Genomic DNA, 57671 nt, shown 5'->3' on the forward strand with positions numbered 1-57671 from the left:
ATCAATCGCGTTACCGGCCGAACCCCGAAGATTACAAACAAGGAAACCACGCTCGGTAAAAACACCGTAATTATAGGCACACTTGGAAAAAGCAAACTCATCGACCAATTAGTCAAAGAGGTCAAGATAGATGCGTCGAAAATCGACGGCAAGTGGGAATCATTTATCATCGCGGTCGTGCCAAAACCGCTACCCGGCGTCGAGAACGCTCTTGTTATAGCAGGCAGCGACAAAAGAGGAACTATTTACGGCATATATGACCTGTCTGAAAAAATCGGAGTGTCACCGTGGTATTGGTGGGCGGACGTTCCGGCCGAACATAAAGATGCTCTCTTCATCAAGGCAGGTCAATATATAGAGGGCCCCCCTGCCGTTAAGTATCGCGGAATCTTTATCAATGACGAAGGCTGGGCGCTCGGCCCGTGGGCCAACGAAAAATTCGGCGGCTTCAACAATAAAATGTACGTTCACATGTTTGAGCTTCTGCTCCGATTGAAAGCCAATCATCTCTGGCCGGGGATGTGGGGCAAATACTTCGGCGAGGATCCAATGAGCCCGAAACTGGCAGATGAGTACGGCATCGTAATGGGCTCAGCTCACTGCGAACCTTTGCTTTTCAACAATGACCCCGGAGCCAGGAAGTGGGTTTCAGATACGATGGGCAAATGGAATTACGGCACCAACAAGGCAAATATATGCAAAGTTCTGGATGAAACCGTCGCAGCAAGGGGACAATACGAGAACCTATATACCGTCGGATTGCGAGGAGTCCACGACACGAAGATGGAAGGCAATATAGATATAAAGGCGCAAGTCGCTCTGTTAGAACAGGTATTCGAAGACCAGCGGGCGATTCTTAGCAAATACATAAAGAAAGATATCACGGACATCCCACAGGTTTTTGTCCCTTATAAAGAAGTTCAGGATTATTTAGACAGCGGCCTGAAGGTCCCCGATGATGTAACCATTATGTGGAGCGATGACAACTGGGGCAATATCCGCAGGCTGCCCAACCCCAAAGATAAGCCACGAGCCGGCGGCGCCGGTGTTTATTATCATTACGATTTCCACGGCGGCCCCCGCTCATACGAATGGCTCAACACCAGTCCTATACCAAGAGTCTGGGAGCAGATGCACCTGGCTTATCAACACGGTGCTGACAGAATCTGGATTGTGAACGTCGGCGACCTAAAGCCGATGGAATTTCCAATTTCGTTCTTCCTTGATTACGCATGGAATCCTGATAAATGGCCTGCAGAGAGATTACCTGAATATACCAAACTCTGGGCAGAGCAGCAATTCGGCCCCGAGTATGCGGTGGACATTGCCGATATCCTCGACAAATACACAAAATACAACGGCCGACGCAAACCAGAGAGTTTGGCTCCAGACACCTATAGTCTGGTGAACTACCGCGAGGCGGAAACGGTTGTCGCCGAGTACAACGAAATAGCCGATAAGGCCGAGAAGATTTACAAAAGTATTCCAGCTAAATACAAAGATGCCTATTATCAACTCGTGCAGTACCCGGTGGCAGCTTGTGCTAATTTAAACGAGTTATATTTGGCCCTCGGCAAAAATCGCCTCTATGAGAAACAAGGACGCGCCGCCACCAACGATATGACTGATAAAGTTAAAGAGTTGTTTAAGAAAGATGCCGATCTTTCCAATTATTATCATAAGGAAATGGCAAATGGAAAATGGAACCATATAATGGCCACTACGCACATCGGCTACACATCATGGAATCCGCCGCCGAAAAATATTATGCCCGAAGTCAATAATATTACGCTTCCTAAGGCCGCGGATATGGGCGTTGCTATTGAAGGCTCAGACAGCTGGTGGCCGATGGACAACAGCAAAGCTATCCTGCCCGAGTTCGATCTGTTTAATCAGCAGAAATACTACGTAGAGGTATTCAATCGGGGACAAACGCCTTTCGACTATAAAATCGAATCAGCAGAACCGTGGCTGATTGTTACGCCTAATCAGGGAAAGGTTGATAAAGAGCAGCGAGTTTGTGTAAGCGTGGACTGGCAAAAGGCGCCAGCCGGGAAGAATAGTGCCGCGATTACCATAACGGGGCCTGACAATAAACAGGTCGTTGTCAATGCTCCTATCAACAATCCTGCTTCTCCGAAGCCGGAAGAGGTCAAGGGTTTTGTCGAGAGCAACGGTTATGTCTCCATCGAAGCTGAGCATTATGCCCGCGCGGTGGAAGCACCGCCCGTTAAGTGGCTGCGTATTCCCGATTTGAGCCGGACACTTTCCGGAATAACTCCTGTGCCGGTAACATCTGAAAGTCAGAAACCCGAAGGAGACAGCCCCCGCCTTGAGTATCCTATGTATCTCTTTAACAGCGGCAAGGTGGAAGTGAAGGTGTACGTATGTCCTACCCAAAACTTCCTTAATACTGGCGGACTGCGGTATGCTGTTTCGTTCGATGATGAGACGCCTCAAATTGTCAATATCCACGTGAATGATCTTGCAGTTCCTGACTGGAAGTATCCTCCAGGCTGGAACCAGGCGGTAATGGAGAATATTAAAATAACAACCTCCGAACATAATATCGGAAAGCCCGGCGAGCATGTTCTGAAATTCTGGATGGTTGACCCCGGCATCGTGCTACAGAAAATTGTTGTCGATACCGGCGGCGTCAAACCAAGTTATCTCGGCCCGCCCGAAAGCTATCGCAAAGGCTGTCCGGTTGTCTCGCCTGAAGGCTGTTCCCAGGGAAAGAAACCGTGATTAAAAAATTATCAGAGCCGCTATAGGCGACTCTGACTAAAATCCGGAATATCCTGCAAAAGGCCGCGGAAACAAATTAACGCGGCCTTTTGCTTTTTCCCTTTGCCTTGCCAGCCGCTTCGGGTAGAATTCAAGGTCAGCACAAGAAAGCGAAATTTTTTAAGGCAAATAAACCATAAAAGCCACGGGAGAAAAAAAATGAAAACAAAAAAAACAGTTTTAAAATCTATTGTGCTGCCTCTGGTGATTTTGCTGGTTATTCTCACAGCCGCATTCTTTCTTGTCGGCACCAGCCTGATAAAAAGCGGCATTGAAAAGGCGGCCAGCTCCGCCCTCGGCGTGCCTGTCACAATAAAGGACATAGACCTGTCGATTTTACGGGGCCGTGTCATCGTACAGGGGCTGGTTGTGAAAAACCCGCCGGGTTATGCCAACGAAACCCTGCTGGAACTCGGCGAGGCAACGGTCAATCTTAATATCGGCTCGCTAATGAGTGACACCGTCAAGATACAGCTTGTAAAACTCGACGACACGAAGCTGACAATGGAGCAAAAAGGGCTGTCGAACAATCTCAAAGAAGTTTTGGACAATCTGCCCAAAGAGGAGAAGAAAGCAGAGCCGAAGGAAGAAGGCAAGAACCTGCTTATCAATCATCTAGAGATAACCAACACAGACGTCAGAGTCAAGGTGCTGCCTGTTCCCGGGAAAAGCGACACTATAAGCTTGAAACTCGACCCGATAATTATGGATAATCTCGGGACTGATAAAAAGCTCAGCATAGGCATACTGGCAGCGAAGGTCCTCAAAGCAATAGCGACAGGTGTTGCCAAACAAGGCGCCGGCGTACTGCCTGACGAAATGGTGAAAGGCATCGGGTCTTCGGCTGACAAGGCAACCGAGATGGGCAAAGCCGCAACCGAAGAAGGTAAGAAAGCACTCGACTCCGGAAAAGAAGCCCTTGAAGGCATCAAGGGACTCTTCAAGAAATAAATATACCGACTATAGATCTTTCAGAAGAACATTCGCCGGTGATTTTTCAATAGTTTCACCGAATTGCCGCAGGCAATTGGAGAGCTTATCCAGCTCGCTTACTTTGGCCACTGGTATATCGGTAGTGCCATACTGCTCAAGCCGGTCAATGACGAACTTTATCGTGATTTTTTCAACGTCAACGGCGGGCTGATAGGCAAACTCGTTGTACTTGCCATTCCCGACCTCCGACAATACTCCAGCCTCTGACAGTTCGTATAAAATCTGCCTGACCAATCGAATCGGAATTTCCAGTTCGTGCGAAAACCAACGGGCATCGACCGGCTTTTCAGCGTTGCAAAACTTTTTCACCGACCGCTGCACAATAAGCAAGGAAAGCTGCTTTTTGAACAATTTACTGACCGACAAACAATCGGGTTCAAACTCATACGTTTCGACATTTTGATGGGCAAACGACACCTCGGCGCCGAATAAAACAATAAGCCAGCTCATCTGAAGCCACAGTAAAAACAAAGGCAGCGCCGCAAAGCTGCCGTATATAGCGTATCTCGTGGTAATCTGAACCTGGAAATTGACGTATGCCCACTGAACAAACTGAAATAAAGCTCCTGCGACTATGCCGGCTATCAGGCCAGATACAAATCTCACCTTCGTATTCGGCATAAAAATGAAAATAAACGTGAAAGAAACCCAGACTGTAATATAAGGCAGCAACTTCATCACATACCAGAACACCGGCCCAAAGTTTCTCAATACTGGAATTTTTTCGATTATGGTTTGAATCTGGCCGCAGAGAAAAACAGTTACCCCGCCGGCTACTACCAACAAAATCGGGCATACGAGCATCGTTATCAGGTAATCGCTGAATTTCCTACCAAAAGTCCTCGGCTTAACTACGCCCCATATATCGTTAAAGGAACCTTCAACACTGCCAAGTAAACTGATAATAGTCCAAAACAAGAAAACGACACCTATACCAGCTACGACACCGCCACTGGCCCGGTCGAGAAGTGAATTAGCAAAAGCAATAATCCTATTAGCAACTTCCTCATGACCTTTCATCTTTTCGAGAATTTGCGATGCCATGCGTTCCTGCAGCCCAAATCCCTTGGCGATTCCGAACATCAAGGCAATAACCGGCACAATCGAAAGCAATGAGTAGAAAGTCAGAGCAGATGCTCTAAACCTGCACTTGTTCTCGTCAAAGCCGCGAAAGGCAAGAACAATTATGCGGATAAGCCGGATGGCAAATGATTTGCTGCGAGGATGGTCCTTCAGGCGTATCCGCCAAATATCCCTTTTGACAAAATTCATCAATTTTGCGAACATAACAGGCCCTTTCTTGTCTAAATTACACCACCCAATACCGCCGTGGCAGATTATACAGAACATCAGGACAGTTTTCAATAACGCTTGTTTAATATCGCGTGCTGCTCTTTCGTCTCGCTTCATCCGCCTGCGAAACGGAATTAGAGAATTGATTAACGTGGTGAACTTGTGGCATAGGCGCAGTTTTGTTATACTTTTGAAACAATGGATGGAAGACAGTTTGCGAAATTGCTGATACCTGTAAAAAAGGCCCATTTAGGAAAAGGGATTTTTAGATGGCCCGCGAGGCCGATACTTGCCAGCCCACGCAGCGTCGATGTCCTGCCCCTCGAACAACTCAGCAGAGACTTAAAAGAAAAAAATATCAAAGCCAGCGTGGACAGGAATACTCTCGGTCAAGCGGCTGTGAAGGTAAACAGGGACAAGAAAATCGGAAACGACGAGGCATACAGGCTTGCCGTAACACCTGATGGAATAGAAGTTTATGCAAAAGCAGACGCTGGAGCATACTATGCTCTACAAACACTGAGAGACCTCGTTTCAATATACGGCAAGGTGCTGCCAGCGTGCGTTATAGAAGACAAGCCGGATTTTCGCAGGCGAGGCATCTATCACGACTGCTCCCGCGGAAAAGTACCAAAACTGGCTACCCTCAAGGACCTCGTTGAGCGGCTTGCACACTGGAAGATTAATGAATTAGAGCTTTACGTGGAAAACGTTTTCGCCTTTAAACAACATCCAGATATCGGTAAAGGTTACAGCCCATTCACGGCGGAAGAGATTCTGTCTTTGCAGGAATGCTGCCGAGCGCACCATATAAAACTTGTCGGGTCATTAGCGAGTTTCGGACATTTTGAGAAGATTTTGTCGCTGCCAAAGTACAGGGACTTAGGCGAGATGCCGGGATTTCGAGGTTTTCCAGGCGGGACAACGCTTTGTCCGACCGACCCACGGTCGATTAAGCTAATCAGCGAACTTTACAGTGAATTTGTTCCGCTATTCGAGGCGGAGGATTTCAATGTCTGCTGCGATGAGACGTTGGAACTCGGCAAAGGGCGCAGCAAAGAACGTGCAACCCAAATCGGGGCCGGAGAAGTATACCTGGAATTTCTGCTAAAGATACATCGGCTGTGCGAGAAATACGGGAAACGGATGAACGCATGGGCAGACATGGTGCTGAAATATCCAGAGCTATTGAAGAAGCTGCCGCGAGAGATGGTACTTCTCAACTGGGAGTATGAAAGCAACGGGGAAAATATAGGGAAGACCGGCGAAATAGCAAAGTCAGGGATGCGGTTTATGGTTTGTCCGGGGACGAGCGGATGGCTGACGCACGGCTCGCGGATGGCTAATTCGATGGGAAACGTAAGAAATTTTACTGCTGCCGGGCGGAGATATAACGCGGAAGGCCTGCTTAATACGGACTGGGGGGACAGGGGACATCACAACTTTCTCGGAGCAAGTCTTCACAGCTTCGCACACGGCGCGGCACATTCATGGAACAGCAGAGCGGTTGACGAAAAAAGATTTACGGAGAATTTCTGTTATCACGTATTCGGCCAGAAGACAAACAAAATGGCAAAGAAGCTGACGCTGTTAGGCAATACATATAGTATGTGCGGAAAACCGGTGCGTAACAAATCTTTGCTATATGATGCGCTGGTTGAGCCGCTTCTGCACACCGCCCCCCCTGCCCAAAGCTGCATCGATATGACCAAGCCGGCAGGATTGAGGCGGATTCTGGACAAGTTGTCTGACGGCAAGGGCTGGCCTGAAGCTTCAGGAACGACGGAAGTATTTGAGAAAACAGCACTTAGAGAGCTAAAAGCGGCGGAGCGAATGGACTGCCTGGCGTGCAGGCGGGCACTGGCAGCAAAGGCGCTGCGAGCGGGTAAAGATGTTAACAAGTCAGAGTTAATGCAATTAGGCAAGTCAATAAAAGAGATGAGCGAAGAATTCGAGGAACTTTGGCTGCTGCGCAATAAAACTTCGCGATTGAAAGACAACATGAAACTATTTAAACAAGTCGAACGGGAATCGTATCATTTAGCCGATAAGAAGAAGAGATTATGACAGGAAGTGAAATTACAAAGCTGCAAAGAAAAACACGGATGCGCGTGGCGGGATTGATGTCAGGCACATCAGCCGACGGTATTGACGCTGCAATTATTGATATTAACAAGGACAAGATAAATGTCCTGGCGTATGATACGTTTCCGTATCCTGATGCGGTTCGCCGAGGTATCTTCAAACTTGTCGAATCGAAAGAGGCCGGGGCGGCGGATGTGAGTCACCTGAATTTTGTAATCGGCGAGGTATTTGCGGAGGCGGTGCTGAAGCTTTGCAGGAAAAGCAGAATAGATTTAAAGACGATTGACCTGATAGGGTCGCACGGACAAACAATTTATCATAATCCAAAGCGGCACTGCACTTTGCAGATTGGCGAGGCGGCGGTAATTGCCCAGCGGACGGGAATTACGACGGTGTCGGATTTTCGGCCAAGAGATATGGCGGCGGGCGGGCAAGGGGCACCGCTGGTACCTTTCGCAGATTATATCCTGTTTCGAGACAAGAAAAAAAGCCGAGCCATCCAGAATATCGGAGGGATTGCCAATGTGACTTATCTGCCGGCGGACTGTCAAAGGCGTGATATTATCGCCTTCGATACGGGGCCTGGGAATATGATAATCGACGGAATCGTTCGGCTGGTAACGAAGGGCAGAAAGAAATTTGACCAAAACGGCAAAATAGCCGGGCGAGGCACGGTTAATAAAAAATTGCTCAGTGATATGCTGCGGTATCCGTTTTTCAGAAAGCGGCCTCCAAAATCGACCGGACGTGAGATGTTCGGGAAAGAATATTGCGATGCCTTATACAAGCGTACGATGAGAAAAAAACTTTCCGCCGAAGATATTATAGCTACTGCGACGGCTTTTACGGCAGCGAGCATAGGTTTATCCTATAAGCGATTTCTGCCCGCGATGCCGGGTGAACTGATATTGTGCGGCGGCGGGGCCAAAAACGATACGCTGATTAAGATGTTGCGGGAGGAGCTGGGCAGGGTTAAAATCCTCGACAGTTGCGACCTTGGCATTAACTGCGATGCCAAAGAGGCAATTTCGTTTGCCATATTGGCACACGCTACAATTAAAGGGATTGCCAACAATGTCCCCGGCGCTACCGGGGCAAAGGAACCATTAATCTTAGGGAAAATAGTACCCGCATAATGAGAAGACACAAACCGCTTCCAACTACCGAAAAGAGTAACCGCAAAAGTAAAAAGATAGACCGGCTGTCAACGCAGCAGATAATAAAGCTGATTAATTCCGAGGACAAGCTTGTTGCACCCGCGGTCGGCAAAGAGCGCAAAAATATCGCCAAGGCGGTCGATATGATAGTAGAGCGCCTTCGACAAGGAGGACGATTATTCTACGTTGGGGCCGGGACGAGCGGCCGGCTGGGCGTGCTTGATGCATCGGAATGTCCGCCGACTTTCGGCGTTCGACCTTCTTTAGTGCAGGGGATTATAGCCGGCGGCAAACGTGCGCTGGTAAGGGCTGTAGAGGGAGCTGAAGACAGCGAAAATGACGGAGCAAAGGCAATAGTAAAAAAGGGGATTGGGGCAAAGGACGTGGTTATCGGAATTGCCGCCTGCGGTATAACCCCTTTCGTTCGCGGCGCTTTAAGGCAGGCAGCGAAAATAAAAACAGGCACTATCTTTATCACCTGTTCCAAGACAACAGGCAGAGACGTCCCCGCACAAATAGTCATAAACCCGATTGTAGGGCCGGAAGTCATTTGCGGTTCAACACGGATGAAGGCTGGCACGGCAACGAAACTTGTTCTCAATAGTCTAACCACGGCAGCAATGATTAAAATGGGCAAGGTCTACGGGAACCTGATGGTTGACCTCAACGCAACAAACCAAAAGCTGCAAGACAGGTCCGTAAGAATTGTTTCACAATTGACCGGCCTTTCACGAACAAAGGCTCAGAAATTACTCGAGCAGGCAAAAGGGAAAGTCAAGCCTGCGGTCGTAATGCACTTTCGCAATGTGGATTCCCGCCGGGCAGATATTATCCTTCAGGAAAGCAGACAATCATTGAGAAAAGCCATAAGGGAAAATAAATGATTCATTTCAGTTTAGCGCAAAATATCGCGGCAGCTATAGGTCAAACTGATTTAATCATCGTTGGGTCGGCGATTTTACTTCTCTTTGTCATTTCATATATCTTCGGGCGCGAAGAAAAAGATATAAACGACTACTTTCTCGGCAGCAGAAAGATTCCTTCGATTGTCGCGTGCCTGTCTTTCGTAGCAACTGAAGTTAGCGCGCTTACAATCGTCGGCGTGCCGGCAACGGCATTCAGCGAGAACTGGGAGTACCTGCAGTTTTTTATCGGCTCGGCTGCTGCACGCATAGCGGTGGCGTTTCTGTTCATACCGGTATTTTATAAATACAACTGCACGAGCATATATGAATTTTTAAGGCACCGCTTCGGGCCGGAGACACAATATGCGGGTTCGATTTTCTTTTTTATTACGCGGTTAATATCGTCAGGCATCAGGTTGTATGCCGCGTGCATGGGGGTCGGGATTATTATGGGCTGGAGTCTGGCACAAACAATTCTGGTATTTACGGCGGTAAGTATCATATTCATCGCATTCGGGGGCATAAAAGCGGTGGTTTGGGCAGGCGCATATCAGGCGATAGTATTCTTCGCTGCGGGCGCTGCGATACTGACTTATCTTTCGCTGCACATAAATGGCGGATTGTCCGCCGCATGGCAAACCGCAGGCGAAGCGGGACGACTCAGTATTTTTAATTTTAAATTCGACCTTAATAATCCCACGACCTTTTGGGCGGGCAGCATCAACGCTTTTTTCATCGGCTTAGCTGTCTTCGGCACCGACCAAGAATTGATGCAAAGGTTACTTACGGTCAGGACCAGAAAGACAAGCCAGAAGACAATTATTATGACTATATTGGCGGCGCTTCCGATTTTGTGCATATATCTGGGGATCGGCACTTTACTTTACGTATTCTACCAACAGAACCCTGACATCATTCAGCCGGGCAGGACCAAAGAAGTCCTTTCGCACTTTGTGACAAATTCTCTGCCGGCCGGCTTAAAAGGATTGATGCTTTCAGCAATTATATTAGCCAGCATTGACTCTCCGTTAAGTTCGCTTGCCTCGTCTTTTGTGACGGATATTTACCGCCCGCTCATCAAAAAAACCGCGACGGAAAAACACTATTTAATGATTTCGAGGGCGGGAGTGGTTGCTTTCGGCGTCATCCTGGCAACTATTGCCTTTTCGTGCGAATCGGTGGAAAACATATTGTGGTTCGCATTCGAGATATTTTCCCTGACTGGAGGCGCAACTCTCGGCGTTTTCATTCTCGGCGTGCTGACACGACGAAGGGCCAACCTCAGCAACGTAATCGCAATGATTATCAGCACGTTATCTGTGACGGCCCTGCTGCTAATGTCTCATAAAGGATATATTAAACTGGCGTGGAGCTGGCTGATAGTCATCGGCACAATAATAACGCTGATTTTGAACTGCCTGTTTAGCTGTATTAAGACAAAAGAGCGGCCGCAATAAACCAGGGATATTTGTGAGATGCGCAAAAAAAGACCTGCATTTACCTGCAGGTCTTAATAGCGGGGGCAGGATTCGAACCTGCGACCTCCGGGTTATGGGCCCGACGAGCTACCAGACTGCTCTACCCCGCGATCATTTCTAGTATTTCGTATTTTGTCGCTACACTATAAATACCACAAAAAGCATTTTTTATCAAGAGGTAAGGATTAAATTATAAATTTTCACGGATTTTAGCGGCGATTTGCTCGATTTTTCCTTCTTCGTATTCATAGGCCGGCCAGCGGTTAAAAACGCCATCGCCGGAGTTACGAGGAATTATGTGAAAGTGCAAATGGTCAACAAGCTGGCCAGCCGTCCTTCCGTTATTGCACAACACATTATAGCCGTCAGAATTCATCGCACCCGCTACGGCCGCGGCGATTTTGCCAAGCTGTGAAGCAACCCGGCTTAAAATTTCAGGAGGGCACTGATGCAATTTTTCAAAGTGCTGCTTGGGAATCACCAATGCATGACCGTCGCTTATTGGGCCGATATCCAAAAAAGAAAGAACAACGTCGTCTTCGTAAATTTTCGTAACCGGAATCTGTCCAGCCACCATTTTACAAAATACACAACCATTTACGCTCATTCCAGGCCTGTAGTCTAAATAATGAGTTACTGCTGTTTATCAGATTTGTCCGCTTCGTTTTTAACCTCGGCGGTACCTTCGGCCTTCTCTTTTTTAGTCTTTTTTCGAGAAGCTTTTTTGGCAGCAGCTTTGGTTTGTTTTTTTGTGCCCTCGTCAGCACCTACGAACTGCAGCAGGACGAGCCGGCCGTTATCGCCCAATCTTCTCTGAGACAGACGGATAATTCTTGTATAACCGCCCGGCCTGTCAAGATATCTGGGGCCAAGCTCACTGAACAATTTCCCGATTACCGTGCCCTTTTTGACAGCTTCACCATCTTCATCAGCTACAATATCACGATTGCCAAGCAGCATAATAGCTCGACGTCTGGCAGCCAACGTACCTTTTTTGGCCAATGTAATCATCTTTTCGGCAAAGGATTTTACCTCCTTGGCCTTTTCGGGAGTCGTTGAAATCGTTTCGTGCTGGATGAGTGAAGCGACCAGATTCCGGCGCATAGCCAAACGGTGCTCGGCTGTTCGATTTAACTGACGCCCTGCTATTCTATGACGCATACGCTCAAATCCTCTTATCTGTTACTATCATAATTAATCACCAATACCGGTCATTCCCAAAGACAAACCGATATCCGCAAGTTTTCTTTTGACTTCCCGCAGGCTCGTTTTACCGAAGCTGCGAACATTCAGCAAATCGGCTTCCGTCTTTTTCACCAGTTGGCCGACCGTTGTGACCTTTATTGCCTCAAGACAGTTGCTAACCCTCACCGATAATTCCAATTCCTGAATAGGGATACTCAGTTTTTTGGTTAATTCCTCATTCACCGTTTCTGCCGCTGCTTCTTCCAGAACGATTTGCTCGGTAACGGTTTCCTCTCCAAGCCCGAAATATTGCACGAACGGATTGATGTGCTTACGGAATATTTTGGCGGCCTCTACCAGCGCCATCTCCGGAGCAATTGTTCCATTGGTCCAAATTTCCAGAATCAGCCTGTCATAGTTGGTTCGCTGGCCGACGCGTGTGTCTTCAGTTATGTACCGAACTCTTGTAACCGGCGAATATACCGCATCAATCAATATTCTGCCAAGTTCCTGCTCAAATCTGTCCGCGGCGGCGATTCGTTCTGAAGCCGGCAAATAACCACGCCCCTTCTCAACCACCATTTCCATTTCAAAATTCACATCCTCAGTCAAAGTAGCTAACACCGCATCTTTGTTTATCAATTCTATGGCCGGGTCCGCAACTATATCGGCTGCCGTTACAACGCCGGCTTTGTTGGCCGAAACTTTCATTACCTTCGGACCTTCATCATTGAGCCGAACAATAAGATTCTTTACATTCAAAACTATTTCGGTGACATCTTCCATTACGCCCTTCAAGGAGGTAAATTCATGGTCGGCGCCGGTCACTTTAATGGATGTTACGGCGCTGCCTTCAAGGGAAGAAAGTAATACGCGTCTTAAGCTGTTACCGACAGTGGTGCCAAAACCACGTTCGAACGGCTCGATGAAGAATCGGCCATATTTATCACTCGAAACCTCTATATCTCGTTCAACATGAGTCGGCAATTCCAAACCACGCCATGTCACTCGCATATATACCTCCAATAATACCGTTTATTAACAATTCGTTATTGACCAGCAAAATCCAACCAAACGGCTACCTCGAACAGACCTCTACAATCAACTGCTCCTGAACCGGGATTTGAATATCATCCCTGGTGGGCAGTGCAACAACAGTAGCTTCGATATTTTCACTATTCACTTGCAGCCAATTTTGTGTGGTAAAGTTTGGGTTACTTTCCAATTGTCCCTTTACCTTCTTTTTGCTTTTTTCGGAACTCTTAACTGTTATCTTGTCACCGACTTTTACAATATAATCGCTGATATTAACTTTCCGTCCTTTTACACAAATATGGCCGTGGTTAATCAGGAGTCTGGCTGCCTTTCGTGACGGCGCGAAATTCACCTTATAAAGCACATTATCCAAACGCCTTTCCAGCAATTGCAGCAGAATTTCACCGGTATTACCCTTCACCCGCTCAGCTTTGTGGAAATACCTCATAAACTGTCGATCCAGAAGGCCGTAGTACCTTTTGACTTTTTGCTTTTCACGCAATCGAACACCATATTCGCTCGGCCTGCCTCTGCGCCAGCCGTGCATACCGGGACCCAAATTACGCTGTTTCTTTTCGATCGGGCACTTGGCCGTCTCACACCTGACGCCCTTGAGCATCAGCTTCATCGCCTCACGACGACAATGTTTACAAGATGAACCAAGATAACGTCCCATCTTCTTTATCTACCTCCAAAAACCATTTCAAGGCGTCCTATTTTATAACAAGCCATAAAAAACACGTTTTGGCGTCCTTTTACTTTATACCCGTCTTCGCTTCGGCGGCCGACAGCCATTATGCGGAAGCGGAGTAACATCTTCTATCGAGGCGATACGCAATCCAGCCTGTTGGAGGGCTGAGATTGCAGATTCGCGACCAGAACCAGGCCCCTTAACCCTAATCTCAATCTCGCGCACGCCGTTACGCATAGCGATATTGGCACAACGCTGTGCAGCCTGCTGAGCAGCAAAAGGGGTACTTTTGCGCGAACCCTTGAAACCGACACAGCCTGCTGAACCCGAGCAAATTGTGTCACCATCGGGGTCTGTAATTGTAATCAACGTATTGTTGAACGTCGCTTTTATGTACACTATAGCCCTGGCGACATTCTTCTTGACCTTTCGTTTTACAGTCGGTGTCGGCATTAAAAATCCTCAAATAACAAAACTATTACTTCCGAGCAGCAAGACCAAACTATGTACGCTGCTCCTTCACGCCTTTCTTACCTGCAACCGTCTTTCTCGGCCCTTTACGGGTTCGCGCATTACTCTGAGTGTGCTGGCCCCGAACAGGCAAACCTTTTCTGTGTCGTATGCCTCTATAACAGCCTATATCTCGCAAACGAGCGATATTTTGAGAGACCTGCCTGCGAAGCTGGCCTCCCACGGTATAATTATGGTCAATAATCTGAGTTATCCTGCTAAGCTCATCTTCACTGAGTTTGCTGGCCTTGACGTCTTTTTCAATCTTGGCCTCCTTCAAAATCATTTCTGAAGTATGGCGGCCTATACCATGAACATACGTCAACGAAATCAAGATGGATTTGTCACTAGGAATATCAATACCTACTATTCGGGGCATATCAGCTCCTTTTCGTATTCAGCCCGACGATAAAATCAACCCTGGCGCTGTTTATGTCTCGGGTTGGCACAAATCACCCGCACAACGCCCTTACGGCGAATAACCTTACAATTCTCACATATACGTTTTACAGAACTTCTGACTTTCATTTTTACAATCTACTTTCGTGTCCTATCTCATTTAGGACGAATTTCTCAATTTCGCAGAACTATTCGGCCTCTATTCAAATCATACGGCGACATTTCAACTGTAATAGTATCACCCGGCAAAATCCGAATAAAATGCATACGCATCTTGCCCGAAACATGCGCCAAAATCCTGTGGCCATTTTCCAGCTCCACTGTAAACATCGCATTCGGCAGCGCTTCAATCACTGTGGCCTGCAATTTTATTGTGCCCTTTCCTGCCATAGCTTTTCGCTTTCCTGCTTTCGCTACTTTACAGTCAGCACTTCACAACCATTTTTCACTATTGCAATCGTATGCTCAAAGTGAGCCGAACACTTTCCATCCTTTGTTACCACTACCCATCCGTTTTTCAGCGTTCGCACATCACTGGTACCGGCATTAACCATCGGCTCCACTGCCAGGATCATGCCTTCCGTCAGAATAATATCGCATCTGAGCAACTCATCACTGACAAAGTTGGGGACTTTGGGCTCTTCGTGCATCTTTTTACCGATGCCGTGTCCGACAAAATCCTTTACTACCGAAAAGCCGGCCGATTCCGCATAACCCTGCATTTCGGCGGCTATTTGGCTCCATTTTACGCCCGGTTTCGCTCGAGCTATCGCAATATCGAGAAGATGTTTAGTCGCATCTATAAGCCTGCGTTTATCTTCAGTAATCTCGCCGATAGCGACAGTAACAGCAGCATCTCCACAATAACCATCAAGCTTGGCGCCGAAATCAATGCTCAGGATATCGCCGTTCTTAAGTACAGCGGTCTCGGAAGGAATTCCGTGGACGACCTGCTCATTTATCGAGGCGCAAATTGCGCTCGGAAACGGCGCCGGAGCATAAGGACTGCGTACTCCTTTAAACAAAGCCGTTGCCCCGGCTTCGGTTGTAATCTGCGAAGCCATGCTGTCCAGCCAGCCGGTAGTTACTCCCGGTTCTGCAACCTCTTGTAATTTTAAAAGAACATCGGCTACAACAACACCTGCTTTACGAATCAGCTCAATCTCTCTTCGGCTGCGAAGCGTTATAGCCATTTAATTCCGTATCTCGCCTCATACTTTATTTCCGGCGAGAGCATCCAAATTCTCGAACAATAAAGCGGTCACACTGCCGGCTTCTTCATTGGCATCGAAGTCATAAACAGTGTTGTTCTTTCTATAGTAATCCACCACCGGTTCTGTCTGCCGGTGATACGTCTTAAGCCGATTCTTAACCACTTCAAGACCGTCATCCGCCCTTTGAACAAGGGCGGTGCCATCTCTATCACATTTTCCTTCGACCTTAGGCTTCAGGTTTTCAATGTGATAAACCGCACCACACTGAGGACAGCTTCTTCTGCCGGTCAATCGCCCGGCTACTATCCGGTCATCTACCTTTAAGTTCAAAACAGCATCTATTTTTTCGCCGTTACCAGCCAACGATTCATCAAGCTTGTCGGCCTGATTAACGGTCCTGGGAAAACCATCCAGCACAAAACCAGCCTGTGGTGTCTTTTTAATCGCACCAGCCATCATTTCAACTATTACATCATCCGGCACAAGCCCGCCGGAATCCATATACGTTTGGGCTCTTTTGCCCAACTCGCTCCCTGTAGCTCTTTCCTGCCGCAGGATGTCTCCGCTGGATAAATGGAGCAAGCCATATCTTTCAACGATGCGCTTACACTGCGTTCCTTTGCCGGCTCCCGGAGCACCCAATAAGACTATCCTCACGAATAGGCTCCTTTAATTCTGCCGGTTTCACTAAAACCATCGTAGCTGCGCATCAGGAGGTTGGCCTCTATTTTCTGCACCATGTCCAGCGAGACACTGATAACTATCAATAAACCAGTGCCGCCCAGGAAAGACGCAATTCTCCAGTCAACTCCTAATAATATTGTAATCACCGACGGCACAACGGCAATTACGGCTAAGAATGCGGCTCCAAAATAAGTGATTCTAATCATCACCTTTTCCAAATAATCAGCGGTCCTTCGGCCCGGACGAAGCCCCGGGATAAAGCTGCCAGAATCCCGCAAATTTTTGGCCATCTCCTTCGGCTGAAACTGTATTGTTGTCCAAAAGTAAGCAAATAAGAATATCAATAACATATACACAACATTATAAGTATAAGCACCGGGCCCAAAAGCATTCTGCAAATTCATAAGAAATACCGAAGATGGGAACCTGCTTGCCAACTGGCCGACAACTATCGGCGGGAACATCATAAAGCTCGATGCGAAAATTATCGGCATCACTCCGCCGTGATTGACCCTGAGCGGCAGATACTGTCTTTGGCCACCATACATTCTATGACCGCGCATCTGCTTTGCGTACTGAATAGGTATTCTGCGCTGGCCTTGAGTTATCAGTATGGCGCCTGCAACAACAAATACAAACGCCGCTATCAGGAACAATATTTTTGCCGGGCCTACGGTTCCGGGCGGTGCACCAACGCTGAAGTCAACATTCCGCCAAAGCGTCTGGACGGCCCAGGGCATTCTGTCGATAATGCCAGCCATAATTATTAAACTGACACCATTGCCTATGCCGTATTCATCTATCTGCTCGCCGAGCCACATCAGGAAAATGGTACCGGCTGTCATACTTACAATACCCAGTATCATAGCCTGAGTTTGCATGCCGGCATAGATATAGGCCCCCATCCCAAACATCCTCATATACATTATAGCCTGAAAAACACATACCGGCACCGTCAGATAGCGTGTGTACTCCTGTATTTTCTTGTAGCCGGTCTGGCCCTCCTGTCGCAATTTTTTCAAGGCCGGAACAACCTCAGCCAGCAGCATAAGGAAAATCGATGCCATAATATAGGGCATAATTCCCAGGCCAAACAAACTGCTATGGCTCAAGGTTCCGCCTGTGAACATTTGGAGATATTCAGCAGCTCTGCCTATAGGGCTATCTGTGTCTCTTGTGCCGACGGCGGCTTCCATCTTCGCCTGGTCAAAACACGGCGTAGGGATATGGAAGCCAATCCTGTATATCATCAGCAACGCAAAAGTAAAAAGAATCTTGTTGCGCAAGTCTGGGATTCTGAATATGTTAACTACCGCTCCAAGCATTTTTTAATATTCGCCTCTAATTTCTCACTTTTATAATAATCACAGTCGTTTACTCTATTGTTTTCGCGGTGCCTCCGGAAGCTACAATCTTCTGTTCGGCAGATTTACTGAATTTATGAGCTGTTACCAGCAGTTTCTTTGTCAGTTCACCATCGCCAAGAATTTTGACTTTATTCCTGAGGCTGTCAATCAACCCGGCGCTGGATAACTGTTCCACGCCAACGGTAGTGCCCTCGTCAAATATCTCCAATTGTGATACATTTACGGTTTTATAACGGGTTTCGAACTTGAAATTACTGAAGCCGCGTTTGGGCAACCGCCTGAATAGAGGCATCTGCCCGCCCTCAAAAAGCGATACAGAAAAGGACCCGGCCCTGCTGAGGCTGCCTTTGTGGCCTCGGGTACTGGTTTTCCCATGACCTGAACCAACGCCTCTACCAACACGCCTGCGAGCTTTATGTTTACCTACGGCAGAAGTTATTTCGAAATTCAGCATTTAAATCATCACCACCTTTTAACAGCTTCAACTTCTACACCACGAAGAGATTCAATCGTTTCTCTACTGCGCAACTTCAGCAATCCTCTTAACGTAGCTTTGACAACATTTTTAGCGGAGGTGCTTCCGTAAACTTTTGTAAGTACATCCTGCACGCCGGATAATTCGAGCACTGCTCGAGCACTTGAACCGGCGATAACCCCTGTACCGGGGCTGGCCGGAACCAGCGTTACCTTTGTTGCTCCATATTTGCCTTGGACCTGGTACGGAATCGTCCGGCCAAGCAGAACTATTTTGCACAAAGATTTCTTGGCATCTTTTACACCCTTCTCAACGGCTAATGGGACTTCATTGGCCTTACCATAACCGACACCTACTGTGCCTGCATGGTCACCAACTACGACCATCGCCGCAAAGCTAAACCGCCGGCCTCCCTTGACCACCTTGGCACAGCGAAATACTTTTACGACCGTATCTTCCAACGGTTGTTCTTCCTGAGTGGAGGGTTTGACCTCGTTAGAAGGCCGCACCGAAGGTACGACAGTCTTCTCCGAGGTCTCACTTTTAACAGGATTAGCCGATTCTTCTGTCAATTTTCTTCTCCAAACCTAACTCTGATTTTTAAAAAACCAATCCAGCTTTTTTCGCCGCATCGGCAAGAGCTTTGACTCTGCCATGAAATTTATAGCGGTTTCTATCAAAGCAAACACATTTAATCCCAACGCCCATCGCCTGCTTCGCAAGCGTTTCACCTACTATTTGAGCGGCTTTTTTGCCGCTGCCGCGAGGCAATTGGTCCCTCAGGGCTTTTGTCCTTGTGCTCGCAGAAACGAGCGTCGCTCCTGCAACATCATCCATAATCTGGGTGTAAATGTGTCTATTCGAGCGAAATACCGACAAACGCGGCCTGTCCGGCGTTCCAAAAACCTTCTTTCGCACGTGAGACTTACGTCTCAAGGCCGCCTTTTTTTTATTATCAATGCCCATAAGAACCAAATCCTAACTATGCTGTTCCTGTAGCAAATGCTTTGCCGACTTTGCGTTTTACGTATTCTCCGACAAAACGAATACCCTTGCCTTTATAGGGTTCCGGCGGCTTCACTTTTCTTATATCCGCAGCAAACTGTCCCAGCACTTTCTTATCCGAACCTAAAATCGTAAACTTGGCGGGAACTTCATCGCCTTTGGTCGCACCGGCCTCAATGTTCACCTTTATACCCTTCGGTATCGGCTTCTCTACCGGATTGCAGAAGCCAACTTGCAAAATCAGTTTGCCGCCCTGCTCCTTTACATTGTATCCGGTGCCGTATATCATCAGCTTCTTTTCATAACCTTTGCTGACACCGACTACCATATTTGCAATCAAGGCACGTGTTGTGCCGTGCATCTGCCTGTTCTGGCGCACTTCAAGTTTCTCATTTTCAACCAGTACTTGTCCCGCAGCGCTATCAATCTTTATCTTTATCTGCGGGTAGCATTTCAACTGCAAACTGCCAAGCGGCCCTGAAACCTCGATAAACTGGCCTTTTTGCTCGACCTTTACCCCTTTAGGGACAATAACTGGTTTTTTCCCAATACGACTCATTAACTCACCGTACAAAGTATCTCGCCGCCAATGTTGTCCTTGCGGCAGTTTCTATCACTCATCACACCTTTACTTGTCGAAACAATCGCTACACCCATACCACTCAAAACGTGCGGTAACCGGTCAACCGACAGATAGACTCTCCTGCCGGGCTTACTTACTCTTGCTATCTCAGTAATAATAGCCTGGCCGCTCTGGTCATACTTCAGGGTAACCTTCAGCGTCCCCTGTTTGCCATCATCGATGCGGCTGAAATCTGAGATATAACCTTCCTGCTTAAGAACAGCCGCTATGCCTTCACAGATATTTGATGCCTTAATGTCAACCTCGGCCTTACCTATCCGGATCGCATTGCGAATTCTTGTCAGCATATCAGCTATTGGGTCACTGGCGCTCATAATTAGGTTCCAAATCAATCTCCAAATTACGATTTCTCAACGGTAAATCGCTTTACCAACTGGCTTTTTTCACTCCCGGTATTTTCCCTTCGAGAGCTAAGGTTCTGAAACAAATACGGCAAACCTTGAACTTGCGATAAACAGCATGGGACCTTCCACAAAGCTGGCATCGCGTATACTGCCTAACGCGAAACTTTTGTTTCTTTTTTGACTTATTTTCCAAAGCTTTAGTCGACACTTATATACTCCAAACCTATCGTTTACCTTTAAGCAGTTATTAAATACTACGCCTCTGTCGCTGCCGACTCTCTGAAGGGCATTCCAAAAAGCGCCAGCATCTTCTTTGCTTCTTCATCGGTATTGGCCGTAGTTATAAAAGCTATGTTCATACCCTGCTGAAATTCTACTTTCGCGGGGTTAATTTCCGGAAAAACACTCTGTTCAGACAGCCCCATCGAGTAATTACCCCTGCCGTCAAAACTTCTTGGGCTAAGGCCGCGAAAATCTCTTACTCGCGGGATTGCAAGACTAATCAGTCTATCCATAAATTCATACATCCGACCATGACGGACAGTCACCTTCAAACCGATTTCGTTGCCTTCACGAAGTTTGAAATTCGAAACGCTTTTTGTGGCCTTGCATACGAGCGGCAACTGGCCGGTAATCATCATCAGGTCCTTTTTGGCAAGTTCCAGGAATTTCTTGTCCTGCGTCGCCTTGCCCACTCCCATAGAAATAACAATTTTTTTCATCCGCGGCACAGCCATAGGATTTTTGTAGTCAAACTCCTTGATTAATTCCGGAACTACCTTAGTCTTATATAAATCCTTCAAACGTGCCATTCGTATCTCGCTTTAGGCCTTTTTAGCCCTCTTAACAACGCTAATTTCACTGCCGTCGGCTGCAAAACGTTTCTTGCTTCCATCGGCGCTTACCTGATAATGAACCCTACTGCCTTTCGAGCTTTTCGAACTCAGAGGCAAAACATTACTCATATGGATAGGCTGCTCGACATCAATACGACCTCCATGCGGACTTTTGCGTGAAGGCCGAACATGCTTTTTCGCTATATTGTGTCCCTGAACAATTACCTTATTTTCTTCCGGTATGACACGCAGCACCTGACCGGTAGCACCCTTATGGTCACCTGTTATAATCTCGACCATATCACCTTTTTTTATATGTAGGGCCATTTTTAAATTCCGTGTCCGTCTTTAATAACCAATTTCCTCAGACTACCTCGCTTGCAAGCGAAATAATTTTCATGTAGTTTTTGTCACGAAGCTCACGGGCAACCGCACCAAAAATCCTCGTTCCTATGGGATTGCCTTCATTATCAATCATAACAGCAGCATTGTGATCGAATCTCACGTAGCTGCCGTCAGGGCGTCTCAAAGGGCTCGTGGTTCGTATAACAACACATTTATGCACTTTCTTATCATCCAGTTGACAGGTCGGAAGCGACTTTTTGATGGCAACACAGATAATATCACCTACTCTGGCTACAGTGCGCCTGAACTTACCCCTTGACCCTCCTTTGCCAAGGACCCTGATGCACATTGCCAACTTGACACCTGAGTTGTCGGCCACATCCAACATTGTTTCTTGCTGAATCACTTTATTTCCCGTTTCTCGTCGTTTCTCTGACGTTACTGTTACCGAACAGCTTTTTCCAGAACCTTTAAAAGACGCCAATTTTTAGTTTTACTGTAGGGCCTGCACTCAACAACCTCAACGACATCGCCCACGCCGGCCTGATTATGTTCATCATGGACCGCATACTTTGACCTTCGCTTTATGTATTTGCCGTACTGCGGATGCTTGACCTTGAAATCAACGGTGATTTTAATGCTTTTATCACCGCTGTGACTTATCACCACGCCTGTTACAGTTTTTAATTTCTTATCCTGCATCTTCGTTTTCCAATCACCCCCCTGCTTTCCTGCGAAAGCAAGAAGGGGTAAACCATTACTTACCCTGCTGCGGCTTGCTCTGCCGTAACGAGCTTTCACGTATTATCGTTTTAATCCTGGCAATGTCACGTCTGACATTGATTAGAGCCTTGGAATTCTCCAGCTTCTCCGTAACTGCCTGCGAGCGCAAGTCAAAAAAATGCCTCTGCATCTCTTCGAGCTTATCTTTAAGCTCATCCGGACTCATTTCACGATACTGCTGGGCCTTCATCTGGCGCTTTCCTTTTATAAATTACTCATTGCAAACTACAATGAATGTCTTCGCTTAATAAACCTGCACTTAATCGGCAATTTATGGGCAACTCTGCCCAATGCTAATTTCGCTACGTTCTCAGCTATTCCGCCGACTTCAAAGCAAACCTGTCCCGGCCTGACTCTGGCGACCCAAAATGCGGGCTCACCCTTACCTTTACCCATTCGCGTCTCCAGCGGCTTGGCGCTTATAGGCTTGTATGGAAAAATTCTAATATAAACTCTTCCTTCACGATGCAGAAAGTGGGTTGCCGAAACTCGGCCTGCCTCAATCTGCTTGGCGTTTATCCAGGAGGTTTCCATCGCCTGCAAACCGTAGTCGCCAAACGCCACAAAATTGCCTCGAGAGGCGTTGCCCTTCATTTTGCCGCGTTGGCTTTTACGGTATTTAACCCTTTTCGGCATCGTTGCCATTTTTTCAGACCCTTGCTAATTACTAACAATTAGTTATTGATTATTAACTACTGACTTCTCCGGACTTTTCCGTATCCTTTAAGCTCTCCTGGGCAGGCTCTTTTTTAACTTCGGCAGCGCCTTCACCAGCTTGTGTCTTCGCAGATTTAGTACGGCGCCTGACACCTTGGTTTGCGTCACCACGCCTCGGTGAACGACGCCGGCGACCTTGCTTCGGCTCAAGTACCTCTCCAAATTTGCCCTTATAAACCCAAACTTTGATGCCAATTGCTCCGTATGTCGTTCTGGCTGTCGCCGTGGCGTAATCCACATCGGCACTCAAGGTCTGCAACGGGATACTGCCGAGTTTCTGCGTCTCCCTACGCGCTATCTCTGCACCTGCCAACCGTCCCGAGCAGGCAACCTTAACCCCTTTGGCGCCGGCATTCATCGCCGCTTCGCAACACTCTTTCATCGTGCGCCTAAACGAAGCCCGCTTACCTAACTGTTCAGCAATTGCTTCACCTATCAAAGCAGCATCAAGGTCGGGCTCTTTTATCTCGATAACATTGACACCCATCTTCCGGCCCGTTAGTGCCTCAAGCTCTTCCCGCAGCTTATCGACTTCACCGCCTCTGGGACCAATGACTATACCGGGCCGGGCGCTGTGCAGTGTCACTTTCACTTCATTACGTGTTCGGACTATTTCAACCTTTGCCACTGCCCCCTTAGGCATCTGACGGTTGTATTTCTTATCGACATACTGACGTATCTTTTGGTCCTCGACAAGAAAATCACCGTAATCGCTCTTGGAAGCAAACCATGTGCTTTGCCATCCACGCGTTACTCCCGTTCTAAAACCTGTTGGCGATACTTTCTGACCCATAATCTCGTATTTCGTATCTCGCCCGGCGAGATACTTCATACTCCCTTTGCTTCTGTTACTGTTATATGTATATGACAGGCCTTTTTCTTAATCGAATACGCCTTACCTCTGTCTTTTGCTCTAAATCTTTTGGTGCCGATGCGCCACCCTGCATCGTCAACACGGGCTTCACTAACATAAAGATTATCAACGTCTGCTTGCTGCTCGTCGGCATCGGCCACGGCTGTTTTTAGAACCTTGTCAACCATTTCTGCAGCTCGTTTTCTTGTGAACTTCAAAATATCCATCGCATCTTGGACTCTTCGGCCGGCTACCAATTGTGTAACCAGTTTAACCTTACGGGCGGAACTAGGGGCATAGCGATAACACGAACGCCAGTCTGCCAAATCATTCACCTCGACAGATAATGCGGCCGCCAGACGGCGAATATCCTCTTTACGCGGTATAGGCCTAAAAAGACCTTTCTGCCAGTTTTTAACAGCAGCAACCGCTTTTCCCTTGTTCAGCCCGCCTCCGGCAAGCTGACTGGCCAGATGGTCTGTGCTCATCCGTCGCTGTTTGCAAAGCTCTTTTAATTTATTAGCACTTAACATATTCCGTATCCCGAAGTACCCGTCACCTTGCTGCTTCTGTTGTTACTTCCAGTTTTCTGCTCGAATGACCTCTAAATATCCTCGTCGGCGAAAATTCACCCAGTTTATGTCCGACCATATCTTCGGTAATGAAAACCTTATTGAAAATTTTGCCGTTGTGGACCATAAAGGTAAAACCAACAAATTCGGGAATTATGGTGCACCTTCTCGCCCAGGTTTTTATCGGCTCACGAGAGCCGGTTTCAACTCGTTTATTAACCTTGGCAAAAAGCTTCGCGTCAACATAAGGCCCTTTTTTAAGTGATCTTCCCATTCGATTTACTTAACCTTCAATAGTTACACGACCAATTTTTCTTGTCTCTCATACGCTAATTACGCCACGAACTGAAAACGCCCGCTTTTGCGTCTTCGAATAATCCTTTTATTACTTGTCTTTCGCGGATTTCTCGTTTTCCCGCCTTTTGCCAGCACGCCCGTAGGTGAGCAGGGATGCCGTCCGCCATTTGCCCGGCCTTCGCCGCCGCCCATCGGGTGAGCAACTGGATTCTGCGCCTTGCCTCTGACGTGAGGTCTGATACCCATATGCCGCATTCTTCCGGCCTTGCCTATCCTAACATTCTGGTCGTCGGGGTTACTTAGCTGGCCAATTGTAGCCCTGCATTCTTTGCGAACCATACGCATTTCACCGCTTGGCAAAGCGATGGTGACCCAGTCGCCTTCTTTCGCCACAATTTTTGCGGCGCTGCCGGCACTTCGGACCAACTTTCCGCCCTGGCCTGCGGTCATTTCAATATTATGAATTTCATGGCCGGCAGGAATTGCCGCAAGCGGCATCGCATTACCAATCTTGGGCTCACATTCAGAGCCGCTTTCCACCCGGTCTCCAACCTTTATACCCAGAGGCGACAAAATATATCTTTTTTCGCCGTCGGCGTAGTGCAGCAATGATATGAAACAATTCCTGTTAGGGTCATATTCAATCGCCGCCACTTTTGCGGGAACTCCATCTTTATCGCGCTTAAAATCGATGAGACGGTAAATTTTTCTTGCCCCGCCGCCTCTGAATCGAACCATCGTCATACCGCTGTGGTTCCTGCCGCCCGCTTTTTTTATGCGAACACAAAGCGACTTGGTCGGCTTATCGGTAGTCAACTCAGCGTAATCATTTACCGAGCTGTTTCGTCGTCCCGGAGACGTTGGTCTATAAATTCTAATACCCATAACACACACCTCTTACTGGTAATTGGTAATTACCATTCACCAGAATCAGAACAAATCTATATGATAGTCCGGTTTCAGAAATACAACGGCTTTTTTCCAGCTTGCTGTCGTCCCGAAGCTCCTGCCTTTGCGGCGGGATTTACCCTTGTGGTTAGCCGTTCTTACCTTGCTCACCTTAACGTTATATATTTTCTCAACAGCGCTTCTTATCTGCGTCTTATTGGCCTTCTCATTCACCTCAAAGGAGTACGCACCTTTTACATTCGCAAAGTGCATCCCCTGCTCTGTAATCAAAGGCCGAATTATTATATTAAGATTATTAAGCATTTGCCGTCAATTCTCGCTTCTTTGGTCTTTACTCAAAAGGAACAAAAACGCCTCTTTGGTAAACAGCATTTTATGATGGCTGCAAATATCACCGGCGTTTAATTCTGTAACGGGCATAACAGCTACCCTCGGAATGTTCCTGGCTGATTTATAAAGATTACCGTCATAGCCGTTAATCGTCACCAGGCAGCTACGCTCAATTTTCAAATTACCTAAGACACTTACAAAATCGCTGGTGCGAGGCTTCTCAAATTTCAGCTCATCAACCACTACAACATCGTTTTTCAAAAGCTTTGCCAAAACCGCTGAGTCTCTGGCTAATATTCTCTGCTTCTTAGGCATACTTTTGCCGAAATCTCTGGCCACCTTGGCAAAAGTAACACCGCCGCCAACCCGTTTGCCCGTTCGTATTGTTCCCGCGCGGGCGTTGCCGGTGTGCTTTTGAGCGTAAATCTTTCTCGTAGAGCCTTCGACCATTCCTCTGCTTTTTGTCGCAGCTGTCCCCACGCGCTTGTTGGCGTGGTACATAACGATTGCCTGTTTCAGCAGCGCATACCTAATCGAGCCGCCGAGAAGCGCCTCGTCGACCTTTAAGACGTCGACTTCCTTACCTTCCTTGTTGTAAACAGACAAATCAATCATTTCTTTATTACATTCTCCGAATATATCAGGCCTTCTGCGAACTGCGGACTACAACATAACCGCCGCAAGCTCCTGGAACACAGCCTTTAATCATCAATAAATTTCTCTCCTGGTCTATCGCTACTAAGCTGTGATTTTTTTCTGTTGCTCTGTGATCCCCCAAATGCCCCGCCATTCTCTTGCCCTTGTGCAGATTGCCGCCGTGACCCCGGTCTGTGGCATGACTGGCAATCGAACCGGGAGAGCGGTGTTTCCGCTCGGTACCGTGAGAACCCGGCATACCGTGGAAATCGTACCGCTTCATCACTCCGGCAAAGCCTTTGCCCTTGCTTGTGCCTACAATATCAACGAATTTTTCTTTCTCAAAAACCGCAACCGTAAGAGCATCTCCTGCTTTATATTCCGGTGCAGCATCGTTCGGTAGATGCATCTCTCGGATAAATCTCTTTGGCTCTGAATTGGCTTTCTTGGCGTGTCCAATCTGCGAATTTTTTCTGCGCGATTTTTTTACATCATCATATCCCAGTTGAATAGCATTGTAGCCGTCTGTATCTGCTGTTTTGACCTGCATAACAATACAAGGGCCGGCTTGTATGACCGTAACGGGCAGCAGTCTGTCCGCCTCATCATACATCTGAGTCATTCCAATCTTTTTACCCAGCAGCATTGCCATTATCTTTTACCTCGTATCTCAGGCTTTAATCTTCACAAACACGCCGGCCGGCACCACCAAACGGTTCAGCACTTCAACCGTGCGTGCGTTGGCCTCGTGAATATCTATCAAACGTTTGTGAGTCCTCAGTTCAAACTGCTCACGCGACTTTTTATCAACGTGAGGACTTCGCAAAACTGTGTATCTTTCTATCCGCGTAGGCAGAGGCACAGGACCGCTGACTCGGGCATTCGTCCTTCGGGCGTGCTCTACTATTTCCTTAGCAGATGCGTCAAGAGCCCTGGGGTCGTATGACTCCATTTTAATTCTTATCTTTTCAGTTTCAGTGGGCACAGTTTTCCTTCCTGTTCACCTTCGGCGAAATCTCGCCCAAAAGCGGATTTCCAATAAGCCGCCTCTTTACTTCAAATTCCTAACCTGAAAACTCGCGAAAACCTAAAATTATACATACTTACGAACAAATTGCAAAATAATTTTCTTCAGCTATTTTCAGCAAATAGCCTCATTTTTTTACCAAATACATCTTGGTTTGATTTTGGCAGGAAAGGCATTTCTTATCGGACCGTCTTTAACTGTCGATGACCAAAAAAACACGACACACTACCAATAAATTCGCCTTCCTTAAAGAATCCAGGGTCTGACCACTTACGGCCATCCCAAAGCCATTTATCAGCTTTGGCGTACCCCTTAACCTAACAAAGTAACTAACAAACTATCCTTGACTACTACATCACAGATATGTAACAGCCCAACTCGTAAACGCAAAACCAATCCCTGGTTCTGCTCGCTACGGCTGAAAAAACAAGATATTACTACACAAATCTTTTTATATCAAACAAAAATTTGAATAAATTTTGCTAAAAATCGCAAAAATATACACTTTTTTATAAAATAACCTGCTTGGCAATCTGCTCCGGCACTCTTTCATAGCTCAACGGCTCCATAGTAAAGGTCCCGCGGCCGGCTGTGGCACTCCTAATTTCGCTGGAATATCCAAACATTTCAGCCAAAGGCACTTTGGCATCGATTATCCGCATATTTCCATGTAGCCGACAATCCGTAATTACCCCCCTTTTCCCGAGCAAATTGCCCTGTATTGCCCCAAAATTGGCCTCCGGCACTATTATTTGGAGCCGCATTACCGGCTCAAGCAAAACCGGCTCCGCCTCTTTGCACGCCTTTTCCACCGCTATTTTGGCAGCCTGCTCAAAAGCCAAATCCGAAGAATCAACCGAATGAAACGAACCGTCAATAAGAGCAACTTTGATACCCACAACAGGAAAACCTGCCAGCACACCATTGCTCATAGCGTCTCTAACCCCCCTTTCCACTGCGGGAATGAATTCTCTCGGCACCGCATTGGAAACTATCTTGCTCACAAATTCAATATCATTGCTACAATGCCCCTCCTCAGTCAACAGAGGCTCAACCGTCAAAACCACATGTCCATATTGGCCATGACCGCCTGTTTGACGTACAAACTTTCCTTCTGCCTTAGATAACCTGGTAATAGCTTCTTTATATGCGACCTTTGGCTTGCCGACCCTGATATGAACCCCCTTCTCCCTTACCAGTTTATGCTGGAGTATTTCCAAATGCAGCTCGCCCATTCCGCGGATGATTGTCTGGCCTGTTTCGCTGTCTATTTTACACTCGAAAGTCGGGTCTTCACGCCTCAAATCCGCCAGAGCTTTCGACAATTTTGCCGTCTCTGTGCCGCTTTTGGGCTCTATCGACATACTGATAACCGTTTCAGGAAATGTAATACTCGGCAGGCAAACCGGATGTTTAGGGTCGCAAATCGTATCGCCCGTAAGCGTTTCTTTTAACCCAACCACTGCGACAATGTCCCCGGCGACGGTTGAGTCCAGAATTTTTCGCTCGCCGGCGTGCATCTCGAATATCCTGGTAATATTCTCTTTTTTGTCGCGGTTTACATTTAAGACCCTCGTGCCGGACTTTAATGTCCCCTGATAAATCCTTAGAAAGTATAAATCACCGTGCGAATCACTGGTAATCTTAAATGCCAGAGCTACAAGACTGGCCTTTCGGTCGCATTTAATTGATATTTCTTTGTCCTTGTCTTTACCTTTACCATCCCCTTTGTGCACGATTATATCAGGTCTGTCCAGCGGCGAAGGTAAATACGCCACAACGCCATCGAGCAGCTTTTGCACGCCGATATACTTCAGGGCTGAACCGACAAATACCGGATGAAGTTTGTTGGCTATGGTTCCTTTTCTAATCGCTTTATTTATCATCTCAGCATCGACCGGCTTATCGTGAACGTAAGCATCCATCAGAGCCTCATCGTACTCAGCTGCGTGTTCAATCATCTCTTTTCTGTGCTGCTCTGCGGTTTGCCGCAATTCGTCGGGAATTTCAGCTTCTTCAAAGGTCGCCCCCAATTCTTCGGTCTTGTAGAAAATAGCCTGCATCTTTATAAGGTCTATTATTCCTCTAAAAGAATCTTCTGCACCGATAGGCAGCTGCACACAAACAGGATTGGCTAAGAGTTTATCGCGAATGCTTTTGACGGTCATCTCGAAGTCGGCGCCGACTTTGTCCATCTTATTCACAAAGCAAAGACAAGACAGGACGTATTTCTGTCCCTGTCTCCAGACGGTTTCGCTTTGCGCCTGAACGCCTTCACTGCCGTCAAACACTGCTACAGCACCATCGAGAACACGCAGGGACCGCTCAACCTCAGCAGTAAAATCAATGTGCCCCGGCGTATCAATAAGGTTAATCTCAAAATCCTTCCAGGGACACTTTGTCGCGGCGCTGGTTATAGTAATGCCCCTTTTCTGCTCCTCTTCCAGATAATCCATAACTGCGGTGCCGTCGTGGACTTCCCCCATCTTGTAGGTTTTGCCTGTATAATAGAGTATGCGCTCGGTTACCGTCGTTTTGCCGGCATCGATATGAGCCATAATCCCGATATTACGTAATTGTTTCAATCTGTTCATTGTTCATTACTATAAACGAGTAAAAAAATAGCGGACAAGAAAAATCCTATCCTATCCGCTATCTGCTATACCTTATTGAAATTACCAGGCGAAATGAGCAAATGCCTTGTTGGCCTCAGCCATCTTGTGCACATTATCTCGGGTGGTCATTGCACCGCCGCGCCTGTCATAAGCTTCCATCAGTTCAGTGGCCAGCCGCTGACATATAGCGGAGCCTTTTTTGCCCCTGGTCGATTGTATTATCCACCGAAACGCAAGCGACTGCTGGCGGCTGGGTTTTACCTGCATCGGAATTTGATAACTGGCCCCGCCGATACGTTTGCTGCGAACTTCAAGTAACGGCTTCACATTATTAATAGCTGTCTCGAACACCTCCAGCTCGGTTTTCTGACCGGTTGCCCCTTCGCCCGAGCCGCCGGTGACCAGCGGTGAGCGGCGAATTATTTCCATAGCATCATAAAAAGCTCTTTGTGCTACGCTTTTTTTGCCGTCCCACATCAAACTGTTAATAAACTTCGATACTAATTTGCTCTTATACACTGGGTCCGGCTTTAACTGCTGACCCGAAGCTGTAAATTTTCCTGCCATAATCTTTCTCTTTTTGACCTGTTATTAAGGCCGATTATCAATATCTTTCTATTTCGGCGTTTTTGCCCCGTATTTACTTCTGCCCTGTTTGCGGTTCGCCACGCCGGCACAGTCAAGCACGCCGCGAACAATATGATACCGAACACCCGGCAAATCCCTGACTCGGCCTCCGCGAATTACAACTGTGCTGTGCTCCTGCAGGTTGTGGTCGATACCGGGTATATAAGCTGTAACCTCCTTGCCATCGGTCAATCTGACACGGGCGATTTTCCGCAAAGCAGAGTTCGGCTTTTTGGGCGTTTGAGTTCTTACAATCAGGCACACGCCTCTTTTCTGAGGGCTTCCGCTGATTTCAGATACTCTCTTTCGGCCCTTAGATTTCGCTCTCGACCGTTTGACCAACTGGTTTATAGTAGGCATAATTCACTTTCGTTTTAATTTTCGTTCTGAATCACTATCTTCAATTAATTCCCAGAGCTTCCTTAATAGCAGCCTCTGCCTTTGCCTCGGTCTCCTCAACCCCTTTAATCTCTGCAAACTCCTTCGGCAGCGGAGCTTCAGCAAGGTGCTTGACCTTAATGTCAAGATGCGGCTTGAAAGCTGTGCCGGCTGGTATCAAATGACCAAGTATTACGTTTTCCTTTAAGCCGCGAAGCTTATCTACTTTAGCAGACAATGAAGCGGCAGTCAAGACCTTTGTTGTTTCCTGGAAACTGGCCGCTGCAATGAAGCTTTCGGACTGCAGTGAAGCCTTTGTTATTCCCAAAAGCAATGTCTTGGCAGTTGCGGGTCTGGGCTTTTTCCCCTTTGCACTTGTGCCGCCGATTGCCTCAACTCTTTCATTCATCGCAGCCAGTTCGTCGCGGCCGATAACCTGACCTTCCTTCAAATCGGTAACATCTCCGAGGTCGGCTATCTTGATACTATTGGCTAAGCTCTCATTCTCTTTTTTGAACTGGAACTTATCAACAACCTCACCCGGCAGAAATGAACTATCACCAACAGAATCAATCTCAACTTTACGCATCATTTGGGAGCAGATAATCTCAATGTGTTTGTCGTTGATATTCACATTTTGTGAACGATAGACATTTTGAATCTCTGCGATTAAATACCTCTGCAATGCCTCTTCACCTTTAATTCGCAGAATATCGTGCGGAACCAGCGGTCCATCTGTCAATGGGTCGCCGGCCTCTGCCATATCTCCGGCGTGAACATTCAGGTGCCTGTCACGCGGAATGTGGTGTTCCTTCTCCATTCCCGATTCGGCGCCGCGAACTATAACTGTCATTTTGCCTTTGCGTTTATCGCTTCGCAACTCGACCCGGCCCGAGATTTCCGCCATTGCAGCAGGGTCTTTGGGTTTGCGCGCTTCAAATACTTCAGTAACTCTAGGCAGTCCACCTGTGATGTCCTGAGTCCCGGCGGCCGCCCTGGGTTGATGAGCAAGCAACTGGCCTGCCTGGACACGCTGGCCTTCGTCAACCTCAATCCTGGCCCCGGCAGGCAGATAGTGGACATCAAGTATTTTGCCGTCCGCATCTTCTATGATAACTTGCGGATGCGTATCTCCTTTATGCTCGATTACTACGCGTTTACCGCCAAGCTGACCTTTTCGCTCTTCTTCAAGCCGAACTGTCTCGCCTTCTATAATATCTACGAACGCAATTTGCCCCGAAACTTCAGCCAGAATCGGCGTGCGGTGCGGATCCCAGGAGAATAAAAGCTTACCCACAGCACAATCCTGTCCGTCATCTATGTGCATAAGTGCGCCGTAAGGCACCTTATACTTTTCAAGCTCACGGTCCTTTTGGTCTAATATGGCAAGTTCACCGCTGCGCTTTAGTACGACACCTTTAGACCTGACAGGCTTCTTTTCCTTGGAAGATGCTTCATCTTTCGACGAAGTACGGGAAGAATCCAGCGGGTCTTCGACAACGCCCAAATTTCTGAACTCAACCTTTCCTTCAAAGCCCGCTTTCTGGCCGCTTTCAAGTATGGCTCTCGCAGCGATACCGCCGGTATGGAACGTACGCAGTGTCAGCTGCGTGCCGGGTTCGCCGATTGACTGTGCAGCAATAATGCCGACTGCCGAGCCCTCTTCGACAAGATGGCTGGTGCTCATATCCCAGCCGTAACACTTCGCACAAATACCGAACGTGCTGTCACAGGTTAGAGGGCTTCTAACTCTGATGGCATCAAGCCCCAAAGCTTCAATCTTCGCTGCTGCCTTGGGAGTAATAACTTCGTTCTCACGAACAATCATTTCATCTGTAATCGGGTTGCGGATATTATCTCTGGCTGTTCTGCCGACAATAAGTTGAGTAAGCGGTATATCAACCTGCTCACCTCTGCTGATTGCACTTTTGGTAATTCCCTGCAATGTCCCGCAATCGCGCTCGGTGACAATTACATTTTGCGCCACATCGATTAGTTTGCGGGTAAGATAACCGGAATTAGCGGTCTTTAATGCGGTATCAGCCAGTCCTTTACGGGCTCCGTGCGTTGAGCTGAAGTACTCAAGAACAGTCAAGCCCTCCCGGAAGTTTGACTTAATTGGGGTCTCGATAATCTCACCGCTTGGATTGGCCATTAACGCTCGCATTCCTGCCAGCTGCTGAATCTGGTCGACACTGCCTCTCGCACCTGAATCACTCATAAGGTATATCGGGTTCAAATATGGAGAGCCGTCTTCCTTCTTATCTTCTCTAAGGGCACGCATCATCTCGCCGGTAACGGCAACACGGGCATGCGTCCAGGCATCGATGACCTGATTGTATCTTTCCCCCTCGGTCAGAACACCATTATTATAATTGGTCTGGATTTTACTGACCTTTTTCTCTGTCTCGTCGATAATTTCCTGTTTCTTCACCGGTATTTTCAGGTCGGTAAGACCAAAGCTCAAGCCGCCGAGCGTGGCATGTTTGAAACCCACGTCCTTTATTTTATCAAGCAAATTTACAGTTTGAGCGCTGCCGGCAAATTCGAAACAGTCACTAATAACCCTGCTCAAAGTGCCCTGCGACATCGTCGTATTATAAAACGGCATTTCATCTGGCAGTATATCGTTGAAAATACACCTTCCAACCGTTGTCTCTATTATTTGGCCGGAGAGTCCCTCACCTGCTTTAGTTTCCGGAACCGCTTCTTTTTGAGTCTTGGACTGTTTGTGCTTCGAGTCCTTTTTCAAAACCACGCCTTCAGACCCCTTGACCGGTTTATTAACCTTTACGCTAATGATAGAGTGCAAAGCGATTTTCCCCATTTCATAGGCCATCATAGCCTCGAAAGTGTTTCTAAAAGCCATCCCTTGTCCTTTTTGACCAGGGCTGATAGAAGTTAAATAATAGTTGCCCATAACCATATCCTGGGAGGGCCCGAGCATCGGAGAACCATTGGCCGGTGAGAAAATGTTGCTTGTAGGCATCATCAAGGTATGACTTTCGGCTTGTGCCTCGACACTCAGCGGCAAATGGACGGCCATCTGGTCACCGTCGAAGTCGGCATTGAAACCCCTGCAGGCCAGCGGATGAAGCATAATGGCGTTACCTTCCACAAGAATCGGTTCAAAGGCCTGAATACCCATTCGATGAAGAGTAGGCGCTCGGTTCAGTAATACAGGATGCTGATGAATGGCCTCTTCCAAGATGTCCCATACCTGCTCATCCCGCCGTTCGATTATTCTCTTGGCGCTTTTAATCGTATCGGCAAGGCCGTGCTGCTTAAGTTTTCTAATAATGAACGGCTGATACAGCTCCAATGCTATTTTCTTCGGCAAGCCGCACTGATAAAGCTTCAGATTAGGCCCTACTACAATCACAGAACGAGCTGAGTAGTCCACGCGCTTGCCGAGCAGATTTTCGCGGAATCGACCCTGCTTACCCTTAATCATATCGGTCAAGCTCTTCAATGGCCGGCTATTACTGCCGAGGACCGGCCTGCGGCACCGGCTATTGTCCAGCAGCGAATCAACTGCCTGTTGAAGCATTCTTTTTTCGTTGCGGATAATCACTTCGGGGGCATTGAGGTCTATAAGCTTTTTCAATCGGTTGTTACGATTGATAATTCGTCTGTAAAGGTCATTAAGGTCGCTGGTTGCAAAGTTGCCGCTTTCAAGAAGAACCAAAGGACGCAAATCCGGCGGAATAACGGGAACAACTTCGAGCACCATCCACTCCTGCTTGTTACTACTGCTCCTGATCGCATTGACTACCTTAAGACGTTTCGTAAGGTCTTTGATTTTCTGATTGCTGTTGGTCTTGACTACGGCGGCTCTAAGCTCATTGCTCAATGCCTCAAGGTCAAGATTTGTCAGCAGGGCCTTGATGGCTTCGGCGCCCATCAGCGCCTTAAACGCGTTACCGTATTTGTTCAATGCCTCACGGTATTCTTCTTCGCTAAGAAGTTGACCAAGCTTTAAAGGACTTTGGCCAGCGTCGGTAACAACGTAATCCTGGAAGTAAATTATTTTTTCCAGGTCTAACGCTTTCATTGCCAAAAGAGTGCTGAGATGATTCGGTATGGCCTTGAAAAACCATATGTGTACCACCGGCGCAGCAAGATTGATATGTCCCATTCGCTTGCGCCGAACGCGGCTGTGCGTAACTTTGACACCGCAGCGATCGCAAATTATCCCCTTGAATTTGGTGCCTTTATATTTGCCGCAGGCGCACTCCCAATCCCGTTCAGGACCGAAAATGCGTTCGCAGAACAAGCCGTCCTTCTCCGGCCGATACGTACGGTAGTTAATGGTCTCGGGCTTGCGAACCTCACCGAAAGACCAGCTGCGAATATCATTGGGACTGGCCAGCGAAATCTTGACCAAACCATAATCGTTAATGCGATCGTATATATTTCCCAGCATTTAAAGCTAACTCCTATCTTTTGGTGATTGGTATCCGGCGAATGCTAATCATTCACCAGTTGACCAATTACCAGTTATCATTATAAGGCAGAGCTTCCTAACCGTTTCTTCTCAAGCTGAATATTTAATCCCAATCCTCTTATCTCGTTGCACAACACATCAAAGGAAAGCGGCGTGCCAGCTTCGAGCCTGTTTTGTCCTTTGACGGTTGATTCATAGATTTTCGTTCGGCCCTCAACATCATCGCTTTTGACCGTCAGCATTTCCTGAAGGGTATAAGCCGCCCCGTAGCCCTCCAGCGCCCACACTTCCATTTCGCCAAATCGCTGGCCGCCAGTCCTGGCCTTGCCGCCTAACGGCTGCTGTGTAATAAGACTGTATGGGCCGGTTGCCCTGGCGTGGATCTTGTCATCAACAAGGTGATGCAGCTTCATCGTATACATATATCCTATCGTGGCAGTCTGGTCGAACGGCTCACCTGTTCTTCCATCGTACAACTGGGTCTTCAGGGATTTGGGAATGTTTACGAAAAGCTCATCAGCAGGCGGTGCCTGTTTATTTTTTTCCAGCTCGGCCTTGCGCTTTTTCATAAGCTCGTTTGCTTCGGCTGTGAGCTTTTGGATATCCTCCTCAGAAGCGCCGTCGAAAACAGGTGTAATCGCATGAAAGCCCAGTACCTTTGCTACCCAGCCAAGGTGGGTTTCGAGAATTTGGCCGACGTTCATTCGGCTCGGCACACCAAGAGGATTCAGCAGAATATCCAAAGGCGTGCCGTCTTCGAGGAACGGCATATCCTCTTCCGGCATAATCTTGGCAATAACACCCTTGTTACCGTGGCGTCCGGCCATTTTATCACCGATTGACAGTATTCTCTTGGTGGCGATGTAAACCTTTACCATTTCCAGCACGCCGCTGGCCAGCTCATCACCGTGCTTCAAACTATCAATCCTGCGATTTTTTTCTTCTTTAATCTCAGATATTTTACCCCAGAATTTATCCACAACTTTCTGTACATCGTCCCGGACCGAAGCGGGCCTTATCCACTTAACATCAAAGCCCTCTACCTGCTCATAAATAACATCCTCATCAGTGCTGACTCCGACCTTCTGGCGCGTGGATGGGTCGATGATATTGACATCGAACTTCTTGTGAATGGCCTCAATCATTTGCCTGAATATCAAGCATTCTTTGGCACGCATTTCCCCTTCGTATTGTTTTATCTGGGCCTTGAGGGCTTTCTTTTGTTCCTCGCCGCCTGCGCCGCGCCTGGTGAACCGTTCTGTTTTTATCACCACCCCCTCATTTCCGCTGGGTAGTTCCAGCGAGTCATTCTTGACGTCTTCGCCCGCTCTTCCAAATATAGCGTGCAGCAATTTTTCCTCAGGCGTCAACTCGGTCTTGCTCTTGGGTACTACCTTGCCTACCAGAATATCGCCGGGACACACCCTTGTTCCCTCACGAATTACACCGTGTTCATCAAGACTCCGCAGGCCCTTTTCGCTGACATTGGGAATATCACGGGTAAATTCTTCCCTGCCGAGGCGGGTTTCTCGGACCTCCGATGTAAATTCGTCGATATGAATACTTGTGAAACTGTCGTTCTTGACAAGTCTCTCACTTACAATAATTGCATCTTCAAAGTTAAAACCATCGAAAGTAACAAATCCCACAAGCAAATTTTTACCGAGGGCCAATACGCCGTTGGCAGTGCCGCCACCGTCTGCTATGACCTGGCCTTTCTGAACCTTTTCGCCGAGTTTAACTATAGGAGTCTGATTAAGGCAGGTTCTTTCGTTCAAACCAACAAACTTTTCGAGCTTATATTCTTCAGTATGGTTGAGAACTATTTTGGCAGCATCCACCGAGGTAACAACATCGCCGCCATTCGCACGGACGACCATACTCGAGTTTTGCCCGACTACTTTCTCCATACCTGTGCCGACCAAAGGCACCTCTGTTTTCAGCAGCGGAACCGCCTGTCGCTGCATGTTGGAGCCCATCAAAGCACGGTTTGCGTCATCGTGCTCAAGGAACGGAATAAGCGACGCGGAAACACCGACAATTTGTTTGGCTGAAACATCAACGTAATTCACATCCTCGTGCGGAACCTGGGCCAGCTCCCCCCCCTTCATAGCCAGCACCATCCCTTTTTGAATATCATGTGTATCCGGGTCGAATGTGTTGGGCGCGGCAATCACTGCCTTCATATCTTCATCCGCACGCAAGTAGTCGACTTTTTCGGAGGCCTTGCCCTTTTCAACTCGTCGATAAGGCGTCAGCAGAAAGCCATACTCATCAACTGTAGCAAATATCGCCAGCGAGGAAATCAAACCGATGTTCGTTCCTTCCGGCGTTTCAACCGGACAGATTCTGCCGTAATGGCTTATATGAACGTCGCGAACTTCAAAACCCGCCCGCCTTCTGTTTAAACCGCCGGGGCCGAGAGCCGACAAACGCCTTTCATGTGTCAATTGACTTAAAGCGTTGGTCTGGTCGACAATCTGGCTCAGCTCGCCGCGGCCAAAGAAATAGTTTATACTGCTCGATACGCTCTTGGAATTAACAAGGTCCGCTATCCGCAGCGATTCTTCGACTTCCCGTTTCATGCTCATTCGTTCCTGAACGGTTTTGCGTAGCCTCAACAGCCCTTTCCTGATTTCATCGCCGGCAAGCTCATCGATTGTTCGCAGCCGTCTGTTGCCAAGATGGTCGATGTCGTCAATTGTTCCTTCGTTGTTGCGTAAAGCCAGTACGTATTTTACTGTATTGAAGAAATCTTCGGGCCTCAGCGTCATCTCCCCTTCGTCAACCGTCTGCCCGAATTTCCGGTTCAATCTGAACCTGCCGACCTTACCCAGGCGATAGCGGTTAACATCAGAAAATTTCTCATCAAAGAAAGACTGCGCCTTCTTTTCGTTGGCCGGATTGCCGGGCCTTAATCTCATATAAAATTTTAACAGCGCCTGCTCCTGGCTCTGGCAATCATCCTCCGCAAGGGTGTTCAATACGAGTGTATCGTTTGGCTCCTCGATAACTTCGATTTTCTTGGTTCCAGTCCGCTGTACTAAAGAAACCCTGTCGCCGATTTGTGTGCCGGCTTTGACTATAATTTCGCCGGTTTCAGTATCCGCAATCGGTTCCACCGCCCACATAACAGGAGTAAGCTGCGATGCCGAAACAGTTTTTGTCGAATAAAACAACCGCAGGATTTGCGAGGTGGTGCCGTAGTCCGGCCCCATCGCCCGTAAAAAAACCGTCGCCGGTATCTTGCTTGACTGGTCTATCTTGACAACTAAAACGTCTTTGCGGGTTACGCTTATCTCTATCCAGCTGCCGCGCTCCGGTATGATTCTGCCGCCGTGCAGCACCCTGTCGCCTTCCTTGCTCTCGATGAGAAAATCAACTCCGGGACTTCGATGAAGCTGGCTTACTATCGTGCGCTCGGCGCCGCTGAAGATAAACTCTCCGCCGCCTATCATGACCGGCATTTCGCCAAGGTACACCGATTGTTCAGCCAAATCTTCGCCTTCTTTAGTACGCAATCTGCAGCAAATCTTTAATGGGTATCCGTAGGTCAGCCGTAACTGCCGGCATTCGTTGGGAGTATAACGGGGTTTTTCCAGTTCGTAGTAAAGATATTCCAAACGAATCGTCTTGTCGAAGTTCACGATAGGGAATATCTCGCGAAACAAACTTTCAAGACCAATGTTCTTCCTCCTGGTCGGCGCTACATCCGTCTGCAGAAAGCGATCATAACTTTTCTTCTGTATTTCTACCAGGTCCGGAATCTCGACAACATCACGGAATCTGCTAAAATTACGTACGGCCTGTGAAACCATTTAACTACCCCTTTTTAAATTTCGTTTTTCGTCTATTGGTTGCTCGTAACAGTCAATCCTGGCGTTTAACACCTGACGAAACGAGCTTCACAACCGTTCAACGATATTCATTACGCCAATTCGACTACCGCACCAACGGCTTCGAGCTTCGCTTTTGCGGCATCGGCGTCGGCTTTACTCAGCCCTTCTTTGACCGGCTTTGGAGCGCCTTCGACAAGATCTTTAGCTTCTTTCAAGCCTAATCCGGTAATCGCTCTTACTTCTTTGATAACCTGAATCTTCTTATCTCCAGCGGCCTTGAGAACCACAGTAAAACTGGTCTTCTCTTCTTTTTCTTCCGCCTGACCACCCGCCGCAGGCCCTGCCATCATAACAGCGCCGCCGGCTGCCGGCTCGATTCCGTATTCTTCCTTGAGATAATCGCCAAGCTCTTTCGCCTGCATCAGCGTCAGCTTGACTATCTTGTCACCGAGAGTCTTAATCTCGCTGTTCCATTCCTTTGTCTCTTTAACTTCCTTTGCTTTTTTAGGTTCCTTCGCTTCCTGCGACTTTCCCGCTTCCTCGGTCTGTTTCGTTTCTTTTGCTGCTTCTTCTGCCATTTTCGTTAACTCCTATCTGTTAGCACCCGTTGGTAGCCGAAACTACGTCGTTTCGTTTAACCCTCGATGGGGGCAGCCATACAGGTAATCTCAAATTTCTCTTTACGCCGCTTGCGGCTTCGCCTTTTCGGAAATCGTTTTTATACAACCCGCAATGTTTCTTGCAGGGGCCATAACAGCAGCGGCCAATCTTGACGCAGGCGACTGTGCCAGGCTGACAATCCTGCCCAGCAATTCCGCTCGCGTCGGCATCTTTGAAAGACCCTTCGCTCCATTAGCATCCAATACCATGCCGTCCAGAAAGGCACCTTTAACCTCTATCACCGGAATCTTCTTGCCGTATTCCGCTATTTCTTTGGCAACGTCAACTATGCTGTCTCCGCCGTAAGCTATAGTGCAGGTCCCCCTAAATAGTGACGCCGCCGGTTCCATCTGCCGGCTGCTCAACGCCCTTTTAAACAGCGAATTCTTCACCACCGACAACCTGATGCCCTTTTCCTTTAACCCGCCTCGCATCAGGTTTCCATCGACACCGCCGAGACCTTTGGTGCTGATAACAAGAAAATCCTTGATATTTTCACCAACGATTTTCTTTTCCAGTTCCGACTGCTGCAAATTTTTTACGTATTTACTCATCTTTTCACCTTAAATCTTTATGTGCTTACCATAACTGTTTCACGCTCCTGCCCGCTCGCCATAGCCAGGGGACATTAAACGCTGACTATTACGCTCGGGCTCATCGCCGCAGATATGCACACTTTTTTGATATACGTGCCTTTTGTTGATACAGGCTTAATTTTCCTTATATGCGAAATAAATGCCTCGATATTGGCGATTAATTTCTCCGCCTCGAAGCTCTGCTTGCCTACTATTACGTGGACGTTTCCGCCGGCGTCGTTCTTAAATTCGACCTTGCCTGCAGCAAACTCAGCTACTGCTGTCGCAACATCGGCGGTTACCGAGCCGTTTTTCGGCGAAGGCATTTTACCTTGCGGCCCGAGAACTCGGCCCAGTTTGCCAACCTTGCCCATCACCTTCGGTGATGCAATAGCAACATCGAAATCCAGCCAGCCGTCAGAAACCTTCTTTACCAGTTCATCGCAGCCGGCCTCAATAGCACCGGCAGCCTTTGCCGCCTCGATGTCCTTGTCCTCACAGAAAGCGATAACTTTCTTCTGCTTACCTATCCCATGAGGTAAAGATAGCGAGCCGCGAATCAATTGGTCGCTCTGCTTTGGGTCAACACCCAAATGCAGCACGCATTCTATACTCTGGTCAAACTTTACTGAGTTAAACGATTTTATCTTTGCGACCGCCTCAGCCAGGCTTACCGGCTCGTCGCTTCGCTGCTCGAATTCCTTTTTGTATCTCTTGCCTTTATTCATGCTTCGTTTCTGGTACCTCACTTGCTGCTTCTTTAGATACCACCTCGACACCCATGCTTCGGGCGGTACCCTCAATAATTTTTACGGCCTGTTCCAGACTGTACGCGTTCAGGTCCTTCATCTTGGCTTGGGCGATTTTACGCACCTGCTCCGGAGTTACTTTCCCGACCTTTTCTTTATTCGGAACGCCGCTGCCCTTTGCGATTTCCGCCGCCTGTTTCAGCAAAACCGCCGCAGGTGGACTTTTCACCTCGAAGCTGAAACTCTTGTCCTTATAAAGGGTTATCACAACAGGCACAATTGTTCCGTTAAGCTCTTTTGTTCGTTCGTTGAACTGCGAAACGAACTGGCCGATGTTAACGCCGTGCTGTCCCAGTGCAGGACCTATCGGCGGGGCAGGAGTCGCCTGTCCGCCGGGAGCCTGCAACTTAATCTTTACTGCTACTTCTTTGGCCATTACTTGTCCTCTATATCTTCTCTATCTGCCAATACTCTATATCCAGAGGCGTGCTTCGCCCGAATATCGTAACTATCACCTTCACTATCCCCCTGCTCGAATCGATCGAATCGACCGTCCCTTCGAAATTCTCAAAAGCGCCTTCCCGAATTTTAATCATGTCACCCTTCTTGAATTCGACCTTGATGCTCGGTGCTTCCTCCGGCTTTTCCGCCTCTAAAAGCATCTTGGCAACGTCTGTATCGCGCATCGGAGTAGGCATTCCTTCGGTGCCGATAAAATCTCCAACTCCGGAAGTTTCCTTAATTATAAACCAGGCAGACTCCGAAACCCGTCCGTCCACCGTCGGCTCCATCTCCATAAAAACATAACCAGGATAAAGTTTCCGCTTATGGACCGTTTGCTTGCCGCCGCGAATACGCTTAACCTGCTCCACGGGAACCTCTATCCTGCCGACAATACCCTTCAAATCCTCCCTCTGCATCTTCTGGGAAAGAGCCTCTTTCACCTGCATCTCTTTATTCGCCGCAACTCGCAAGACATACCACTGCATACCAATACCTGCCTCTAAAAATCTGACCGGTTTAATACTGACTGGTCCATCCGAGTAATTTACGTTCTAACCTAAAGGCCGAAAACCTCGGTAAAAAAGAGCTTAAATCCTAAATCTGCAGAGCCAAGAAACACCGCCATAATAATCACAAGCACAATAACGATAAACGTCGAAACCGCTATTTCCTTTCTGCTTGACCAGCTGACCTTTTTCATCTCGCCTTCAGCTGCAATCAGAAAATCAGCAATCGAAGACTTGTTCGACAGCCAAAAAATCAAAACTGCAAACCCGGCAGCTATGCCGACCGGAACCATTGTCGACACCCACAAGCCCATATCAGCGCCGTCTAATTTCTGGTAAAGCAGCAAACATCCTACCGCCGCTACTAACCCGAAACCAAAAGCGCTGCCAAGCCTTGTGTATTTAGCCTGACCTCGTTTATAAATACCAAATATCATATCTGACCAATCCCTTTTAACTTCCGAACTTCAACTTATAACCTTCAATCGGTTCCACCAAGCCCCTCCCCCTGAAACGGAACAGGCCAGGGAGGCCTCGAACCCCCAACCTTCGGTTTTGGAGACCGACGCTCTGCCAATTGAGCTACTGGCCTATCTTTTTCTCCTATTGCCAACCACAGGCTGGTTTTTATTACTTACGCCGTATCTTATGAACAGTATGCGCTCGTTCATTGCTGCAAAACTTCTTTAGCTCTATTTTCGGCGCACCCTCTGCTGTACTGACATTCGTGCGGTAGTTTCTATGGCCACACTGTTTGCACTCAAGCCATACATCTTCTCTTTTGCTTTTCTTAGCCATAAAACCTGTCCCCGCTATGCCCCCGCTTTTGCATTAGCAAAAAAGCGGGAGGGCTCTTGATATTTATGGAGCTCAACTACTATTCAGAAATACGTTTATTCAATGATCTTGATCACCACTCCGGCGCCGACCGTTCGGCCTCCTTCTCGGATAGCGAAGCGAAGACCTTCTTCCATAGCGATTGGTGAAATAATCTCCACCTCCATCGCTATGTTATCGCCGGGCATACACATCTCGGCTGGCTTGCCTTCTCGGCTCTTTATCGCCTTGACGGCACCGGTAACGTCGGTCGTTCTGAAATAAAACTGCGGCTTGTAGCCTGCAAAGAACGGCGAATGACGTCCGCCTTCCTCTTTGGTTAATACGTAAACCTCGGCATCAAAATGTGTATGAGGCGTAATCGAGCCTGGTGCCGCAATAACTTGGCCGCGCTGCAAGTCATTCTTTTCTACACCACGCAGGAGCAAGCCGACGTTATCACCGGCCTGACCTTCGTCGAGCGTCTTATTAAACATCTCTACGCCGGTCACAACCGTCTTTCGTATATCTTTGGACAATCCGATGATTGCCACTTCATCGCCGACATGAACTTTGCCGCGGTCAATTCGGCCTGTGCCAACCGTTCCTCGGCCTTTTATACTGAAAACATCCTCTATCGGCATCAAAAACGGTTTATCGACGTCTCGCACCGGCATCGGTATATACTTATCCATTGCATCGAGCAGCTCAACTATCGGTTTGCACTCAGGGTCGTCAATGCTCGCAGCCCTCATCGCCTTAATCGCAGAACCGCGGATTATTGGCGTCTCGTCTCCGGGGAAATCGTATTTGCTAAGTAATTCTCTTGTCTCCAATTCAACCAAATCCAGCAATTCAGGGTCGTCAACAAGGTCCACCTTGTTCAGGAACACCACAATTTTCGGCACATTGACCTGACGGGCAAGCAGAATGTGTTCGCGGGTCTGAGGCATAGGGCCGTCGGCTGCACTGACCACAAGAATAGCTCCATCCATCTGCGCCGCTCCTGTTATCATGTTCTTGACGTAATCGGCGTGGCCGGGGCAGTCGATATGTGCATAATGCCGGTTGTCCGTTACGTATTCAACGTGTGCTGTGGAGATGGTCAGAATCTTTGTGTCGTCACGTCGCCCTTGAGATTCAGACGCCTTGGCGATGTCATCGTATGATTTAAACTTGCATAGCCCCTTAAACTCCATAACCTTCGTCATCGCCGCCGTCAATGTCGTCTTGCCATGGTCAACGTGACCGATTGTTCCAACGTTTACGTGTGGTTTTGTCCGTTCAAATACTGCTTTAGCCATATAAACCTCCAATGTGTAGGGTTACTTTTTATATCCCTATTCTCTTCCTCTAAAACAAATCTCAATCCTTATATAAACGCCAAGTCAAAACAACCATATCTCACGCCATCCGATGACAGCGACGAATAAAGTGTCTCAACTGCAAAATAAGCCTTCTCTACAGGGCTTGCTTTCATTTAGCTGCTGATGGGATTTGGACCCATGACCTCGTCCTTACCAAGGACGCGCTCTACCAGCTGAGCTACAGCAGCAATATCGTTTTTCCCGTTCGGCACTATTCTAACGGCCGGTCAAACAATAAACAAAAGGTGCGCTCCACCCTTCTTTCCTGCCTCGATTAACCTAAACAATCAGCGCAGGAATTTATAGCGTCCACCGATTCTATTTATTGCAAAACGGGTAATCTATGAAAATAACCGTAAAAGTGCAAACATAAAAACCAAAAAAATGCAAAAAAAACAAAAAAATCTGAAAATATTCAAATTTTTCGCTTTTTCGCGGAAAATCATACTGAAAAGGCCTTTATCGCCGCATCGGTACACTGACCCGCACTTAAGGTTATAACATGGATTTTGATAGTATAATTAGGATACAGATGCCTTACAAACCCGATTTTGGCTCATTAACCCCGGAAAGAAGCTTAAATAAGTAGTAATTCGAATAAGGTTTTGATATTATCGCCGAATTGAAAGGTTTATCAGGGACGTAAAATATGCCAGAGCCTCATAAGTACCGCCACGCCCTATGCCTGTATCCTTATTATGCAGGGGAAAGGGGCACAGGTTTAGACTTCTTTCCGCCGACAGGGTTGGAGTACGTGGCTACCGCCCTGAAAGATCACGTAGGACAAATCAGCCTGATTGACCTCCGTTATAAGCGGTCTCTGCTGGCGCCTCGGAATATGTTCGAGTTTATCCAAAAAAACATCGATTTGATTTGCATCAGTATTGGCTGGAGGGCGCAATACAAAAAAGTTTGTGATTATATCAGCCGATTGCCCCATGCCCAAATGACCGTTGTCGGCGGACGCGAGGCAACCGACAAGGTGGAGGATGTTTTTCTGCGATGCCCAAACGTCGATGTTGTTGTTCGCGGGGAAGGCGAGCAGACTATCCAGGAGCTTGCAGATGGACAGCCGTTGGATGGAATTCTTGGCCTGTCTTACAGGCATAATGGTAAAATCATTCACAACCCGAACCGGCCGCTCCAGCCTATCGAAGATATCGCTCCCCCGGACCGCAGCCTGAGGCAAAACCGCTACTTCCCTGTCGCTCATGGAATACGTTTGCTGCCAATTGAGTTTGACACTATCCTCGGTTCACGGGGTTGTCCCTACAAATGTAAGTTTTGTACATTCAGCGTGAATCCTTTGGGACAAAAGCGTGACTACGTCGCTCGGTCGCCGGAATCGGTGGTAGATGAAATCGAAGCCTGTAAGGGAAATAGGATTATTTTTGCTGATGACAATTTCTTCGTTAATCCGGACCGCGTTGAGCGTATATGCGATTTAATCATAGAAAGAGGCATAGATAAAATATACTTCGCTAATGCGAGAATCGAGGCGGCCAGGCACCCACGCATGCTCGAAAAAGCTTACCGCGCGGGATTTCGAATGCTTCTGCTGGGTATTGAGTCCGCAAGCGATAGAATCCTCGAACAGCTAAACAAGGGATTTAACACACAGCAGATTCGGGATGCGTTTACGGTATTCCGGCAGTTCCCCTTCTTTTACCATGCCTACTTCATCTATGGCAATATTGGTGAGACTGAGGAAGAAATGATGGCCATACCTGATTTCGCCAAAGAGCTTGGAGCGCACACTATCAACCTTAGTATGCTTCGCGTCGATAACTTCTCACCGTTGCGGCAGTTGGTGGAAAACACGCCTGGCTGCCGCATCAGCAAAAACGGGAATGTCTATTCACGCGAGTTTGACAGGAAAAGGCTCGGGCGTATTCGCAATCGGATTCGCAATCGTTTTATGCTTCGGTCGGGACAATTGGCCAAGACACTCACCACCATGCACAACTGCAACATTCTAACTTACCGGCAGATGGCCAAACTGGGCTTGATGACGCCTTTGCTTCTGCTGGATTATGTGATTCAAAGAAATGCCAAAACTTTTCGGTACCCAGCTAACATCTCCGAAAGTAAAGTTCAGTAGTGCCTCTGAGCAAAAACATACAAATTGCTTACGAAAAATTCCCCTTAACCGCCTCTAATTTCTCGGCTTATTTACGTCTGCGGTATGACCGGGGCGCTTAGTCCATCGCCGCACCTGCTCCGACCACATCGGCCTGGCCCCCGTATCTTGTGAACTTAATCGCTCTCTGCCAGGCTGGTTCGCTCTCGGACGAGCCAAGCTTTTCCGCCAGACACCTCAAATCATCACCGATGCCGCTATCTCATCGGGATATTTCTGTGCCGTGGGAGGCTATAGGAAACTTTTTCCATAGCAGGACAGGAATACCATAATTGCCATATAAATTTTGGACAAGAAGAAATATCTTGACAAAATGACCTGGCCAATGTAGACTAATTTTATCTGTATGTATTAGGGTGAATTTTTAGTTGCGAGGAGGAAGAATGTGTTACAAATACACAGTGGCTTTGGTTTCAATTATTGTCTTCTCAACTTCCTGTTATGCCGATTCCGTTCTGGAATGGAACAATATTGCCCTTGAAGCAATCAAGCAGGAGAGTCTTTCGCCTCCGGTCGCCACGCGGGCATTGGCGATATTGCATTGCGCTATTTTCGATTCGATGAACGCCATAGAGGGACAATACATATCTTACAATTCCAGTCCCGTGGTCGCGCCAGGCGCCAGTGCTAAAGCCGCTTCCGTATCCGCAGCGTTCAACACCCTTTCTAATTTACTTCCGAATCAAGCATCCACATTCCTGAATAAATATAACAGTGATATAGCCTCACTTGGGCCGGGCCAGTCTGTCAATGATGGAATTGCGACTGGGCTAACGGTTGCCTCTGAAATGTTGGACTTGCGGAGCAACGACGGAAGCAACAATAATTTCATTTATAACGGAGGCACAGACCCGGGCGAATGGCGGCCAACCCCGCCAAACTACGAGCCAAGTCTGCTTCCGCTATGGGGTTCTGTTACACCGTTTGCGATTCAAAGCGGTTCCCAGTTCAGACCTGCAGGCCCGCCCGATCTTTCAAGCCCCGAATATACAGCAGCTTACAATGAAGTAAAAGATTATGGTGCCGTAAACAGCAGTCTCAGAACGCCGGATCAGACCGAAATAGCCTATTTCTGGGCAGATGGCGTAGGCACCTATACACCGCCGGGCCATTGGAACAAAATCGCACAGACAGCAGCCGCACAGTTGAGCTGGTCCGAATACGACAATGCTAGAGCTTTTGCACTGCTGAATATTTCTCTGGCTGACGCGGCAATATCTGCATGGGATGCCAAACATGAATTTTTGTTCTGGCGGCCTATTACCGCTGTCCGCGAAGGCGAAAATGACACAAATCCTCTTACTGTCGGCGACACAGACTGGCTCCCTCTCCTGTCAACACCACCATTCCCTGAATACACAAGCGGACACAGCACCTTCAGCGGAGCCGCCGCTGAAGTTCTGGCAGGCCTTGTTGGCTATGATAATTTCGCTTTTGTTACTGACAGTAATGGACTGCCGGGCGTCTATCGTTCATTTGACAGCTTTTCCGAAGCTGCGATTGAGGCGGGTGAAAGCAGGATTTACGGCGGTATTCATTTCGATTTTTCTGATTACACAGGAAGAGACTTCGGTGCGGCATTAAGCGATTACGTATTAGCTAATTATCTGTTACCTGTCCCCGAACCCGCAACGCTTTTGCTGGTTGGATTGGGTATGGTGATGTTACGGAGGTTCATTTAAGTCCCCAGCCTGACCAGGATGTTTAGTCCACTGCCGCACCTGCTCCGCCCACATCGGCCTGTCCTCCGCGGTCTTTATTTTAACAAGTGCCCCTAACACAACGTTAGGGTCAGAGGTAGCTGACGGTTCAGCAAAATATTTCTCTATCGACAGCACTATAACATTGTCAGGGCCCAGATCCTTTTCCAACAAACAATTATTCACCAATTGGATTGCGGCATCTATCTTCGGCCACCTCAGATACACATCTAACATCTGGGCCAAAATTGCTTCTTTCTCCTCCGGACTTCCGCCAGATTCCCGCAGCAGCCCTAAACTTTTCGCCGCCTGTTCATATCTGCCGGTCTTGCTGTAAAGCTGTGCCAGCTTCCCCCTCACATTCTTAAGCATTTCTCCGTTTTGTTCGCCGCCTGCCTTGCGCTCCGCTATCTCAAGAAAAGAAATCATCTGCTCATCAGAGAGCAGGGACTCCATATCTGGCGAACTTAACCGCCCTACCCATTTATCCAATACGTCGGCTTCGACTGCCTTGAATATCGTCAGCATCGCCTTCCAGGCAGGTTCGCTCTCGGCTGAGCCCAGCTTTTCCGCAAGCCACGTCAAATCATCGCTGTTGCCGACTTCGCCGGCAAGTTCTATCACTCTCTGCCTTATCTTCGCACTGCTGTCATTCGCAAAACCCTCTTTCAGTTTGCCAAGCGCAGTAGTCTTGTCTATATTTATCAGCCCCTCCACTGAGGCCTCACGCGCCAAATCTGCTTTATCGCTTAGGCCTTCTTCAAAAAAGGGCCCGAATGCCTTTGCAGCTTCCGCTTTGTGGATACTGCGAGGACCGCACAGGTCTGCCATTACGCCAAGCAGTTCTCCTCGCAGGGCGCCGTCTGCTTTATCTTTTTGCAGATTATATCTTTCCGCAAGCAATCCAAGATACCTGTCAACCTCACCAGTAGTTAACCCGTTCTGCTCAATAAGCTTCTTTATAACTTCCGCACCTTTTTGCGCCTTTTTGGGATTCTCTTCGATAAGGAACTTTGTCGCCCATTCCAGAGTCTTTTTCCTTACTTCCTCCGGTACTTTGACCTCTGAACCGGGTAAAAAGGCATAGTAGCACGCCCCGCCGAGCGCAGCAAACAACTCAGTCTTAACCCCGTCGTCCTGTTCAACTTCGAGTTGTTGCAGCAAACGTTGGGATGAATCCAACTGCCCCATCAAAGACAATAGCCCCGCCGTTTTCAGCCGAACGTCCCTGTTCTGGTCCGAAACCAGATTGACTAAAACAGGCCCGAGCTCGACTGGTAATTCCGATTTTGTCCCCACACGCCACTGTGAAACCTTCTCCAATGCCCACAATCTAACTACATCTTTGGAATCACCCAGACACTCAGCTAAAAACCGGCCCTTACCCGCATCATCACTTATCCCGTCATATATTTTATCTAACGATAACAAATACATCCCCTGCCACATGTCCAATTCAGTTTCCATCTTGCGCATCTGCGATTCCTGCCGAACCAGCCAATCACGCAGGAAGTCGTTTATGCCTTTGCGCTTGAGTTCATCTATAATCTGTTCGCGAGTTTTTGCGTCCTCGCCGACTGGTATGCCTAACGAATGCAGCGTATCCTCCGCCTCGGCCGCCACCTGCTTTTCGGGATCATCGAGCAGCCTGATAATCTTAAATATCGCCCTCATATCCGGCTGAAGTTTCAGCGCGTATATCGCATTCAATCTCGCCTTGACCGGCAGCGTTCCGTCCGATACCATCTTTTCAAGCGGCCCGGATATCTGCTCATACTTGAAAAGCAACGTCGCCTCAGCAGCCAATTTGGCCTCGCCAAAATCCTTCGTGGCTAAAATGTTAATCAGAGGCTCGACGAAGTCCTCCTCTGACTTTATGGATTCGGACATCCCGCGGGCTTGACCCAATGCCTTGCAGACAGCTATCCGTGCAGCGCTATTTTCCTCCCGCCCCAACACCAATAGCAGAATTTCTCGCCCCTGGGGGTCTTCACTAAACAGCATTACCGTCGCCGCATCGATGCGTATCTGTTCGTTTGCGCCCCGCAGCAAGGCGTCTTTGTTGATTTTCAGTTGTCTGCCGAGGCTAAGCTCGGCTTTGGCATTCATTTTAACTTTATCAGAAGCTCGCCCTGCCTTCGCACGTTCAACGCCCGCCTGCTCGCCTCGGGGCGAAGCCGCAGGCTGGCAGCCTATCGCCAATACTAATAGCAATATCACCGGATACAATCTCTTTGCAGTCATCGTGATAACCAAGGGCAAATTCCTGCTCTTTAACCTGTCCATCCTAAATAATCCCCGCCTTCTGCTCGCATAAATTACCTATCGACTATTTTCTCCATTGGGACATAAATTTTGCACAAAATTTTCCTGCATTTTCAAAAATTCAAAACTGTTTCAAACAGCAGCCGCCTTAAGGCCTCGGATGGAACTTTTTGTGCATCTCTCGCAGCCTTTCCTGGTCAACATGAGTATAAATCTGGGTAGTGGCTATGTCAACATGTCCGAGCATCTCCTGCACGCTTCGCAAATCCGCCCCGCCGGCCAGCAGGTGCGTCGCGAAGCAATGCCTCAATGTATGAACGGTTAATTTTCTTGGCATACCTGCACGGATTGCATATTTCTTTATCAATCTCCAGATTTCAATACGCCCCATAGGCCGCCCTGTTCGGGAAAGCAGCAAAAAATCACCGCTGAATGGCTTGACCAGCTTCGGACGAAGCTCCCGCAGGTACTCAGCTGTCGCCCCAATCGCAGCCTTGCCGACCGGGATTACACGTTCCCTGTTGCCCTTGCCTATGCAGCGAAGGTATCCGACGTCAAGGTTCAAATCACCCGTTTTCAGGCCCGCCAATTCGCTGGCTCGCACTCCGGTGGCATAAAGCAATTCGACTATCGCCCGGTCACGAAGATAAAAAGGTTCCTCTGGACTAACCGCACTAATGATGTCGATAACCTGTTTCTTGCTGCAAATAACCGGAAGCCTCTGCCACAGCTTCGGCCCCTCGAGGATTGCGCCAAAATCATCTTCGACAAGACCCGTCAGTCTGCCGTACCGGAGAAACATCCTCACGGCAACAAGACTGCGCTTAATCGAGCTTTCACTTTTCCGCTCGTCTTTTGTAAGGATTTGCAGATACTTTTGGATAAGGGCAGGCTTTATCTGGTCCAGTCGGCTGATTTTACTCCCCTTGCAGTATTCCAGAAAATCCGCAAGGTCGCGCCCGTATGCCAGAATGCTGTTGTTCGCCAGCCCTGCCTCAACCGTCAGGTAATCCAGAAAACCCTTGGCCTCCTTGCCTAAAGGTAAAGACAGTAACTTCTCACCAACAGATTGTAACTGCACTGACGCCATCGCTCCCTGCTTTCAAACGCTGACTACTAACATAAATATCGGCCTTAAAACAAGTTAATCTTTAGTTGTAAAGCCCGGCCGGATAATATGGCAACTGTTTTGAAAAAAAATGGTTCTTGAGCTAAATGCTCGACGCATATATAATCTGTCAAAATTCGGGAAAATCTGAAATGAATAGAAAACTCAAAATCAACTTACGTTCCTATGCCCTTATCGCCTGTGCACTTTTCGCAGCCGGCTGCGCAAAACCATACAAAGGTGTTACTGTCGAAAAAATCTGCCCCGCTGGTATCGACAAACAGCAGGCAATGCAAATCGCCGAAGATGTTCTGGCTAAAATGTATTTTACTGTCGCAAAATCTGATGCCAACCTCGGCGTTATAAAAACAAGGCCCCTCGCTGGAGCCCAATTCTTCGAATTCTGGCGCAAAGATAATGTCGGGTCTTTCGACTCCGCAGAAGCAAACCTCCACACCATTCGAAGAATCGCGGAAATAAATGTAAAACACCAGGATACGCTTCTGTGCCTCAGCTGCAATGTAAATGTTCAAAGACTTAACATGCCCGAACAAGAGTTCCGCAGCAGCTCGCGGGTTTATGAAATGTTTTCGCAGAGCAGTTCCACACAACAAACGTTCGTAATGAACCCCAGGCAGAAAGAAAGTATGGCCTGGGTCAATTTGGGCAACGACGCCAATCTGGCTACAGTGATTTTGAAGCGAATCGAAAACAAAATCGCCAAAATGCAAAAGGGAAAATCGCTGTGAGAATACTCGTCTGCGGCGGAGCTGGTTACATCGGTAGTAATATGGTGCCGTCCCTCGCCGCCGAAAAACACGACCCCGTCGTTTACGACAACCTCAGCAAAGGCCACAAGGCAGCCGTCGCAGATTGCGAGTTCGTCAAAGGTGATTTGGGCGATTACGACCTCCTCGTCAAAACACTCAAAAAATACAAAATCGATGCCGTCTTCCACTTCGCCGGATTGATTGAAGTCGGAGAATCCGTGCAGGCCCCGCTTAAATACTATCACAACAATGTCTCCTGTACCCAGGTCTTATTGAGCGCGATGGAGGCCGCGGGCGTGGAAAAATTTATCTTCAGCAGTAGCGCTGCCGTTTATGGCCTGCCCAAACAGGCCCGTATCTCGGAAAACGCGCCGACAGCGCCCATCAATCCTTACGGAGAATCAAAACTGGCGGTCGAAAAAATATGTCACTACCAAAACGCCACCGGCAAACTCCGCTACGCCTCGCTTAGATATTTCAATGCCGCAGGAGCCGGAAACAACTGCACGCTCGGCGAAGACCACCGCCCCGAATCACACCTCATCCCCCTGACAATCGCCGCCGCTATGGGAAAAACAGATTCAATCAAAATCTACGGCACTGATTACCCGACGCCCGATGGCTCCTGCATCCGCGATTACATCCATATTGAAGACCTCTGCAGGGCACACCTGCTGGCGATGAACAAACTCGATAATCAATCGGAGCTTATTTACAACCTCGGTAACGGAAATGGCTGCTCAGTCAAAGAAGTAATCGAAACAGTTAAAAAAGTCAGCGGCAAAAATTTCAAAGTCGTCGAATCGCAGCGCCGTCCGGGCGACGCCCCGATATTGACCGCCAACGCCGCCAAGGCAATTAACGAGCTCCTCTGGAAACCAAAATTCACAGACCTCGAAAAAATAATCGAAACCGCCTGGCTCTGGCACAACAAATTCCCCAATGGCTATCCGGAATAATATGGCAAACTTATTGATTGGTATTGACGTTGGCGGCACGAATATCAAAATCGGCTGCTTCGATACACGCCTGAATTTACTGAAAAAAATTTCAATCACTACAGATGCCGACTCTGGCCCCCAGGCGGTCGTCGAAAAAATGCTCGCCGCCGTCGATAAGCTCGTCAAAGAATGCGGCTTCACTTCCTCTGATATATCTGCCGCCGGCATCGGCACACCGGGACCTGCTGATTACACAGCGGGTATCTTAACTAACCCCACAAATATGCCTGCCTTCAAAAATGTCCCCATCAGGCAGATGCTCTCGGACGCATTGCATTGTCCCGTCGTCTTCGACAACGATGCCAACGTCGCCTGCTTCGGCGAATTCGCCGCAGGTGCCGGCAAAGGCGTCACCGATATGGTCTTCTTCACCCTTGGCACAGGCATCGGCGCCGGCATTGTCTCCGAAGGCAAACTCCTTCGCGGCTTCGATGGCAACGCCGCCGAGCTTGGCCATACCATAATCTACCCCGATGGCCGCCTATGCAACTGCGGCCAAAAAGGCTGCGCAGAAGCCTATGCCTCCGCCTCGAATACCGCCAAAAGAGCTACAGAAGCCCTAAATGCCGGAGAAAATTCAAGTTTGAAAAAAGTCCTCGACAAATCCGGCCAAATCACCTGCGAAGATGTTTACGACCACCTCAAGACCGGCGACAAACTCGCAAAAAAAATAACCGACGAAACAGCAAAAGCCCTTGCCATCCTCTGCATCAATGCCCTGCACACCGCAGACCCGCAGCGCATCGTCTTCGCAGGCGGAATGATTGCCGCTGGTGACATCTTGTTGAACAGAATCAAAGATTATTTCAACGAGCAGGTTTGGAAATTGAAAAAAGAAACCGTCGAGATTTGTTTCGCAACCCTCGGTGAAGACGCAGGCATCATCGGCGCAGCAGCCCTCGCAAAGAATAATTAGCCCCGCAATTTATTGCGAGGGTCACAAAGTAAGTAAGCGGTATTAAAATCTCGGTTAGCCCCCAAGTTTATCTTGGGGGTTACTTAATAGATTCGCTTGTGATTACTTTTTCTCCCCCTTCGCAAATTTCCCCGCTGGCCCGCCCGCCGTAAATAATACTGCGAAACGTGTTATCAGCGTACCCAGCAGAACATATCCCAAAATCACCTGCGCCATTAATAAAGTCTGGCCCCACCAGCTATCTGGATTAGCGGCTATATCGCCAAATCCCAGCGTTGTCATCGTAACTACCGAAAAATATAAAACATGCCAGAACCCCCGAATATCACCAACAACTCCATTAACCATAACAAAGTTTGGCCACAAACGGTATACCGCCGCGAATAACAGCGCCAATATAAGGAACACCCCCATAACCCGCAGCGTGCTCATCCCGTAATCGCTCATCGCCCAAAATGCCTGCACCGGCCATCTCAATAACCAATGTTCCCCATACCACTCCTCCCAATTCATCCGCCGTATATTATACTCCAACAATTGCTTCGTCGCAGCATCTATACGCACACTATCCAAACCCACTCCACGGAAATCTGTTAAGCGGTCAACCTTGCATTCCCAAATCAACGTTTCACCATCTACAATCGCATGTGAAAAATCCGCGCCCTGGAGTTCAGCTCCACCAAACACAGCACCTTGCAGACTTGCCCCCCTAAGACTAGCATCTTGCAGTTTTGTATCCCAAAGTCGGGCACCTTGAAGGTCAACTCTCCAAAGGTCGGCATCTTGCAGATTGACTCCCCGAAGTTTGGTATTTTCCAGATAGGCTCTCGTAAAGTCGGCATTTTGCAGCCAAATTTCCTCTTTCGGATGCTCTTTGCGCCACTCATTCCACTTTTTTATACCCTCCGCACCTTCTTCTGAACATTTCTTTAGAAAATCATACTGCTCCTTACTAAACCGAAGCTCTTCTTCAATCCACTTTTTTTCTTCTCCCTTTTTTCCTTCCTCACTCATCTTTTCCCCTAAAAAAATATGTTAAATCACACTACCCAAAACTGCGAGTCCGCTTGCGAGCATCCTGAGCATCGTCGAAGGATCAATATCCTCCGCTGCACGCTGTCCCCCATTTTACCCTCAAATTCAAAAAGCCCCAAACTAATACAGGGAGCAATTCTTTTTATTTCTGCTTTTTAAAAAGATTCTCGTCCAGCCAACATTTTAGGCTTGGAAATTTAATATAATACTTTTCATATTTGTCCAAAAGCTTTACAAACACATCTTCTTGGTGGTTCGGGGAAAAATATGATACAAAGATGTGTTTGTTACCGGAAACATGTATCTCAAATATGGGGCCGTCATATCTTTCCTTTTTGTGGAGTTTGCATACCTCATTTTTCCCGAGAGAACTCTTGAATTTATCAATAGCTTGGACGTTGGTGACGTGGATATTCGGCTTTTGACCCTGATTGACATCAATAGCCGAGATATTGCTGTTAATTAGATAGTTTACCAAGTCTTTCTTCTTTTTCTTTTCCTCCAGTATTTCTCCCATACCTTTAAAAACCATTTGTAGCGTTTTCCCTTTTAGGTAAACCAATACAAATATTCCTATTAGCATCAGAGTGGACAATAAAATGTATAGCAGTTCTGTCATATTTATATCAACCTACACAACCTGCTAATGTCCCTCATTGTGGCCTCAGCACCACCGCGCAATAAAGTTTCACCGCCCTATTTTACCCCCAAACTCAAAACCCGCAAACACCTTTTAAAAAGCCCCCGCGGCACCTGAGCGGAATTCAATCAAATGCGCAGGGGGGTAAAAAATTCCCTGCAATTTTCAATCATTTCTGTGCATTTTGTCTCACTTTTGCGCGCATTTTTAGCAATTTTCTACAACTTTTTACCATTTTCTACCATTTAAAAACACAAACTTGCGCGTTTGGTGCTACCCCATTCCCCCTATCTTATCTATTTTCCGCCTTCTCCTCTTCCGTCAATATCTCGTTCATCGACCCCGACCGGAACCCCTGCAAATCAATCGTAACATACTTAAAGCCAAGCCCTTGCAGCTTTTCTACAATCCGCGCTCGGTTCACCAAAACCTTCTCGAAATCCCCCTGTTTGACCTCTATTCTCGCGAGTCTATCGTGGTGCCGCACCCTAAATTCCACCAGCCCAAGCCCTCTCATAACTTCCTCTGCCTTCTCGACTTGCATCAATCTCTCTTCCGTAATTTCCAGCCCATACGCAATCCTTGAAGCCAGGCAAGGCGACGCCGGAATGTCCGCCGTCGCTAACCCCATTTCTCTACTCAACTTACGAATGTCCTCCTTAGTCAGCTCTGCCTCCATCAGCGGGCTGCGCACCCCAAAAACCTCCGCCGCCCTGTTCCCAGGCCGAAAATCGTTCTTGTCATCGAAATTGCATCCGCAAATTACTTTGCCGAATTTTTGTTCCTTCGCAATATCCTCTAACAGCTTATAAAGATGTGACTTACAAATAAAACATCTGTCCGCCTTATTGGCTGCGTATGCCGCATCCGCCATCTCATTTGGCCTGATAGTCTCAACCTCAACACCTATATTCTTCGCCGTCTCAACCGCCTGCAAATATTGTCTCCTCGGCAGCGATGGCCCTTCAGCAATACAAGCCTGCACCCTCTCGGCACCGACCGTCTCAACCGCCGCTTTCAAAAGAAACGTGCTGTCCACTCCGCCGGAGTATGCGACAATCACTTTATCCAGCTTCTTAAGGATTCTTTGAAGCGAATTGTACTTCTCTTTCAGATTCATAATAATCTTAACATCTGTTTTGACACCGCCTTAAATCCGGCTCTGTCTCAATATACAACCTTTCTTCCCGCCTCTACAAGCAAAAACGCCTATGCTATCCAACATTTTCTGCAGTCCCAATAACCAATTGTCCTATTTATAATTTCCTTGCCAAAAAGCCTTAATGTTGTATAATATAAGAGAACTTGAAAGCCGATATACCCCCTTTACGGGCATTGCGGTTTATTGCCGTTTAGGATAAGGAGAATAAAATGAAATCAAAAAGCCAAATCTATGCCAAAACAGGTTTCACTATCATAGAGCTACTGACCATTATGAGCATTATTGTAATTCTTGTC

General features: G+C 47.9%; 63 protein-coding genes and 3 tRNA genes (2 of these 66 cut by a window edge). 12 read left to right on the forward strand and 54 right to left on the reverse strand.

Going from position 1 to position 57671, the window contains the following annotated elements:
* Positions 1 to 2748: the 3' portion of a glycosyl hydrolase 115 family protein gene (locus tag PHG53_05290; GenBank protein ID MDD5381037.1), read on the forward strand. Its footprint begins 261 nt before the window's first position; the window shows 2748 of its 3009 coding nt (coding positions 262–3009); its start codon lies beyond the left edge, outside the window; its stop codon occupies positions 2746 to 2748.
* Positions 2749 to 2946: 198 nt separating this feature from the next.
* The gene (locus PHG53_05295; protein ID MDD5381038.1) at positions 2947 to 3738 is read left to right on the forward strand and encodes an AsmA family protein; all 792 of its coding nucleotides are present in this window, start codon (positions 2947 to 2949) and stop codon (positions 3736 to 3738) included.
* A 9-nt stretch (positions 3739 to 3747) separates the two neighbouring features.
* On the opposite strand, the gene PHG53_05300 is transcribed toward PHG53_05295, so the two are convergent.
* Positions 3748 to 5190, reverse strand: coding sequence for a YihY/virulence factor BrkB family protein (locus PHG53_05300; GenBank protein MDD5381039.1), 1443 nt, complete (start codon positions 5188 to 5190; stop codon positions 3748 to 3750).
* An 81-nt stretch (positions 5191 to 5271) separates the two neighbouring features.
* Between PHG53_05300 and PHG53_05305 the strand changes: the two genes are divergently transcribed.
* From PHG53_05305 to PHG53_05320, 4 genes are read left to right on the forward strand one after another with little or no spacing between them, the layout of a single operon-like run.
* Complete coding sequence (locus PHG53_05305) at positions 5272 to 7140, forward strand: glycoside hydrolase family 20 zincin-like fold domain-containing protein (protein MDD5381040.1); 1869 nt, start codon at positions 5272 to 5274, stop codon at positions 7138 to 7140.
* On the forward strand, positions 7137 to 8294 hold the full coding sequence (locus PHG53_05310; GenBank protein ID MDD5381041.1) for an anhydro-N-acetylmuramic acid kinase: 1158 nt from the start codon (positions 7137 to 7139) through the stop codon (positions 8292 to 8294). The genes PHG53_05305 and PHG53_05310 overlap by 4 nt, the downstream gene beginning before the upstream one ends.
* Entirely contained in the window at positions 8294 to 9199 is a 906-nt protein-coding gene (gene murQ, locus PHG53_05315; GenBank protein ID MDD5381042.1) for an N-acetylmuramic acid 6-phosphate etherase, read from the forward strand. The genes PHG53_05310 and murQ overlap by 1 nt, the downstream gene beginning before the upstream one ends.
* Entirely contained in the window at positions 9196 to 10677 is a 1482-nt protein-coding gene (locus PHG53_05320; protein ID MDD5381043.1) for a sodium/solute symporter, read from the forward strand. Before murQ ends, PHG53_05320 begins: the two co-directional genes overlap by 4 nt.
* A 57-nt stretch (positions 10678 to 10734) precedes the next feature.
* On the opposite strand, the gene PHG53_05325 is transcribed toward PHG53_05320, so the two are convergent.
* The 47 genes from PHG53_05325 to PHG53_05555 all read right to left on the reverse strand — a co-directional run bounded on the left by PHG53_05325 (position 10735) and on the right by PHG53_05555 (position 44826).
* Positions 10735 to 10808, reverse strand: a tRNA-Met gene (locus PHG53_05325).
* Positions 10809 to 10888: 80 nt separating this feature from the next.
* Positions 10889 to 11305, reverse strand: coding sequence for an HIT family protein (locus PHG53_05330; GenBank protein MDD5381044.1), 417 nt, complete (start codon positions 11303 to 11305; stop codon positions 10889 to 10891).
* A gap of 26 nt (positions 11306 to 11331) precedes the next feature.
* Positions 11332 to 11859, reverse strand: coding sequence for a 50S ribosomal protein L17 (gene rplQ / locus PHG53_05335; GenBank protein MDD5381045.1), 528 nt, complete (start codon positions 11857 to 11859; stop codon positions 11332 to 11334).
* A gap of 33 nt (positions 11860 to 11892) precedes the next feature.
* On the reverse strand, positions 11893 to 12897 hold the full coding sequence (locus tag PHG53_05340; protein MDD5381046.1) for a DNA-directed RNA polymerase subunit alpha: 1005 nt from the start codon (positions 12895 to 12897) through the stop codon (positions 11893 to 11895).
* A gap of 64 nt (positions 12898 to 12961) precedes the next feature.
* Positions 12962 to 13594, reverse strand: a complete 633-nt coding sequence (gene rpsD / locus PHG53_05345) for a 30S ribosomal protein S4 (GenBank protein ID MDD5381047.1) — start codon at positions 13592 to 13594, stop codon at positions 12962 to 12964.
* 84 nt (positions 13595 to 13678) lie between these two features.
* A complete protein-coding gene (gene rpsK / locus PHG53_05350; protein ID MDD5381048.1) occupies positions 13679 to 14062 on the reverse strand; it encodes a 30S ribosomal protein S11 in 384 nt (127 codons plus the stop codon).
* Positions 14063 to 14111: 49 nt separating this feature from the next.
* On the reverse strand, positions 14112 to 14498 hold the full coding sequence (gene rpsM / locus PHG53_05355; protein ID MDD5381049.1) for a 30S ribosomal protein S13: 387 nt from the start codon (positions 14496 to 14498) through the stop codon (positions 14112 to 14114).
* Positions 14499 to 14533: 35 nt separating this feature from the next.
* Complete coding sequence (gene rpmJ, locus PHG53_05360) at positions 14534 to 14647, reverse strand: 50S ribosomal protein L36 (protein MDD5381050.1); 114 nt, start codon at positions 14645 to 14647, stop codon at positions 14534 to 14536.
* A gap of 45 nt (positions 14648 to 14692) precedes the next feature.
* Positions 14693 to 14908, reverse strand: coding sequence for a translation initiation factor IF-1 (gene infA, locus PHG53_05365; protein MDD5381051.1), 216 nt, complete (start codon positions 14906 to 14908; stop codon positions 14693 to 14695).
* A gap of 23 nt (positions 14909 to 14931) precedes the next feature.
* Entirely contained in the window at positions 14932 to 15711 is a 780-nt protein-coding gene (gene map, locus PHG53_05370; GenBank protein MDD5381052.1) for a type I methionyl aminopeptidase, read from the reverse strand.
* Between the two features lie 18 nt (positions 15712 to 15729).
* Positions 15730 to 16389, reverse strand: a complete 660-nt coding sequence (locus tag PHG53_05375) for an adenylate kinase (protein MDD5381053.1) — start codon at positions 16387 to 16389, stop codon at positions 15730 to 15732.
* Complete coding sequence (secY, locus tag PHG53_05380; GenBank protein MDD5381054.1) at positions 16386 to 17741, reverse strand: preprotein translocase subunit SecY; 1356 nt, start codon at positions 17739 to 17741, stop codon at positions 16386 to 16388. The genes PHG53_05375 and secY overlap by 4 nt, the downstream gene beginning before the upstream one ends.
* A gap of 49 nt (positions 17742 to 17790) precedes the next feature.
* Positions 17791 to 18237 carry a 50S ribosomal protein L15 gene (rplO, locus tag PHG53_05385; protein ID MDD5381055.1) on the reverse strand — a complete coding sequence of 149 codons (447 nt, stop codon included), beginning with the start codon at positions 18235 to 18237 and terminating at the stop codon, positions 17791 to 17793.
* Positions 18238 to 18245: 8 nt separating this feature from the next.
* The gene (gene rpsE, locus PHG53_05390) at positions 18246 to 18719 is read right to left on the reverse strand and encodes a 30S ribosomal protein S5 (GenBank protein MDD5381056.1); all 474 of its coding nucleotides are present in this window, start codon (positions 18717 to 18719) and stop codon (positions 18246 to 18248) included.
* Between the two features lie 139 nt (positions 18720 to 18858).
* Entirely contained in the window at positions 18859 to 19224 is a 366-nt protein-coding gene (gene rplR, locus PHG53_05395) for a 50S ribosomal protein L18 (protein MDD5381057.1), read from the reverse strand.
* A gap of 16 nt (positions 19225 to 19240) precedes the next feature.
* Positions 19241 to 19822 (reverse strand): 50S ribosomal protein L6, encoded by a 582-nt coding sequence (gene rplF, locus PHG53_05400; protein ID MDD5381058.1) that lies wholly within the window; start codon positions 19820 to 19822, stop codon positions 19241 to 19243.
* The gene (gene rpsH / locus PHG53_05405) at positions 19822 to 20220 is read right to left on the reverse strand and encodes a 30S ribosomal protein S8 (GenBank protein ID MDD5381059.1); all 399 of its coding nucleotides are present in this window, start codon (positions 20218 to 20220) and stop codon (positions 19822 to 19824) included. Before rpsH ends, rplF begins: the two co-directional genes overlap by 1 nt.
* A gap of 52 nt (positions 20221 to 20272) precedes the next feature.
* On the reverse strand, positions 20273 to 20458 hold the full coding sequence (locus tag PHG53_05410) for a type Z 30S ribosomal protein S14 (protein MDD5381060.1): 186 nt from the start codon (positions 20456 to 20458) through the stop codon (positions 20273 to 20275).
* A 46-nt stretch (positions 20459 to 20504) separates the two neighbouring features.
* Positions 20505 to 21062, reverse strand: coding sequence for a 50S ribosomal protein L5 (rplE, locus tag PHG53_05415; GenBank protein ID MDD5381061.1), 558 nt, complete (start codon positions 21060 to 21062; stop codon positions 20505 to 20507).
* Positions 21063 to 21074: 12 nt separating this feature from the next.
* The gene (gene rplX / locus PHG53_05420) at positions 21075 to 21413 is read right to left on the reverse strand and encodes a 50S ribosomal protein L24 (GenBank protein ID MDD5381062.1); all 339 of its coding nucleotides are present in this window, start codon (positions 21411 to 21413) and stop codon (positions 21075 to 21077) included.
* Positions 21414 to 21450: 37 nt separating this feature from the next.
* The gene (rplN, locus tag PHG53_05425) at positions 21451 to 21837 is read right to left on the reverse strand and encodes a 50S ribosomal protein L14 (GenBank protein ID MDD5381063.1); all 387 of its coding nucleotides are present in this window, start codon (positions 21835 to 21837) and stop codon (positions 21451 to 21453) included.
* Positions 21838 to 21875: 38 nt separating this feature from the next.
* Complete coding sequence (rpsQ, locus tag PHG53_05430; GenBank protein MDD5381064.1) at positions 21876 to 22133, reverse strand: 30S ribosomal protein S17; 258 nt, start codon at positions 22131 to 22133, stop codon at positions 21876 to 21878.
* 55 nt (positions 22134 to 22188) lie between these two features.
* Positions 22189 to 22404, reverse strand: coding sequence for a 50S ribosomal protein L29 (gene rpmC / locus PHG53_05435; GenBank protein MDD5381065.1), 216 nt, complete (start codon positions 22402 to 22404; stop codon positions 22189 to 22191).
* Between the two features lie 35 nt (positions 22405 to 22439).
* Positions 22440 to 22859 carry a 50S ribosomal protein L16 gene (rplP, locus tag PHG53_05440; GenBank protein ID MDD5381066.1) on the reverse strand — a complete coding sequence of 140 codons (420 nt, stop codon included), beginning with the start codon at positions 22857 to 22859 and terminating at the stop codon, positions 22440 to 22442.
* A gap of 43 nt (positions 22860 to 22902) precedes the next feature.
* Complete coding sequence (gene rpsC, locus PHG53_05445; GenBank protein MDD5381067.1) at positions 22903 to 23763, reverse strand: 30S ribosomal protein S3; 861 nt, start codon at positions 23761 to 23763, stop codon at positions 22903 to 22905.
* A complete protein-coding gene (gene rplV / locus PHG53_05450) occupies positions 23760 to 24317 on the reverse strand; it encodes a 50S ribosomal protein L22 (GenBank protein ID MDD5381068.1) in 558 nt (185 codons plus the stop codon). Before rplV ends, rpsC begins: the two co-directional genes overlap by 4 nt.
* A gap of 22 nt (positions 24318 to 24339) precedes the next feature.
* Entirely contained in the window at positions 24340 to 24630 is a 291-nt protein-coding gene (gene rpsS, locus PHG53_05455) for a 30S ribosomal protein S19 (protein ID MDD5381069.1), read from the reverse strand.
* Between the two features lie 59 nt (positions 24631 to 24689).
* Entirely contained in the window at positions 24690 to 25538 is an 849-nt protein-coding gene (gene rplB, locus PHG53_05460; GenBank protein ID MDD5381070.1) for a 50S ribosomal protein L2, read from the reverse strand.
* A 45-nt stretch (positions 25539 to 25583) separates the two neighbouring features.
* A complete protein-coding gene (rplW, locus tag PHG53_05465) occupies positions 25584 to 25865 on the reverse strand; it encodes a 50S ribosomal protein L23 (GenBank protein ID MDD5381071.1) in 282 nt (93 codons plus the stop codon).
* 6 nt (positions 25866 to 25871) lie between these two features.
* Positions 25872 to 26507 carry a 50S ribosomal protein L4 gene (gene rplD / locus PHG53_05470; GenBank protein MDD5381072.1) on the reverse strand — a complete coding sequence of 212 codons (636 nt, stop codon included), beginning with the start codon at positions 26505 to 26507 and terminating at the stop codon, positions 25872 to 25874.
* A 25-nt stretch (positions 26508 to 26532) separates the two neighbouring features.
* Positions 26533 to 27180, reverse strand: a complete 648-nt coding sequence (rplC, locus tag PHG53_05475; GenBank protein MDD5381073.1) for a 50S ribosomal protein L3 — start codon at positions 27178 to 27180, stop codon at positions 26533 to 26535.
* Between the two features lie 18 nt (positions 27181 to 27198).
* Positions 27199 to 27513, reverse strand: coding sequence for a 30S ribosomal protein S10 (gene rpsJ / locus PHG53_05480; GenBank protein MDD5381074.1), 315 nt, complete (start codon positions 27511 to 27513; stop codon positions 27199 to 27201).
* Between the two features lie 551 nt (positions 27514 to 28064).
* Positions 28065 to 30149, reverse strand: coding sequence for an elongation factor G (gene fusA, locus PHG53_05485; protein ID MDD5381075.1), 2085 nt, complete (start codon positions 30147 to 30149; stop codon positions 28065 to 28067).
* Positions 30150 to 30230: 81 nt separating this feature from the next.
* Positions 30231 to 30737: a 30S ribosomal protein S7 gene (gene rpsG, locus PHG53_05490; GenBank protein ID MDD5381076.1), complete on the reverse strand. Its 507-nt coding sequence runs from the start codon at positions 30735 to 30737 to the stop codon at positions 30231 to 30233.
* 48 nt (positions 30738 to 30785) lie between these two features.
* Positions 30786 to 31157, reverse strand: a complete 372-nt coding sequence (rpsL, locus tag PHG53_05495; protein ID MDD5381077.1) for a 30S ribosomal protein S12 — start codon at positions 31155 to 31157, stop codon at positions 30786 to 30788.
* A 40-nt stretch (positions 31158 to 31197) separates the two neighbouring features.
* Complete coding sequence (gene rpoC / locus PHG53_05500; protein ID MDD5381078.1) at positions 31198 to 35601, reverse strand: DNA-directed RNA polymerase subunit beta'; 4404 nt, start codon at positions 35599 to 35601, stop codon at positions 31198 to 31200.
* Between the two features lie 80 nt (positions 35602 to 35681).
* Positions 35682 to 39440 (reverse strand): DNA-directed RNA polymerase subunit beta, encoded by a 3759-nt coding sequence (rpoB, locus tag PHG53_05505; protein ID MDD5381079.1) that lies wholly within the window; start codon positions 39438 to 39440, stop codon positions 35682 to 35684.
* Positions 39441 to 39550: 110 nt separating this feature from the next.
* Entirely contained in the window at positions 39551 to 39922 is a 372-nt protein-coding gene (rplL, locus tag PHG53_05510; protein MDD5381080.1) for a 50S ribosomal protein L7/L12, read from the reverse strand.
* A gap of 219 nt (positions 39923 to 40141) precedes the next feature.
* Positions 40142 to 40675, reverse strand: a complete 534-nt coding sequence (rplJ, locus tag PHG53_05515; protein ID MDD5381081.1) for a 50S ribosomal protein L10 — start codon at positions 40673 to 40675, stop codon at positions 40142 to 40144.
* A 74-nt stretch (positions 40676 to 40749) separates the two neighbouring features.
* Positions 40750 to 41424: a 50S ribosomal protein L1 gene (gene rplA, locus PHG53_05520; protein ID MDD5381082.1), complete on the reverse strand. Its 675-nt coding sequence runs from the start codon at positions 41422 to 41424 to the stop codon at positions 40750 to 40752.
* Complete coding sequence (rplK, locus tag PHG53_05525; protein ID MDD5381083.1) at positions 41417 to 41881, reverse strand: 50S ribosomal protein L11; 465 nt, start codon at positions 41879 to 41881, stop codon at positions 41417 to 41419. The genes rplA and rplK overlap by 8 nt, the downstream gene beginning before the upstream one ends.
* A 10-nt stretch (positions 41882 to 41891) precedes the next feature.
* A complete protein-coding gene (gene nusG / locus PHG53_05530) occupies positions 41892 to 42434 on the reverse strand; it encodes a transcription termination/antitermination protein NusG (GenBank protein ID MDD5381084.1) in 543 nt (180 codons plus the stop codon).
* Between the two features lie 71 nt (positions 42435 to 42505).
* On the reverse strand, positions 42506 to 42892 hold the full coding sequence (gene secE, locus PHG53_05535; protein MDD5381085.1) for a preprotein translocase subunit SecE: 387 nt from the start codon (positions 42890 to 42892) through the stop codon (positions 42506 to 42508).
* An 82-nt stretch (positions 42893 to 42974) separates the two neighbouring features.
* Positions 42975 to 43047 (reverse strand) — tRNA-Trp (locus PHG53_05540).
* A gap of 38 nt (positions 43048 to 43085) precedes the next feature.
* Positions 43086 to 43253, reverse strand: a complete 168-nt coding sequence (gene rpmG, locus PHG53_05545) for a 50S ribosomal protein L33 (protein ID MDD5381086.1) — start codon at positions 43251 to 43253, stop codon at positions 43086 to 43088.
* A 95-nt stretch (positions 43254 to 43348) separates the two neighbouring features.
* Positions 43349 to 44575, reverse strand: a complete 1227-nt coding sequence (tuf, locus tag PHG53_05550) for an elongation factor Tu (GenBank protein MDD5381087.1) — start codon at positions 44573 to 44575, stop codon at positions 43349 to 43351.
* Between the two features lie 178 nt (positions 44576 to 44753).
* Positions 44754 to 44826 (reverse strand) — tRNA-Thr (locus tag PHG53_05555).
* 461 nt (positions 44827 to 45287) lie between these two features.
* On the opposite strand from PHG53_05555, the gene PHG53_05560 reads away from it, so the two are divergent.
* Positions 45288 to 46739: a radical SAM protein gene (locus tag PHG53_05560; GenBank protein MDD5381088.1), complete on the forward strand. Its 1452-nt coding sequence runs from the start codon at positions 45288 to 45290 to the stop codon at positions 46737 to 46739.
* Between the two features lie 97 nt (positions 46740 to 46836).
* Here the strand turns inward: PHG53_05560 and PHG53_05565 are convergent, their stop codons facing one another.
* On the reverse strand, positions 46837 to 46959 hold the full coding sequence (locus PHG53_05565; protein MDD5381089.1) for a hypothetical protein: 123 nt from the start codon (positions 46957 to 46959) through the stop codon (positions 46837 to 46839).
* A gap of 202 nt (positions 46960 to 47161) precedes the next feature.
* On the opposite strand from PHG53_05565, the gene PHG53_05570 reads away from it, so the two are divergent.
* Positions 47162 to 48460, forward strand: coding sequence for a phosphatase PAP2 family protein (locus PHG53_05570; GenBank protein ID MDD5381090.1), 1299 nt, complete (start codon positions 47162 to 47164; stop codon positions 48458 to 48460).
* Here the strand turns inward: PHG53_05570 and PHG53_05575 are convergent.
* Together PHG53_05575 and PHG53_05580 are read right to left on the reverse strand one after the other, a co-directional pair.
* Positions 48443 to 50764, reverse strand: a complete 2322-nt coding sequence (locus PHG53_05575) for a hypothetical protein (protein ID MDD5381091.1) — start codon at positions 50762 to 50764, stop codon at positions 48443 to 48445. The two genes, PHG53_05570 and PHG53_05575, sit on opposite strands and share 18 nt — an antisense overlap.
* Positions 50765 to 50891: 127 nt before the next feature.
* Positions 50892 to 51833 (reverse strand): tyrosine recombinase XerD, encoded by a 942-nt coding sequence (locus PHG53_05580; protein MDD5381092.1) that lies wholly within the window; start codon positions 51831 to 51833, stop codon positions 50892 to 50894.
* Positions 51834 to 52003: 170 nt separating this feature from the next.
* Between PHG53_05580 and PHG53_05585 the strand changes: the two genes are divergently transcribed.
* Genes PHG53_05585 through PHG53_05595 form a run of 3 tightly spaced genes read left to right on the forward strand, consistent with a single transcriptional unit; the run spans position 52004 to position 54538 of the window.
* The gene (locus tag PHG53_05585; GenBank protein MDD5381093.1) at positions 52004 to 52600 is read left to right on the forward strand and encodes a hypothetical protein; all 597 of its coding nucleotides are present in this window, start codon (positions 52004 to 52006) and stop codon (positions 52598 to 52600) included.
* Positions 52597 to 53580 carry a UDP-glucose 4-epimerase GalE gene (gene galE, locus PHG53_05590; GenBank protein MDD5381094.1) on the forward strand — a complete coding sequence of 328 codons (984 nt, stop codon included), beginning with the start codon at positions 52597 to 52599 and terminating at the stop codon, positions 53578 to 53580. The genes PHG53_05585 and galE overlap by 4 nt, the downstream gene beginning before the upstream one ends.
* A 1-nt stretch (position 53581) precedes the next feature.
* Entirely contained in the window at positions 53582 to 54538 is a 957-nt protein-coding gene (locus tag PHG53_05595) for an ROK family protein (GenBank protein MDD5381095.1), read from the forward strand.
* A gap of 102 nt (positions 54539 to 54640) precedes the next feature.
* On the opposite strand, the gene PHG53_05600 is transcribed toward PHG53_05595, so the two are convergent.
* From PHG53_05600 to larE, 3 genes are all read right to left on the reverse strand, one after another.
* On the reverse strand, positions 54641 to 55552 hold the full coding sequence (locus tag PHG53_05600) for a pentapeptide repeat-containing protein (protein MDD5381096.1): 912 nt from the start codon (positions 55550 to 55552) through the stop codon (positions 54641 to 54643).
* A gap of 163 nt (positions 55553 to 55715) precedes the next feature.
* Complete coding sequence (locus PHG53_05605) at positions 55716 to 56105, reverse strand: hypothetical protein (GenBank protein ID MDD5381097.1); 390 nt, start codon at positions 56103 to 56105, stop codon at positions 55716 to 55718.
* Positions 56106 to 56505: 400 nt separating this feature from the next.
* The gene (gene larE / locus PHG53_05610; GenBank protein MDD5381098.1) at positions 56506 to 57333 is read right to left on the reverse strand and encodes an ATP-dependent sacrificial sulfur transferase LarE; all 828 of its coding nucleotides are present in this window, start codon (positions 57331 to 57333) and stop codon (positions 56506 to 56508) included.
* 251 nt (positions 57334 to 57584) lie between these two features.
* On the opposite strand from larE, the gene PHG53_05615 reads away from it, so the two are divergent.
* Positions 57585 to 57671, forward strand: partial view of a type II secretion system protein gene (locus PHG53_05615; GenBank protein ID MDD5381099.1) — the start only. It continues 813 nt past the right edge of the window; the window shows 87 of its 900 coding nt (coding positions 1–87); the start codon lies at positions 57585 to 57587; its stop codon lies beyond the right edge, outside the window.

It is taken from the genome of Phycisphaerae bacterium (genome assembly GCA_028714855.1).
In the GTDB taxonomy this organism is placed as follows: Bacteria; Planctomycetota; Phycisphaerae; order Sedimentisphaerales; family Anaerobacaceae; genus CAIYOL01.

Coding starts and splice junctions, on each gene's coding strand:
- PHG53_05595 (MDD5381095.1), top strand. CDS start 53,582: ATGGCAAACTTATTGATTGGTATTGACGTTGGCGGCACGAATATCAAA.
- rpsC (MDD5381067.1), bottom strand. CDS start 23,763: ATGAAGTATCTCGCCGGGCGAGATACGAAATACGAGATTATGGGTCAG.
- rplV (MDD5381068.1), bottom strand. CDS start 24,317: ATGTTAAGTGCTAATAAATTAAAAGAGCTTTGCAAACAGCGACGGATG.
- rplK (MDD5381083.1), bottom strand. CDS start 41,881: ATGGCCAAAGAAGTAGCAGTAAAGATTAAGTTGCAGGCTCCCGGCGGA.
- PHG53_05585 (MDD5381093.1), top strand. CDS start 52,004: ATGAATAGAAAACTCAAAATCAACTTACGTTCCTATGCCCTTATCGCC.
- tuf (MDD5381087.1), bottom strand. CDS start 44,575: ATGGCTAAAGCAGTATTTGAACGGACAAAACCACACGTAAACGTTGGA.
- PHG53_05340 (MDD5381046.1), bottom strand. CDS start 12,897: ATGCGAGTGACATGGCGTGGTTTGGAATTGCCGACTCATGTTGAACGA.
- rplE (MDD5381061.1), bottom strand. CDS start 21,062: ATGGCACGTTTGAAGGATTTATATAAGACTAAGGTAGTTCCGGAATTA.
- PHG53_05320 (MDD5381043.1), top strand. CDS start 9,196: ATGATTCATTTCAGTTTAGCGCAAAATATCGCGGCAGCTATAGGTCAA.
- rplX (MDD5381062.1), bottom strand. CDS start 21,413: ATGGCCCTACATATAAAAAAAGGTGATATGGTCGAGATTATAACAGGT.
- rpsM (MDD5381049.1), bottom strand. CDS start 14,498: ATGCCCCGAATAGTAGGTATTGATATTCCTAGTGACAAATCCATCTTG.
- PHG53_05570 (MDD5381090.1), top strand. CDS start 47,162: ATGTGTTACAAATACACAGTGGCTTTGGTTTCAATTATTGTCTTCTCA.
- rpmJ (MDD5381050.1), bottom strand. CDS start 14,647: ATGAAAGTCAGAAGTTCTGTAAAACGTATATGTGAGAATTGTAAGGTT.
- rpsG (MDD5381076.1), bottom strand. CDS start 30,737: ATGGCAGGAAAATTTACAGCTTCGGGTCAGCAGTTAAAGCCGGACCCA.
- map (MDD5381052.1), bottom strand. CDS start 15,711: ATGGCTATAACGCTTCGCAGCCGAAGAGAGATTGAGCTGATTCGTAAA.
- secE (MDD5381085.1), bottom strand. CDS start 42,892: ATGATATTTGGTATTTATAAACGAGGTCAGGCTAAATACACAAGGCTT.
- PHG53_05330 (MDD5381044.1), bottom strand. CDS start 11,305: ATGAGCGTAAATGGTTGTGTATTTTGTAAAATGGTGGCTGGACAGATT.
- secY (MDD5381054.1), bottom strand. CDS start 17,741: ATGCTTGGAGCGGTAGTTAACATATTCAGAATCCCAGACTTGCGCAAC.
- rplD (MDD5381072.1), bottom strand. CDS start 26,507: ATGATTGATTTGTCTGTTTACAACAAGGAAGGTAAGGAAGTCGACGTC.
- fusA (MDD5381075.1), bottom strand. CDS start 30,149: ATGAACAGATTGAAACAATTACGTAATATCGGGATTATGGCTCATATC.
- rpsS (MDD5381069.1), bottom strand. CDS start 24,630: ATGGGAAGATCACTTAAAAAAGGGCCTTATGTTGACGCGAAGCTTTTT.
- rpsH (MDD5381059.1), bottom strand. CDS start 20,220: ATGAGCGCCAGTGACCCAATAGCTGATATGCTGACAAGAATTCGCAAT.
- PHG53_05575 (MDD5381091.1), bottom strand. CDS start 50,764: ATGGACAGGTTAAAGAGCAGGAATTTGCCCTTGGTTATCACGATGACT.
- rplJ (MDD5381081.1), bottom strand. CDS start 40,675: ATGAGTAAATACGTAAAAAATTTGCAGCAGTCGGAACTGGAAAAGAAA.
- rplR (MDD5381057.1), bottom strand. CDS start 19,224: ATGGGCATTGATAATAAAAAAAAGGCGGCCTTGAGACGTAAGTCTCAC.
- rpmG (MDD5381086.1), bottom strand. CDS start 43,253: ATGGCTAAGAAAAGCAAAAGAGAAGATGTATGGCTTGAGTGCAAACAG.
- PHG53_05300 (MDD5381039.1), bottom strand. CDS start 5,190: ATGAAGCGAGACGAAAGAGCAGCACGCGATATTAAACAAGCGTTATTG.
- rplP (MDD5381066.1), bottom strand. CDS start 22,859: ATGGCAACGATGCCGAAAAGGGTTAAATACCGTAAAAGCCAACGCGGC.
- rplW (MDD5381071.1), bottom strand. CDS start 25,865: ATGCTTAATAATCTTAATATAATAATTCGGCCTTTGATTACAGAGCAG.
- rplQ (MDD5381045.1), bottom strand. CDS start 11,859: ATGCGTCATAGAATAGCAGGGCGTCAGTTAAATCGAACAGCCGAGCAC.
- nusG (MDD5381084.1), bottom strand. CDS start 42,434: ATGCAGTGGTATGTCTTGCGAGTTGCGGCGAATAAAGAGATGCAGGTG.
- PHG53_05580 (MDD5381092.1), bottom strand. CDS start 51,833: ATGGCGTCAGTGCAGTTACAATCTGTTGGTGAGAAGTTACTGTCTTTA.
- PHG53_05310 (MDD5381041.1), top strand. CDS start 7,137: ATGACAGGAAGTGAAATTACAAAGCTGCAAAGAAAAACACGGATGCGC.
- rplO (MDD5381055.1), bottom strand. CDS start 18,237: ATGCTGAATTTCGAAATAACTTCTGCCGTAGGTAAACATAAAGCTCGC.
- rpoC (MDD5381078.1), bottom strand. CDS start 35,601: ATGCTGGGAAATATATACGATCGCATTAACGATTATGGTTTGGTCAAG.
- rplC (MDD5381073.1), bottom strand. CDS start 27,180: ATGGCAATGCTGCTGGGTAAAAAGATTGGAATGACTCAGATGTATGAT.
- rpoB (MDD5381079.1), bottom strand. CDS start 39,440: ATGGTTTCACAGGCCGTACGTAATTTTAGCAGATTCCGTGATGTTGTC.
- PHG53_05605 (MDD5381097.1), bottom strand. CDS start 56,105: ATGGTTTTTAAAGGTATGGGAGAAATACTGGAGGAAAAGAAAAAGAAG.
- infA (MDD5381051.1), bottom strand. CDS start 14,908: ATGGCAGGAAAGGGCACAATAAAATTGCAGGCCACAGTGATTGAAGCG.
- rplB (MDD5381070.1), bottom strand. CDS start 25,538: ATGGGTATTAGAATTTATAGACCAACGTCTCCGGGACGACGAAACAGC.
- rpsQ (MDD5381064.1), bottom strand. CDS start 22,133: ATGCAGGATAAGAAATTAAAAACTGTAACAGGCGTGGTGATAAGTCAC.
- rplA (MDD5381082.1), bottom strand. CDS start 41,424: ATGAATAAAGGCAAGAGATACAAAAAGGAATTCGAGCAGCGAAGCGAC.
- PHG53_05305 (MDD5381040.1), top strand. CDS start 5,272: ATGGATGGAAGACAGTTTGCGAAATTGCTGATACCTGTAAAAAAGGCC.
- PHG53_05600 (MDD5381096.1), bottom strand. CDS start 55,552: ATGAGTGAGGAAGGAAAAAAGGGAGAAGAAAAAAAGTGGATTGAAGAA.
- rpmC (MDD5381065.1), bottom strand. CDS start 22,404: ATGAAGGCCCAGCAGTATCGTGAAATGAGTCCGGATGAGCTTAAAGAT.
- rpsL (MDD5381077.1), bottom strand. CDS start 31,157: ATGCCTACTATAAACCAGTTGGTCAAACGGTCGAGAGCGAAATCTAAG.
- larE (MDD5381098.1), bottom strand. CDS start 57,333: ATGAATCTGAAAGAGAAGTACAATTCGCTTCAAAGAATCCTTAAGAAG.
- PHG53_05295 (MDD5381038.1), top strand. CDS start 2,947: ATGAAAACAAAAAAAACAGTTTTAAAATCTATTGTGCTGCCTCTGGTG.
- rpsK (MDD5381048.1), bottom strand. CDS start 14,062: ATGCCGACACCGACTGTAAAACGAAAGGTCAAGAAGAATGTCGCCAGG.
- rplF (MDD5381058.1), bottom strand. CDS start 19,822: ATGAGTCGTATTGGGAAAAAACCAGTTATTGTCCCTAAAGGGGTAAAG.
- PHG53_05560 (MDD5381088.1), top strand. CDS start 45,288: ATGCCAGAGCCTCATAAGTACCGCCACGCCCTATGCCTGTATCCTTAT.
- rpsD (MDD5381047.1), bottom strand. CDS start 13,594: ATGGGACGTTATCTTGGTTCATCTTGTAAACATTGTCGTCGTGAGGCG.
- murQ (MDD5381042.1), top strand. CDS start 8,294: ATGAGAAGACACAAACCGCTTCCAACTACCGAAAAGAGTAACCGCAAA.